This window comes from Streptomyces melanosporofaciens (genome assembly GCF_900105695.1).
GTDB lineage: Bacteria > Actinomycetota > Actinomycetes > Streptomycetales > Streptomycetaceae > Streptomyces > Streptomyces antimycoticus.
The window spans coordinates 1,094,850-1,150,901 of the sequence record NZ_FNST01000002.1 but is presented as its reverse complement, the minus strand read 5'-3'; the positions used below and the strand labels follow the sequence as shown (position 1 = coordinate 1,150,901).

The 56,052-nt window shown below is 71.3% G+C and carries 52 protein-coding genes, 2 pseudogenes and 2 riboswitches (1 of these 56 cut by a window edge); of the genes and pseudogenes, 35 read left to right on the top strand and 19 right to left on the bottom strand.

The annotated features are described in order from the left end of the window. Window positions 1-1,478 carry the 5' portion of a hypothetical protein gene (locus tag BLV72_RS07770; protein ID WP_093461184.1) on the bottom strand. 13 nt of this gene lie to the left of the window's left edge, so 1,478 of the gene's 1,491 nt are visible here — the first part of the coding sequence; it begins with the start codon at window positions 1,476-1,478; its stop codon lies off the left edge, out of view. Window positions 1,479-1,569: 91 nt separating this feature from the next. Further along, a complete protein-coding gene (locus BLV72_RS07765; RefSeq protein ID WP_093461183.1) occupies window positions 1,570-1,794 on the bottom strand; it encodes a hypothetical protein in 225 nt (74 codons plus the stop codon). 170 nt (window positions 1,795-1,964) lie between these two features. Between BLV72_RS07765 and BLV72_RS07760 the strand changes: the two genes are divergently transcribed. Continuing rightward, complete coding sequence (locus tag BLV72_RS07760; RefSeq protein WP_093461181.1) at window positions 1,965-2,939, top strand: carbohydrate kinase family protein; 975 nt, start codon at window positions 1,965-1,967, stop codon at window positions 2,937-2,939. A 141-nt stretch (window positions 2,940-3,080) separates the two neighbouring features. Here the strand turns inward: BLV72_RS07760 and BLV72_RS07755 are convergent, their stop codons facing one another. After that, window positions 3,081-4,490, bottom strand: coding sequence for a cysteine desulfurase/sulfurtransferase TusA family protein (locus tag BLV72_RS07755; protein ID WP_093461180.1), 1,410 nt, complete (start codon window positions 4,488-4,490; stop codon window positions 3,081-3,083). A gap of 544 nt (window positions 4,491-5,034) precedes the next feature. Here BLV72_RS07755 and ctaC point away from each other — a divergent pair. The 4 genes from ctaC to BLV72_RS07735 all read left to right on the top strand — a co-directional run bounded on the left by ctaC (window position 5,035) and on the right by BLV72_RS07735 (window position 9,557). Then, window positions 5,035-5,997 carry an aa3-type cytochrome oxidase subunit II gene (gene ctaC, locus BLV72_RS07750; protein WP_093461178.1) on the top strand — a complete coding sequence of 321 codons (963 nt, stop codon included), beginning with the start codon at window positions 5,035-5,037 and terminating at the stop codon, window positions 5,995-5,997. Next, window positions 5,994-7,733 (top strand): aa3-type cytochrome oxidase subunit I, encoded by a 1,740-nt coding sequence (gene ctaD, locus BLV72_RS07745; protein WP_093461176.1) that lies wholly within the window; start codon window positions 5,994-5,996, stop codon window positions 7,731-7,733. The genes ctaC and ctaD overlap by 4 nt, the downstream gene beginning before the upstream one ends. Continuing rightward, on the top strand, window positions 7,730-8,128 hold the full coding sequence (locus BLV72_RS07740) for a cytochrome c oxidase subunit 4 (protein WP_093461175.1): 399 nt from the start codon (window positions 7,730-7,732) through the stop codon (window positions 8,126-8,128). The genes ctaD and BLV72_RS07740 overlap by 4 nt, the downstream gene beginning before the upstream one ends. A gap of 181 nt (window positions 8,129-8,309) precedes the next feature. Then, entirely contained in the window at window positions 8,310-9,557 is a 1,248-nt protein-coding gene (locus tag BLV72_RS07735; RefSeq protein ID WP_093461173.1) for a L,D-transpeptidase, read from the top strand. A gap of 21 nt (window positions 9,558-9,578) precedes the next feature. On the opposite strand, the gene BLV72_RS07730 is transcribed toward BLV72_RS07735, so the two are convergent. After that, window positions 9,579-9,980: a hypothetical protein gene (locus BLV72_RS07730; protein ID WP_093470232.1), complete on the bottom strand. Its 402-nt coding sequence runs from the start codon at window positions 9,978-9,980 to the stop codon at window positions 9,579-9,581. A 211-nt stretch (window positions 9,981-10,191) separates the two neighbouring features. On the opposite strand from BLV72_RS07730, the gene ctaE reads away from it, so the two are divergent. The 6 genes and pseudogenes from ctaE to BLV72_RS07700 all read left to right on the top strand — a co-directional run bounded on the left by ctaE (window position 10,192) and on the right by BLV72_RS07700 (window position 17,444). Beyond that, complete coding sequence (ctaE, locus tag BLV72_RS07725; protein ID WP_059143403.1) at window positions 10,192-10,812, top strand: aa3-type cytochrome oxidase subunit III; 621 nt, start codon at window positions 10,192-10,194, stop codon at window positions 10,810-10,812. Window positions 10,813-10,881: 69 nt separating this feature from the next. Continuing rightward, window positions 10,882-11,690, top strand: a pseudogene (qcrC, locus tag BLV72_RS07720) (cytochrome bc1 complex diheme cytochrome c subunit). Continuing rightward, on the top strand, window positions 11,687-12,742 hold the full coding sequence (gene qcrA, locus BLV72_RS07715) for a cytochrome bc1 complex Rieske iron-sulfur subunit (RefSeq protein ID WP_059143405.1): 1,056 nt from the start codon (window positions 11,687-11,689) through the stop codon (window positions 12,740-12,742). The pseudogene qcrC and the gene qcrA overlap by 4 nt, the downstream one beginning before the upstream one ends. Beyond that, complete coding sequence (qcrB, locus tag BLV72_RS07710) at window positions 12,739-14,376, top strand: cytochrome bc1 complex cytochrome b subunit (protein WP_093461172.1); 1,638 nt, start codon at window positions 12,739-12,741, stop codon at window positions 14,374-14,376. The genes qcrA and qcrB overlap by 4 nt, the downstream gene beginning before the upstream one ends. Before the next feature lie 166 nt (window positions 14,377-14,542). Then, the gene (trpD, locus tag BLV72_RS07705) at window positions 14,543-15,616 is read left to right on the top strand and encodes an anthranilate phosphoribosyltransferase (protein ID WP_059143407.1); all 1,074 of its coding nucleotides are present in this window, start codon (window positions 14,543-14,545) and stop codon (window positions 15,614-15,616) included. 95 nt (window positions 15,617-15,711) lie between these two features. Then, window positions 15,712-15,830, top strand: a riboswitch (SAM riboswitch). 204 nt (window positions 15,831-16,034) lie between these two features. Beyond that, complete coding sequence (locus BLV72_RS07700; protein ID WP_093461170.1) at window positions 16,035-17,444, top strand: aminotransferase class V-fold PLP-dependent enzyme; 1,410 nt, start codon at window positions 16,035-16,037, stop codon at window positions 17,442-17,444. Window positions 17,445-17,472: 28 nt separating this feature from the next. Here BLV72_RS07700 and BLV72_RS07695 read toward each other — a convergent pair whose 3' ends face one another. Then, entirely contained in the window at window positions 17,473-17,754 is a 282-nt protein-coding gene (locus BLV72_RS07695; protein WP_093461169.1) for an Lrp/AsnC family transcriptional regulator, read from the bottom strand. Then, window positions 17,751-18,485 (bottom strand): rhomboid family intramembrane serine protease, encoded by a 735-nt coding sequence (locus tag BLV72_RS07690; protein WP_093461167.1) that lies wholly within the window; start codon window positions 18,483-18,485, stop codon window positions 17,751-17,753. Before BLV72_RS07690 ends, BLV72_RS07695 begins: the two co-directional genes overlap by 4 nt. Window positions 18,486-18,637: 152 nt before the next feature. On the opposite strand from BLV72_RS07690, the gene BLV72_RS07685 reads away from it, so the two are divergent. The 6 genes from BLV72_RS07685 (at window position 18,638) to BLV72_RS07660 (ending at window position 25,525) form a co-directional block, all read left to right on the top strand. Next, complete coding sequence (locus BLV72_RS07685) at window positions 18,638-18,883, top strand: hypothetical protein (protein WP_059143410.1); 246 nt, start codon at window positions 18,638-18,640, stop codon at window positions 18,881-18,883. A 17-nt stretch (window positions 18,884-18,900) separates the two neighbouring features. Further along, window positions 18,901-20,262, top strand: coding sequence for an NYN domain-containing protein (locus BLV72_RS07680; protein WP_093461166.1), 1,362 nt, complete (start codon window positions 18,901-18,903; stop codon window positions 20,260-20,262). 360 nt (window positions 20,263-20,622) lie between these two features. After that, window positions 20,623-21,648: a C40 family peptidase gene (locus tag BLV72_RS07675; protein ID WP_093461164.1), complete on the top strand. Its 1,026-nt coding sequence runs from the start codon at window positions 20,623-20,625 to the stop codon at window positions 21,646-21,648. A gap of 231 nt (window positions 21,649-21,879) precedes the next feature. Then, a complete protein-coding gene (locus tag BLV72_RS07670; protein WP_093461163.1) occupies window positions 21,880-23,004 on the top strand; it encodes a C40 family peptidase in 1,125 nt (374 codons plus the stop codon). 31 nt (window positions 23,005-23,035) lie between these two features. After that, the gene (locus tag BLV72_RS07665) at window positions 23,036-24,310 is read left to right on the top strand and encodes a hypothetical protein (protein WP_244320689.1); all 1,275 of its coding nucleotides are present in this window, start codon (window positions 23,036-23,038) and stop codon (window positions 24,308-24,310) included. Between the two features lie 72 nt (window positions 24,311-24,382). Further along, entirely contained in the window at window positions 24,383-25,525 is a 1,143-nt protein-coding gene (locus BLV72_RS07660; RefSeq protein ID WP_093461161.1) for a glycosyltransferase family 4 protein, read from the top strand. 110 nt (window positions 25,526-25,635) lie between these two features. On the opposite strand, the gene BLV72_RS07655 is transcribed toward BLV72_RS07660, so the two are convergent. Continuing rightward, entirely contained in the window at window positions 25,636-27,432 is a 1,797-nt protein-coding gene (locus tag BLV72_RS07655; protein ID WP_093461159.1) for an AMP-dependent synthetase/ligase, read from the bottom strand. 252 nt (window positions 27,433-27,684) lie between these two features. Here BLV72_RS07655 and BLV72_RS07650 point away from each other — a divergent pair, with 252 nt between their 5' ends. The 6 genes and pseudogenes from BLV72_RS07650 (at window position 27,685) to BLV72_RS07625 (ending at window position 32,908) form a co-directional block, all read left to right on the top strand. Then, window positions 27,685-28,446, top strand: coding sequence for a metallophosphoesterase family protein (locus BLV72_RS07650; protein WP_093461157.1), 762 nt, complete (start codon window positions 27,685-27,687; stop codon window positions 28,444-28,446). A 66-nt stretch (window positions 28,447-28,512) separates the two neighbouring features. After that, entirely contained in the window at window positions 28,513-28,953 is a 441-nt protein-coding gene (locus BLV72_RS07645) for an SRPBCC family protein (protein WP_059143417.1), read from the top strand. A 125-nt stretch (window positions 28,954-29,078) separates the two neighbouring features. Continuing rightward, a pseudogene (locus tag BLV72_RS07640) lies at window positions 29,079-30,403 on the top strand (ArsA family ATPase). Between the two features lie 190 nt (window positions 30,404-30,593). Then, the gene (locus BLV72_RS07635; protein WP_093461156.1) at window positions 30,594-31,067 is read left to right on the top strand and encodes a DUF5304 domain-containing protein; all 474 of its coding nucleotides are present in this window, start codon (window positions 30,594-30,596) and stop codon (window positions 31,065-31,067) included. Window positions 31,068-31,124: 57 nt separating this feature from the next. Next, on the top strand, window positions 31,125-32,066 hold the full coding sequence (locus BLV72_RS07630) for an ROK family glucokinase (protein ID WP_059143420.1): 942 nt from the start codon (window positions 31,125-31,127) through the stop codon (window positions 32,064-32,066). Between the two features lie 23 nt (window positions 32,067-32,089). Beyond that, the gene (locus BLV72_RS07625) at window positions 32,090-32,908 is read left to right on the top strand and encodes an endonuclease/exonuclease/phosphatase family protein (protein WP_093461155.1); all 819 of its coding nucleotides are present in this window, start codon (window positions 32,090-32,092) and stop codon (window positions 32,906-32,908) included. Window positions 32,909-33,013: 105 nt separating this feature from the next. Here the strand turns inward: BLV72_RS07625 and BLV72_RS07620 are convergent, their stop codons facing one another. Both BLV72_RS07620 and BLV72_RS07615 read right to left on the bottom strand, forming a co-directional pair. Continuing rightward, entirely contained in the window at window positions 33,014-33,652 is a 639-nt protein-coding gene (locus BLV72_RS07620; protein WP_093461153.1) for a hypothetical protein, read from the bottom strand. After that, window positions 33,645-34,466, bottom strand: coding sequence for an alpha/beta hydrolase (locus BLV72_RS07615; protein WP_208905579.1), 822 nt, complete (start codon window positions 34,464-34,466; stop codon window positions 33,645-33,647). The genes BLV72_RS07620 and BLV72_RS07615 overlap by 8 nt, the downstream gene beginning before the upstream one ends. Before the next feature lie 126 nt (window positions 34,467-34,592). Here BLV72_RS07615 and BLV72_RS07610 point away from each other — a divergent pair, with 126 nt between their 5' ends. From BLV72_RS07610 to BLV72_RS07595, 4 genes are all read left to right on the top strand, one after another. Beyond that, window positions 34,593-35,318 (top strand): lysophospholipid acyltransferase family protein, encoded by a 726-nt coding sequence (locus BLV72_RS07610; protein WP_093461152.1) that lies wholly within the window; start codon window positions 34,593-34,595, stop codon window positions 35,316-35,318. 78 nt (window positions 35,319-35,396) lie between these two features. Next, window positions 35,397-36,632: a MacS family sensor histidine kinase gene (gene macS / locus BLV72_RS07605; protein ID WP_093470229.1), complete on the top strand. Its 1,236-nt coding sequence runs from the start codon at window positions 35,397-35,399 to the stop codon at window positions 36,630-36,632. Continuing rightward, complete coding sequence (locus tag BLV72_RS07600; RefSeq protein ID WP_014060046.1) at window positions 36,629-37,309, top strand: response regulator; 681 nt, start codon at window positions 36,629-36,631, stop codon at window positions 37,307-37,309. Before macS ends, BLV72_RS07600 begins: the two co-directional genes overlap by 4 nt. A 179-nt stretch (window positions 37,310-37,488) precedes the next feature. Beyond that, entirely contained in the window at window positions 37,489-38,517 is a 1,029-nt protein-coding gene (locus BLV72_RS07595; protein WP_093461150.1) for a 6-phosphofructokinase, read from the top strand. 114 nt (window positions 38,518-38,631) lie between these two features. On the opposite strand, the gene BLV72_RS07590 is transcribed toward BLV72_RS07595, so the two are convergent. Together BLV72_RS07590 and BLV72_RS51945 are read right to left on the bottom strand one after the other, a co-directional pair. Beyond that, the gene (locus BLV72_RS07590) at window positions 38,632-40,641 is read right to left on the bottom strand and encodes an anthranilate synthase family protein (RefSeq protein ID WP_093461149.1); all 2,010 of its coding nucleotides are present in this window, start codon (window positions 40,639-40,641) and stop codon (window positions 38,632-38,634) included. Between the two features lie 93 nt (window positions 40,642-40,734). Continuing rightward, the gene (locus BLV72_RS51945) at window positions 40,735-40,791 is read right to left on the bottom strand and encodes a trp operon leader peptide (protein ID WP_106516695.1); all 57 of its coding nucleotides are present in this window, start codon (window positions 40,789-40,791) and stop codon (window positions 40,735-40,737) included. Window positions 40,792-41,070: 279 nt separating this feature from the next. On the opposite strand from BLV72_RS51945, the gene BLV72_RS07580 reads away from it, so the two are divergent. Further along, window positions 41,071-42,420, top strand: coding sequence for a class II 3-deoxy-7-phosphoheptulonate synthase (locus BLV72_RS07580; RefSeq protein ID WP_093470228.1), 1,350 nt, complete (start codon window positions 41,071-41,073; stop codon window positions 42,418-42,420). A gap of 140 nt (window positions 42,421-42,560) precedes the next feature. Continuing rightward, a complete protein-coding gene (locus tag BLV72_RS07575; protein ID WP_093461146.1) occupies window positions 42,561-42,839 on the top strand; it encodes a (2Fe-2S)-binding protein in 279 nt (92 codons plus the stop codon). 65 nt (window positions 42,840-42,904) lie between these two features. Here the strand turns inward: BLV72_RS07575 and bfr are convergent, their stop codons facing one another. Next, window positions 42,905-43,429, bottom strand: a complete 525-nt coding sequence (gene bfr, locus BLV72_RS07570; protein WP_093461144.1) for a bacterioferritin — start codon at window positions 43,427-43,429, stop codon at window positions 42,905-42,907. 157 nt (window positions 43,430-43,586) lie between these two features. Between bfr and BLV72_RS07565 the strand changes: the two genes are divergently transcribed. Continuing rightward, window positions 43,587-44,210, top strand: coding sequence for a sulfite oxidase-like oxidoreductase (locus BLV72_RS07565; protein WP_093461142.1), 624 nt, complete (start codon window positions 43,587-43,589; stop codon window positions 44,208-44,210). A gap of 25 nt (window positions 44,211-44,235) precedes the next feature. On the opposite strand, the gene BLV72_RS07560 is transcribed toward BLV72_RS07565, so the two are convergent. Both BLV72_RS07560 and BLV72_RS07555 read right to left on the bottom strand, forming a co-directional pair. Then, a complete protein-coding gene (locus tag BLV72_RS07560) occupies window positions 44,236-44,745 on the bottom strand; it encodes a DUF4396 domain-containing protein (RefSeq protein WP_093461140.1) in 510 nt (169 codons plus the stop codon). A gap of 82 nt (window positions 44,746-44,827) precedes the next feature. Beyond that, complete coding sequence (locus BLV72_RS07555) at window positions 44,828-45,712, bottom strand: deoxyribonuclease IV (protein ID WP_208905578.1); 885 nt, start codon at window positions 45,710-45,712, stop codon at window positions 44,828-44,830. Window positions 45,713-45,792: 80 nt separating this feature from the next. On the opposite strand from BLV72_RS07555, the gene BLV72_RS07550 reads away from it, so the two are divergent. Beyond that, on the top strand, window positions 45,793-46,602 hold the full coding sequence (locus BLV72_RS07550; RefSeq protein ID WP_093461138.1) for a maleylpyruvate isomerase family mycothiol-dependent enzyme: 810 nt from the start codon (window positions 45,793-45,795) through the stop codon (window positions 46,600-46,602). Between the two features lie 152 nt (window positions 46,603-46,754). Here BLV72_RS07550 and pknB read toward each other — a convergent pair whose 3' ends face one another. From pknB to thiO, 5 genes are all read right to left on the bottom strand, one after another. Then, a complete protein-coding gene (pknB, locus tag BLV72_RS07545) occupies window positions 46,755-48,695 on the bottom strand; it encodes a Stk1 family PASTA domain-containing Ser/Thr kinase (protein ID WP_093461137.1) in 1,941 nt (646 codons plus the stop codon). Between the two features lie 87 nt (window positions 48,696-48,782). Further along, window positions 48,783-49,241: an SRPBCC domain-containing protein gene (locus BLV72_RS07540; protein WP_093470226.1), complete on the bottom strand. Its 459-nt coding sequence runs from the start codon at window positions 49,239-49,241 to the stop codon at window positions 48,783-48,785. Window positions 49,242-49,570: 329 nt separating this feature from the next. Beyond that, window positions 49,571-50,443, bottom strand: coding sequence for a thiazole synthase (locus BLV72_RS07535; protein ID WP_093461135.1), 873 nt, complete (start codon window positions 50,441-50,443; stop codon window positions 49,571-49,573). Between the two features lie 7 nt (window positions 50,444-50,450). Continuing rightward, on the bottom strand, window positions 50,451-50,651 hold the full coding sequence (gene thiS / locus BLV72_RS07530) for a sulfur carrier protein ThiS (RefSeq protein WP_059143435.1): 201 nt from the start codon (window positions 50,649-50,651) through the stop codon (window positions 50,451-50,453). Then, window positions 50,648-51,835 (bottom strand): glycine oxidase ThiO, encoded by a 1,188-nt coding sequence (thiO, locus tag BLV72_RS07525; protein WP_093461133.1) that lies wholly within the window; start codon window positions 51,833-51,835, stop codon window positions 50,648-50,650. Before thiO ends, thiS begins: the two co-directional genes overlap by 4 nt. A gap of 57 nt (window positions 51,836-51,892) precedes the next feature. Beyond that, window positions 51,893-52,006: riboswitch (TPP riboswitch) on the bottom strand. 376 nt (window positions 52,007-52,382) lie between these two features. Between thiO and BLV72_RS07520 the strand changes: the two genes are divergently transcribed. The 4 genes from BLV72_RS07520 to metF all read left to right on the top strand — a co-directional run bounded on the left by BLV72_RS07520 (window position 52,383) and on the right by metF (window position 56,010). Further along, window positions 52,383-53,564, top strand: a complete 1,182-nt coding sequence (locus tag BLV72_RS07520) for an NAD(P)/FAD-dependent oxidoreductase (protein WP_244321380.1) — start codon at window positions 52,383-52,385, stop codon at window positions 53,562-53,564. Between the two features lie 112 nt (window positions 53,565-53,676). After that, window positions 53,677-54,042, top strand: a complete 366-nt coding sequence (locus BLV72_RS07515; protein WP_059143438.1) for an Rv2175c family DNA-binding protein — start codon at window positions 53,677-53,679, stop codon at window positions 54,040-54,042. A gap of 223 nt (window positions 54,043-54,265) precedes the next feature. Beyond that, a complete protein-coding gene (gene thiE / locus BLV72_RS07510; protein ID WP_093461130.1) occupies window positions 54,266-54,919 on the top strand; it encodes a thiamine phosphate synthase in 654 nt (217 codons plus the stop codon). Between the two features lie 173 nt (window positions 54,920-55,092). Next, the gene (gene metF, locus BLV72_RS07505; protein ID WP_093461129.1) at window positions 55,093-56,010 is read left to right on the top strand and encodes a methylenetetrahydrofolate reductase [NAD(P)H]; all 918 of its coding nucleotides are present in this window, start codon (window positions 55,093-55,095) and stop codon (window positions 56,008-56,010) included. The last annotated feature ends 42 nt before the right edge of the window (window positions 56,011-56,052 follow it).

Here is a 56,052-nt window from a genome sequence, read left to right as displayed (position 1 = left end):
GGCACCGTCTCACCGGTGGACCCGTCCACGACCTTCCGGCCGTCCAGCGGCTCCTTCAGCGTCACCTTCCGGTCCAGCTGCTTGGCGATGAGGATGCAGGCCCGCCCCGGATGGGTCGGCTTGCTCTTGAGCTCCAGCGTCACCTGCTTGGAGGTCTCCTTCGCGGAGACCGAGTAGGTGTTGCAGACACCGCCCCAGAAGCGCAGCGTCAGGGTCTTGCCGTCCACGCGGTACGAGGTGATGTCATCCGGCTTGGAGGTCCGGTTCCCCTTGCCCGGCCGGGTCGAGGGGGAGTGGCCCGGCTCCCCGGCCTTCTTGATGAACTCCGGCTTCACCGCGGGGTAGGGGAGGGTGACCGCCACCCGGTTGGTCCCGGTCGGCTTGGTCTCGAAGATCCACGACGGCACCAGCGCCCGCCGACCGTCCACCATGTGCGAGGCGAGGCCGAACGTCACCTTGCGCACGTCCACCTTGCCCGACGGGCCATCGCCCTTGGCCGACGTCGAGTTGAGCCGCTCCAGCGCCTGTTCCGCGCTGAGCACCGGATAGGTGTCGTCCTCCTTGGGCTTCGCCAGCGTGCCGCTGCCGCCGACCAACTGGCCGTCGGCGCCGACCTGCAGGTTGGTCCCCCAGCCGTAGGTGGGCAGATCACCCACCTTCGGATCGGCGTTCACCATCCGCACGGCGCCGTAGAGGCCACTCGCGTCCAGCTTCGCGTCCGACAGCCCGAGCGCCTCGAGCACCGGCTCGGCGGCGCGCTGGGCCTTCTCCTCGGACACGGCCGCCTCGCGGCCCTCGGCGGCGCCGTTGTCGCCGCGCTTGTCGCCGTCGCGGTAGGTCGGGCAGCTCTTGTCGGCCTGGTCCGTGCCATCGCCCTGGTCGGTCCGCCCGGCCTTCTTCGTGTCCGGCTTCCCGTCAGGTTTCCCGTCCGGGTGGACGCAGGACGTACCGCCCGGCGACCCATAGCGCGAGTACGACCAGCTGCCCGGTCCGTTCTGGCTCACCCGCAGCGTCGGGCCGCTCGCGTCCGGGGCGCCGCCGACCTTCCAGTACCCGTGGTCGGCGCGCGGGCTGCCGGAGACGTCCAGCGCCTTCGCCAGCCGCGCCACATCGGCCTTGGTGACCTTCGGGTCGGTCAGGTAGACCGGGGCCTCCTTGGGCCCGTCCGGCAGCTTGCCCGTGACGACGTAGCGGCCGCCGTGTGGATCGGGCTCACCGGGCGCGATGCCCTCGTTCCCTCCTCGCTCGCCGCCCGGAGAGGCGTAGGCGTCCAGTGCGAGGGGCTTGGGCGCTCCGTCCTCGCCCGCCGCACCCGGACCCCGGGTGCCGCCGTCCGCCGCGGTGGAGGCCCAGTAGGCGCCGCCACCTCCGGCGACCAGCACCGCGGCCGCCACCGATACGACGGCCAGCGGCGAGCGCCGGCGCGGTCGGGGAGTGTCGTCGGGGGTCTGCGGGGTGTCGGTGTCCTCGGTGCTCACCGTTTCGCTCCTTTGGCTCCGCTCACGTTCTACGGTCCCATCCCTCGCGAGGAGATGCCGATGAGACGGAGCCGGGGCGCGCCCGGTTCCTTCAGTCGCCGTAGTCCGACATGCCGGCCAGCAGATCGGCCGATGCCGCGGGCACGCTGATCCCCCGGATGCGGGAGGCGGCGACCGGTGAAACATGCCTGGCGGGAGGCGATACGGTGACCGCCCAGTGCGGCGCCATCCGGGCACCGTCGCCGCGCAGCTCCTCCAGATGCTCGGGCTCGATGGCTCCGGTGGCGGGAAGGGCGGGGCTGAGGTGCTGGGGCATGATGCCTCCTGGTCCATGGGGGTCGCCGACGCGTACCCCCGTCCACGCACCGTATTCAGCGGGTGTCGGTGAAGAAAGCCCTACTATTGGGTAGTTTCTTCCGTTCGTATGGACCGGGCTGAGCAGATAGCGTGAAGCGTCCGATCTCTCCGCCCCGCAGGAGCGACTCCGTGCGTATTGCCGTTACCGGCTCCATCGCCACCGACCATCTGATGTCCTTCCCCGGCCGCTTCGCCGATCAGCTGGTCGCCGATCAGCTGCATACGGTCTCCCTCTCCTTCCTGGTGGACACGCTCGACGTCCGCCGTGGAGGGGTCGGCCCCAACATCTGTTTCGGCATGGGCGTGCTCGGCCTGAGCCCGATCCTGGTCGGCGCGGCCGGTGAGGACTTCGCCGACTACCGCGCCTGGCTGGACCGGCACGGTGTGGACACCGCGTCCGTCCGGATCTCCGAGGTCAAGCACACCGCGCGCTTCGTCTGCACCACCGACGCCGATCACAACCAGATCGCGTCCTTCTACACCGGCGCCATGAGCGAGGCCCGTCAGATCGAGCTGCAGCCGGTCGCGGAGCGCGCCGGCGGTCTCGACCTCGTGCTGATCAGCGCGGACGACCCGGAGGCCATGGTCCGGCACACCGAGGAGTGCCGCTCGCGCGGCATCCCCTTCGCCGCCGACCCCTCCCAGCAGCTCGCCCGCATGGACGGGGAGGACATCCGGCTGCTGATCGGCGGGGCGGAGTACCTCTTCACCAATGAGTACGAGGCCGCGCTGATCGAGACCAAGACCGGCTGGACCGCGGAGCAGATCCTCGCCAAGGTCGGCACCCGGGTCACCACGCTGGGCGCGCAGGGCGTGCGCATCGACCGCGAGGGCGAGGAGCCCGTCGTCGTCGGCTGCCCGGAGGAGGACCGGAAGGCCGACCCGACCGGCGTCGGCGACGCCTTCCGGGCGGGCTTCCTCTCCGGTCTGTCCTGGAACCTCTCGCTGGAGCGCGCCGCCCAGGTGGGCTGCATGCTGGCGACGCTGGTCATCGAGACGGTCGGCACCCAGGAGTACGAGCTGCGCCGGGGCCACTTCATGGAGCGCTTCGCCAAGGCGTACGGCCATGAGGCGGCGGGCGAGATCGCGCCCCACCTCCCCTGAACCCCGCCGGGCGCCCAGGGGGCTGTCGCTCCCTGGGCCCCGCCGCGGTTCCTGCGGATTCGCCGTGGCCTCGTGGGCCCCGTCGGAGCCTCGCCCCGTCGGAGCCTCTGCCGCTCCGCCGGTCTCCAGGGTCTGTCGACCCTAGGCGCGGCGGCGCACCCGGTAGGCCACGCCCCGGTCGGCCGTCCGCTCGCCCTCGTAGGTCTGGCCCCGCATCTCGCACCAGGCCGGGATGTCCAGCCGGGCCGCCTCGTCGTCGGACAGCACCACCACCACACCGCCCACCGGCACCTGGCCGATCACCTTGGCCAGCTCGATCACCGGGATCGGGCAGCGCTTGCCGAGCGAGTCGACGACCAGCGCGACCTCGGGCTCGGGTACGGGGTCCGGGGCGACGGTGGCCTCGGCAGGCTTCGGCGCGCCCAGGCGCTCCCGCACCTGCGCCACCACCCCCGGCAGGACCTCCAGGAACCGCTCCACCTCCGCCTCGGCCGTACCGCGCGGAAGCGAGACCCGGACATTGCCCTCGGACAGCACCTCCATGGCCCGCAGCACATGGCTCGGGGTCAGCGTGGACGAGGTGCAGGAGGAGCCGGACGAGACCGAGAACTCCGCGCGGTCCAGCTCATGGAGCAGCGCCTCTCCGTCGACATAGAGACAGGAGAAGGTCACCAGATGCGGCAGCCGCCGCTCCGGATCGCCGACCACCTCGACGTCCGGCACCAGCTCCGGCACCCGCGCCCGGATCCGGTCCACCAGCCCCCGCAGCCGCTCCGCCTCCGCGGCGGCCTCCGCCCGGACGGCCCGCAGCGAGGCGGCGGCGGCGACGAGGGCGGGGAGGTTCTCGAACCCGGGGGAGCGGCCCGACTCCCGCTCGTCGTTGGGCGGGACCGTACGGAAGCGCACCCCCTTGCGCACCGCGAGCAGCCCCACCCCCGCAGGGCCGCCCCATTTGTGGGCGCTTGCCGTCAAGAGTGACCAATTGCCCTCCACGGGGCCCCAGCCGAGCGACTGCGCCGCGTCCACCAGTAGCGGTACGCCCGCCGCCGCGCACTCCTCGGCCGCCTCGGCCACCGGCTGCAGGGTGCCGACCTCATGGTTGGCGGACTGCAGGCAGGCCAGCGCCACCCCGTCCGGGGCCTCCCGCAGGGCCGCCGCGTACGCACCCGGCGCGACCCGTCCCGTACGGTCCACCGGGACCTCGGTGACCGTGCCGCCGTCCGCCTCGTGCGCGGCCGCCGTGTGCAGCACCGAGGAGTGCTCCACGGCGGAGACGACCAGACGGCGGCCGGCGCGTCGGCGGCCCGCGAGCGCCCCCGCGATACCGTCGTACACCGCGCGTGTCCCCGAAGGAGTGAAGACGAGCTCGTCCGGGCGGCACCCGACGGCCTCGGCCGCCGCCTCCCGCGCGGCGTCCAGCAGCAGCCGGGCCCGCCGTCCCTCCCGGTAGAGGCGGGAGGGGTCGGCCCACCCCTCGTCGAGTGCGGCGAGGAGCGCCTGCCGGGCGACGGGGTGCAGGGGAGCGGACGAGGCCATGTCGAAGTAGGGCACATACGAAACGCTAGTCGGCGAGACCGGCAAACGGACGGGCGCCGCCCGCGAGGGTTCGGAGCGGGCCCGGAGCCGAGGCCGCACCTGCGCCGAAGCCGGGCCCGGAACAGGGGCCACACCCGGCCGCAGCCGGGCCCGCACCGGGTCCCGAGCACGGGTCACACCCGGCGGCGGCCGGGACCGTAGCCGGGCCCGCACCGGGCCCCGAGCACGGGTCACACCCGGCGGCAGCCGGGACCGTAGCCGGGCCCGCACCGGGTCCCGAGCACGGGTCACACCCGGCGGCGGCCGGGACCGCAGCCGGGCCCGCAACCAGGGCCGGAGTTCGAGGTGACGCCGCACCGGAAATCGCGGCCGGAGCCCGGGATTCCACCCCTTCGTGGAGCGCCCCGGCGCGTTGGGCACCCTCCCCGCGCGACCCCAAATGGCGTCCAGTAGGGTTTGGTCCGCATAAACATCCAAACCCCTGCCCGCACTGGGCCGGCGACCGACCAGAAGACGGCCGCGGCCGACCGCGCGGGCGAGACTCTCGGGAAGGCGCTACGTGAGTCCCAACGGCTCCGACCGCTCGTCGCGGCGCCCGGTGCGGCGGAAGCTGCTGCAGGCGCTGGCCGCGGGCTTGGTCCTGGCGACCGCCACCGGTTGCACATCAAAGGACTTCCCCCGCCTCGGAATGCCTACCCCCGTCACGGAGGAGGCGCCGCGGATCCTCTCCCTGTGGCAGGGCTCGTGGGCGGCAGCGCTCGCCACGGGCGTCCTGGTCTGGGGCCTGATCATCTGGGCGGTCATCTTCCACCGTCGCAGCAGGACCAAGATCGAGGTTCCCGCGCAGACCCGGTACAACATGCCGATCGAGGCGCTGTACACCGTGGTCCCGATCATCATCGTCTCGGTGTTGTTCTACTTCACCGCACGCGATGAGAACGCGCTCCTCAAGACCTCCAAGAAGCCCGACCACGTGGTCAACGTGGTGGGCTATCAGTGGAGCTGGGGCTTCAACTACATGGAGAACGTGGACGGGAGCACCGCCAGTCCGAAGCAGGAAGCCAAGGAGATCTCCTCGATCCCCCAGCGCATGCTCAACGCCGTCCCCAAGGGCGCCGAGGGCGTCTACGAGGCCGGCACCCCCGGTGAGCGGAACCCGCAGACCGGCAACCCGGGTCCGACCCTGTGGCTGCCCAAGGGCGAGTCGGTCCAGTTCATCCTGACGTCCCGCGATGTCATCCACTCGTTCTGGGTGGTCCCCTTCCTGATGAAGATGGACGTCATCCCGGGTCACACCAACCGTTTCGAGGTCACCCCGAACCGCGAGGGCACCTTCATGGGCAAGTGCGCCGAGCTGTGCGGCGTCGACCACTCCCGGATGCTCTTCAACGTCAAGGTCGTGTCGCCGGAGCGTTACCAGCAGCACCTCAAGGACCTGGCGAAGAAGGGCCAGACCGGCTACATCCCGGCGGGCATTGAGCAGACGGACGCCGCCAAGAACGCGGAGACCAAGATCCAGTGAGCATCCTCAACGAACCCCAGGGTGCCGGTACGACCGCTTCGCAAGAGCGGGAGATTCCGGTGCGTCGGAAGCAGCCGGGCAATGTCGTCGTCAAGTGGCTGACCACCACGGACCACAAGACGATCGGCACGCTCTACCTCGTCACGTCGTTCGCGTTCTTCTGCATCGGCGGCCTGATGGCGCTCTTCATGCGCGCCGAGCTGGCCCGTCCGGGCACGCAGATCATGTCGAATGAGCAGTTCAACCAGGCGTTCACCATGCATGGCACGATCATGCTGCTGATGTTCGCCACCCCGCTGTTCGCGGGCTTCACGAACTGGATCATGCCGCTGCAGATCGGTGCGCCCGATGTGGCGTTCCCGCGGCTGAACATGTTCGCGTACTGGCTGTACCTCTTCGGCTCGCTGATCGCGGTGGGCGGGTTCCTGACCCCGCAGGGCGCGGCCGACTTCGGCTGGTTCGCCTACTCCCCGCTGTCGGACGCGGTCCGTTCACCGGGTGTGGGCGCGGACATGTGGATCATGGGTCTGGCCCTCTCCGGCTTCGGCACGATCCTCGGTGCGGTCAACTTCATCACCACGATCATCTGCATGCGCGCTCCCGGCATGACGATGTTCCGCATGCCGATCTTCACCTGGAACGTGCTGCTGACCGCGGTGCTGGTGCTGCTCGCCTTCCCGGTGCTGGCCGCCGCGCTGTTCGCCCTGGAGGCGGACCGAAAATTCGGGGCACATGTCTTCGACGCGGCCAATGGCGGAGCGTTGCTCTGGCAACACCTCTTCTGGTTCTTCGGCCATCCAGAGGTGTACATCATCGCGTTGCCGTTCTTCGGCATCATTTCCGAGGTCATTCCGGTCTTCTCCCGGAAGCCGATGTTCGGTTACATCTCCCTGATCGCCGCGACGATTTCGATCGCCGGTCTCTCGGTGACGGTGTGGGCCCACCACATGTATGTCACCGGCGGAGTGTTGTTGCCGTTCTTCTCGTTCATGACGTTCCTGATCGCCGTCCCGACCGGTATCAAGTTCTTCAACTGGATCGGCACGATGTGGAAGGGGTCGCTGAGCTTCGAGACCCCGATGCTCTGGGCGATCGGCTTCCTGATCACCTTCACCTTCGGTGGTCTGACCGGTGTGATCCTGGCGTCGCCGCCGATGGACTTCCACGTCTCCGACTCGTACTTCGTGGTGGCGCACTTCCACTACGTGGTCTTCGGCACCGTGGTCTTCGCGATGTTCGCCGGATTCCACTTCTGGTGGCCCAAGTTCACCGGCAAGATGCTCGACGAGCGGCTCGGCAAGATCACCTTCTGGACGCTGTTCGTGGGCTTCCACGGCACGTTCCTGGTGCAGCACTGGCTGGGGGCCGAGGGCATGCCCCGCCGGTACGCCGACTACCTGGCGGCCGACGGCATCACCACGCTGAACACCATCTCGACCATCAGCTCCTTCCTGCTGGGCCTGTCGATCCTGCCGTTCCTCTACAACGTCTGGAAGACCGCCAAGTACGGCAAGAAGGTCGAGGTCGACGACCCCTGGGGCTACGGACGTTCGCTGGAGTGGGCGACCTCCTGCCCGCCCCCGCGGCACAACTTCCTCACCCTGCCGCGGATCCGCTCCGAATCCCCGGCGTTCGACCTGCACCACCCGGAGATCGCGGCGCTCGACCAGCTCCAGAACCACGGTGCGCCCGACGAGGACAAGGCCCTCGCGGGTGGTAAGGAGGCCGGCAAGTGAAGGTCCAAGGCCGGATGTTCATCTGGCTGGCCGTCTTCATCCTCGTCATGGCGATCGTCTATGGCGTGTGGTCGAAGGAGCCGGCCGGTACCACCGCGCTCTTCCTGGCCTTCGGGCTGAGCATCATGATCGGCTACTACCTGGCCTTCACGGCGCGCCGGGTGGATGTCGGTGCGCAGGACAACAAGGACGCGGATGTCGCGGACGACGCCGGCGAGCTGGGATTCTTCTCCCCGCACAGCTGGCAGCCGCTCTCCCTGGCCGTCGGTGGCGCCCTGGCCTTCCTGGGCGTGATCTTCGGCTGGTGGCTGCTCTTCTTCTCGGCCCCGATCATCATGATCGGTCTCTTCGGCTGGGTCTTCGAGTACTACCGCGGCGAGAACGCCAACCAGTAACCGGCCAGTCGGCCGACGCGACCGGCGAAACGAGCGGGGCCCGGACACCTCCCCAGGTGTCCGGGCCCCGCTCGGCGTTGCCGGCCGGGCGCCGGGCTGTTGTGGCCCGGGTGGCCCCGCCGGTTCACCCCGCTGCCTCACTCCGCGCGCCGTTCACGGACGCCGTTCTTACGTTGAGCCCATGAGCCACACACCTCGATCACTCCGAAGCCGGGCGGTGCTGACCTGCGCCCTGCTGGTGGCGCCGCTGATAGCGGGTGTGAGCGGATGCGCGGGATCTCCCGACCCCCTGTCCGCCAAGCCGTACGACGCCGCCGACCAGATCTCGTTCAGCGGTGACGGCGACGGCCGTAAGGCCGATCCGGACAAGCCGCTAGAAGTGACCGCCAAGGGCGACGACAGCCGGATCACGGATGTCACGGCCATCGACGCCGCGGGCCGCTACGTCCGGGGCGAACTGGCCGAGGACGGCAAGCACTGGCGCAGCACGGTGCCGCTGGCCGCCGGCGCCCACTACACGCTGAAGGTGTCCACAGAGGACTCCAACGGCGCTCCTGGCCGCCGTACGGTCGACTTCTCCACCAGCTCCGCCCGCCGGCTGCTGAAGGTCACCTTCGGCCCCAAGGCGGGGGAGTACGGGGTGGGGCAGCCCATCACGGCCAAGCTGAGCCGGCCCGTCAAGGACCCCTCGGCCCGCGCCGTGATCGAGCGCGCCCTGAAGGTGGACTCACGGCCCGCGGTGGAGGGCGTCTGGCACTGGGTGGACAGCCGTAACCTGCACTACCGCCCGCAGGAGTACTGGCCCGCCCACGCCACCATCACGGCCCACTCCAACCTCAAGGGCATCAGGATCGGCGGCGGGCTCTACGGCGGCGACGCCAAGTCGCTGCGGCTGACCACCGGCGACCGCCTGGAGGCCCTCACCGACTCCGGCACCCACCAGATGACGGTGAAGCGGAACGGGGTGCCCATCCGGACCATCCCGATCACCACCGGTATGCCCGGATTCGATACCCGGAACGGCATCAAGGTGGTGCTGGCCAAGGAATCCGCCGTACGGATGACGGGTGCCAGCATCGGGCTCGGCGCCGGCTCCTACGACCTGATGGTCTACTGGGCCGCCCGGGTGACCAAGAGCGGCGAATATGTCCACGCCGCGCCCTGGTCCACCGGTTCGCAGGGCTACGCCAACGTCAGCCATGGCTGTACGGGCATGAGCACGGCGAACGCCGAGTGGTTCTTCAACACCGTGCGCCTGGGCGACATCGTCCAGGTCGTGAACAGCAACGGAGAGGACATGGCGGCGTTCAGCAACGGCTACGGCGACTGGAACATGGCCTGGGCGGACTGGCGCAAGGGCAGCGCCGTCTCCGGCGGCCAGTCCGACACCACGCCCGCCGACTCCGCCCGGCTCCGTCCCCAGGTCTGAGCAGGGGTGCGGACGGTGAGGTCAGGCGCCCACGGAGAGCCGCCTGCGGAGCAGCCCGGCCAGCGCGTCCGCCAGGGCCACCGGGTCCACCGGATGCGTGACCGCGGCCTCCGCGCGGCTCCAGGTGGCCAGCCAGGCGTCCTGCGGGCGGCCGATGAGCAGCAGCACCGGCGGGCACTGGAAGATCTCGTCCTTGATCTGCCGGCAGACGCCCATCCCGCCCGCGGGCGCCGTCTCACCGTCCAGCACACAGACGTCGATGCCGCCCTCCTCCAGCGCCGTGAGAACGGCCGGGAGGGTGGCGCACTCCAGAAATTCCACCGGTGGCACATCGGCGGCGGGCCGCCGGCCGGCCGCGAGGCGCACCTGTTCGCGGGTGCTCGCGTCATCGCTGTAGACCAGCACCGTTGCGATCGGCCGCATCATGACCTCCGGGCGAAGTAAGTGATCTGCCGGGCTCCTGTGGCGGATGCTACTCCCGTACAGCCGTCCGGAGGAGGGGGCGTACGGATCTCTCCCTCCTTCGGGGGACTGTCCGGAACAACCCCGACGAGCAGGGTCGATGCCCTCGCCACGGTCCTTGACACTCCGAACGGGACCCCCGGGAGTGAGCGCTGGATAAGCGACCGACATAATGTCGGTCGTGGCGACAGCAACAGCAGTAGAAACCGGGCACGCGCACCCGTCGGTCAACCGGCCGAACCTCACCAGCGTCGGAACCATCATCTGGCTGAGTTCCGAGCTGATGTTCTTCGCGGCCCTCTTCGCGATGTACTTCACCCTGCGATCGGTGACCGGAGCCGAGCACTGGAAGGAAATGGCGTCCGCGCTGAACTTCCCGTTCTCCGCGACGAACACCACGATCCTGGTGCTCTCCTCCCTCACCTGCCAGCTCGGCGTCTTCGCCGCCGAGCGCGGCGACGTGAAGAAGCTGCGCACCTGGTTCGTGATCACCTTCATCATGGGCGCGATCTTCATCGGCGGTCAGATCTTCGAATACACCGAGCTGGTCAAGAAGGATGGGCTCTCGCTCTCCTCCGACCCGTACGGCTCGGTGTTCTACCTGACCACCGGCTTCCACGGCATGCATGTGACGGGCGGCCTGATCGCCTTCCTGTTTGTCCTGGGCAGGACGTACGCGGCCAAGAGGTTCACCCACCAGCAGGCGACGGCGGCCATCGTCGTGTCCTACTACTGGCACTTCGTCGATGTCGTCTGGATCGGCCTCTTCGCCACGATCTACATGATCAAGTAAGCCGGTCACCGCACCGGAACCACGTCCTTAACAGCATCGACGCAGAAGATCCTGACACCGGGGTAATCCGTGAAAAAGCTCTCCGCACGACGGCGCCATCCGCTGGCTGCGCTCGTCGTCCTACTCTTCGCGCTGGCGGTCACTGGGGGCTGTACGCCGCGTTTTCGCCGAGCGAGGCGAAGGCCGACGACAGCTCCGCCCAGTCCCTCGCCATCGAGGAGGGCAAGAAGCTCTATGCCGTCGGCTGCGCCAGCTGCCATGGCACGGGCGGTCAGGGGACCTCTGACGGCCCGAGCCTGGTCGGCGTCGGCTCCGCCGCCGTGGACTTCCAGGTCGGCACCGGCCGTATGCCCGCGCAGCAGCCGGGCGCTCAGGTGCCGAAGAAGAAGAAGATCTACTCGGACGCCGATATCGAGCAGCTCGCCGCCTACATCTCCTCGCTCGGTGCGGGTCCGGTGACGCCCACCAAGAGCCAGTACAGCCCGGACGGCGCGGACGTGGCGAAGGGCGGGGAGCTCTTCCGTACGAACTGCGCGCAGTGCCACAACTTCGCCGGCAAGGGTGGTGCCCTCACCAACGGCAAGTTCGCGCCGGCTCTCGACGGGGTCAGCGCCAAGCATCTCTACGAGGCCATGCAGACCGGCCCGCAGAACATGCCCTCCTTCCCCGACACCGTGATGCCGGAGAAGAACAAGCAGGACATCATCGCGTACCTCGACACGGTCAACAGCGACAAGAGCAAGACCCCCGGTGGCCTCGAACTCGGCGGGCTCGGCCCGGTGAGCGAGGGTCTGTTCGGCTGGGTCTTCGGTATGGGCGCGATGATCGTCCTCACCATCTGGGTCGCCGCCCGGACCGCAAAGGCCAAGAAGTCATGAGTAGCCACGAGATTTCAGAAGCAGAAGACAAGCTGCCGGAAGAGCGAGGGGCCGAGAGCGCCGTAAGGCTGGCCGAGGACCCGTTCGCCGACCCGGGGCTGCCCCCGCACGAGCACCGTGTGCAGGACATCGACGAGCGGGCCGCGCGGCGCTCCGAGCGCACCGTCGCCCTGCTCTTCACGGTCTCGATGGTGGCCACGATCGCGTTCATCGCCGCGTACGTGGCGCTCCCGGTCGACAAGTACATCTACGTCTTCCCGATCGGGCACATCAGCGCGCTCAACTTCGCGCTCGGTGTGACGCTCGGCATCGCGCTCTTCACCATCGGCGCGGGCGCGGTCCACTGGGCCCGCACCCTGATGTCCGATGAGGAGATCGCCGACGAGCGGCACCCCATCGAGGCCAGCCCCGAGGTGAAGTCGAAGGTCCTCGACGACTTCCGGGCCGGTGCCAAGGAGTCCGGCTTCGGCCGGCGCAAGCTGGCCCGCAACACCCTCTTCGGCGCGCTCGCGCTGGTGCCGCTCTCCGGCGTCGTGCTGCTGCGGGACCTCGGTCCGCTGCCGGGCACCAAGCTGCGGCACACCAAGTGGGCCAAGGGCAAGCGGCTGATGAACTACAACACCATGCAGCCGCTGCGCCCCGAGGACATCTCCGTCGGTTCGCTCACCTTCGCCATGCCCGAGGGCATGAGCGAGGAGCAGCACGACTTCCAGACGGAGATCGCCAAGGCGGCCCTGATGCTGGTCCGGCTGCAGCCGGAGAACATCAAGGACAAGCGCGAGCTGGACTGGTCGCACGAGGGCATCGTCGCGTTCTCCAAGATCTGCACCCACGTCGGCTGCCCGATCAACCTCTATGAGCAGCAGACGCACCACGTCCTGTGCCCCTGCCACCAGTCGACCTTCGACCTCTCCGACGGTGGCCGAGTGATCTTCGGTCCGGCCGGTCACGCGCTGCCGCAGCTGCGGATCAGGGCCAACGACCAGGGGTACCTCGAAGCCATGGGCGACTTCCCGGAGCCCGTCGGTCCTGCTTACTGGGAGCGCGGATGAGTACTACAAGCGACAGCGGTGCGCAGCGCCGCGGCAAAGCGCCCGCGGGCGAGCGCGTCGCCGACTGGGCCGATGGCCGGCTGGGCGTCTACAGCCTGGCCAAGGCCAATATGCGCAAGATCTTCCCGGACCACTGGTCCTTCATGCTGGGCGAGGTCTGCCTCTACAGCTTCATCGTCATCATCCTCACGGGTGTGTACCTGACGCTGTTCTTCCACCCCAGCATGTCCGAGGTCGTCTACGAGGGCCCGTACGTCCCGATGCAGGGCGTGCGGATGTCCGAGGCGTTCCAGTCGACCCTCGACATCAGCTTCGAGGTGCGCGGCGGTCTGCTGATCCGGCAGATCCACCACTGGGCCGCGCTGGTCTTCCTCGCCGGCATGTTCACGCACATGATGCGCGTGTTCTTCACCGGTGCGTTCCGCAAGCCGCGTGAGATCAACTGGCTCTTCGGCTTCCTGCTGTTCTTCCTCGGCATGCTGACCGGCTTCACCGGCTACTCGCTCCCCGACGACCTGCTCTCCGGCACCGGTCTGCGGTTCATCGAGGGTGTGTTCCTGTCGATCCCGGTGGTCGGCACCTACATCTCGATGTTCGTCTTCGGCGGCGAGTTCCCCGGTACGGACCTCATCGCGAGGCTCTACCCGGTCCATGTCCTGCTGCTGCCGGGCATCATGCTCGGCCTGCTGGTGGCGCACCTGATCCTGGTCTTCTACCACAAGCACACGCAGTACCCCGGGGCCGGAAAGACCGAGAAGAACGTCGTCGGCATGCCTCTGCTGCCGGTCTACATGGCCAAGGCGGGCGGCTTCTTCTTCCTGGTCTTCGGTGTGATCGCGGTCCTGTCCGCGGTCGCGACCATCAACCCCATCTGGACCATCGGCCCCTACCGGCCCGACCAGGTGTCCACCGGCGCCCAGCCCGACTGGTACATGGGCTTCGCCGAGGGTCTGGTCCGTGTGATGCCCGGCTGGGAGATCACCGCCTGGGGCCACACGCTCGTCCTGGGCGTGTTCATCCCGATCGTGCTCTTCCCGCTGGTCCTCTTCGCGATCGGGCTCTACCCGTTCATCGAGTCCTGGATCACCGGCGACAAGCGTGAGCACCACATCCTGGACCGCCCGCGCAACGCCCCGACCCGTACGGCCTTCGGTGTCGCCTGGCTGACCGCGTACTTCGTGATGCTGATCGGTGGCGGTAACGACCTGTGGGCCACTCACTTCCACCTGTCGATCAACTCGATCACGTGGTTCGTGCGGATCGGCTTCTTCGTCGGCCCGGTCCTGGCGTTCATCGCCACCAAGCGGATCTGCCTCGGCCTCCAGCGGCGCGACCGCGACAAGGTGCTGCACGGTCGTGAGACCGGCATCATCAAGCGGCTGCCGCACGGTGAGTTCGTCGAGGTCCACGAGCCGCTCGCGCAGGAGCAACTGCACGTGCTGACCCAGCACGAGCAGCCCGAGCCCTACGAGATCGGCCCCGAGACCGACGAGAACGGGGTCAAGCGGAAGGTGACGCCCGCGCAGCGGATCCGTTCGAAGCTCTCCAAGGGCTACTACGGCGAGGACAACGTCATTCCGAAGCCGACCCGCGAGGAGTACCACGAGATCACCAGCGGCCACGGCCACCACTGATCTCCGCCGTACCGCTCTCGCACGTCAGCTGACGCCACAGACCAGGGCCCCGGCCCGGACCACACGGTCCGGCCGGGGCCCTGGTCGTGCTGCCGATAGGCTGGCGGCGGGCCGCTGACGTGCGCGGCCCCTTCCCTGCCCACCCCCACGGATCCAGGAGCGGACCATGGACGTTGTGACCCCCGCCGGAGGCGACAGCACCGCGACGGCCCGCACCTGGCCGGACGTACTGACCTCGCTGATCGCCGGCCGGGACCTCGATGCCGACGACACCGCCTGGGCCATGGACCGGATCATGCGGGGCGAGGCCACCGACGCCCAGATCGCCGGTTTCGCGATCGCGCTGCGCTCCAAGGGCGAGACGGTCTCCGAGGTGGCCGGTCTCGTGCGGGCCATGTACGACCACGCCAAGGTGATCGAGGTGCCCGGGGAGACCGTGGACATCGTCGGCACCGGCGGCGACCGCGCCAAAACCGTCAATATCTCCACCATGTCCGCGCTGGTCGTCGCCGGGACCGGCGCGCGGGTCGTCAAGCACGGCAACCGCGCCTCGTCCTCCGCCAGCGGCGCCTCCGATGTGCTGGAGAAGCTCGGCGTCAACCTGGACATCACCCCGGAGCGGGTGGTCGAGGTCGCCGAGGAGGCGGGGATCACCTTCTGCTTCGCGGTGAAGTTCCACCCGTCGCTGCGGCATGTCGCCTCGGCCCGCCGCGAGCTGGGCGTCGCCACCCCGTTCAACCTGCTCGGCCCGCTGACCAATCCGGCGCGGGTGAAGTGCCAGGCGACCGGGGTCGCCGACGCCCGGATGGCGCCCATCATCGCCGGGGTGCTGGCCGAGCGGGGCTCCACCGCGCTGGTCGTCCGCGGTGACGACGGGCTGGACGAGCTGACCGTGACCACCACCTCCCAGGTGTGGGAGGTCCGGGGCGGCGCCGTGCGCCAGGAGACCCTCGACCCGCGGGACGTGGGCATCGAGCGAGCCCCCGTGGAGGCCCTGCGCGGCGCGGACGCCTCGTACAACGCCGATGTGGCCCGCCGGCTGCTGGCGGGCGAGCGGGGACCGGTCCGGGACGCGGTGCTGCTGAACTCGGCGGCGGCGCTGGTGGCGCTCGAGCCGGAGCCGGGGGACAAGCCCCTGGCGGAGCGGATCGCGGCGGGTGTCGCACGGGCCGCCGAGTCGATCGACTCGGGCGCGGCGCGCGACGTCCTGGAGCGGTGGGTGCGGGCCACCCACGCCTAGGCGTCGCCCTTACGGCGCCCATGTTCTGTCCGTGCCCTGTCCGGGATGCGGACAGGGTATGGGCGCCGCCGTACGGCATGGCATACTCCTGCCCAGGTCACGAGTGACAGCGACTACGGCCCCGGCCCGCTGTCCGGCAACCCTCCGTCCGTGGCGGGGTGCCCCGGGTGATGACCAGGCCGCCAGGCAGCGAGGCCGGCGGCAAGCGCGGACCCCTCTCACTAGGGGTCCTGGTGGTCGAGGGAGTTCTTCCGTGATGCAGCGAATGCGCTAGGGCCGAGCGGCCCGTTTTCCCCTTCTGTGCTCCGCGCGGTGGTGCCGTGCGGAGAGCGACTTTCCGCGCCCTGACGGCGGGCTCACCGCCGTCCTTGTGCGCGTCACGCATTCCCACGCCTCGACTCTCCCGGGAGACTTCGCCATGTCCGCGCGCCCTTCTGCCACCGCCTCCGTCGCCGCCGCTTCCGCCGCCTGCGCCGACTCCTCCGTCGCCGCCTGTGAGCCGCTGCCCGTGCTGGGCAGCGATGTCCTGGTGCCCCTGGTCACCGGGGGCGAGGTGACCTACGCGGCGCTCGACTACGCCGCCAGCGCCCCCGCGCTGCGGCGGGTCTGGGACGACATCGCCGCCTACGCGCCCTACTACGGCAGCGTGCACCGCGGGGCGGGCTACCTCTCGCAGCTGTCCACCGACCTCTTCGAGAACAGCCGTAAGGACGTCGCCGCCTTCCTCGGCTGCCGCGAGGACGACCAGGTCGTCTTCACCCGCTCCACCACCGATTCGCTCAACCTCCTGGCCGCCGTGGCGCCGCGGGGCACCGAGGTCTTCGTCTTCGAGACCGAGCACCACGCCTCGCTGCTGCCCTGGGAGCAGCGGGAGGACGTCACCGTTCGCTACCTCAGCGCCCCGCGCTCCTCGCGGCAGGCGGTGGAGACGCTGGAGAAGGCGCTCGCGGGCCGTGCCGAGGGCCCGGCGCTGGTCTGCGTGACCGGCGCGTCCAATGTGACCGGTGAGCTGTGGCCGGTGCGGGAGCTGGCCGCGGCCGCGCACGCACACGGCGCCCGTATCGTCCTGGACGCCGCGCAGCTTGCCCCGCACCACCCCGTGGACATCGCGGAGGCGGACGTCGACTGGGTGGCCTTCTCCGGGCACAAGCTGTACGCGCCCTTCGGCGCCGGTGTGCTGGCCGGCCGGGCGGACTGGCTGCGGGAGGCCCGGCCGTATCTGGCGGGCGGTGGCGCCAGCCGTAAGGTGACGCGCAGGGACGACGGCGGGGTCGACGTCGAGTGGCACACCACCGCCGCCCGGCACGAGGCGGGCTCCCCGAACGTCATCGGCGTCTACGCGATCGCGTCGGCGTGCAGGGCGCTTGCCGAGGCCGGTTTCGAGGGCCTGGTCGCCCGTGAGCGGCAGCTGATCGAGAAGGTGCGGACGGGGCTGGCCGAGGTGCCCGAGGTGCGGGTGCTCTCGCTCTTCGGCGACGACGCCCCCCGGGTCGGCGTGCTGTCGTTCGTGGTGGAGGGCTGGAACAGCTCCCACTTCGCGGCGGCGCTCTCCGCCGAGTACGGCATCGGCGTACGGGACGGGCTCTTCTGCGCGCATCCGCTGGTCCGCACCTTGCTGGACAGTGAGCCCGACGAGCCGGGCGAATGCGGTGCGCCCGAGGCCGGGCCGGGGGAGCGCTCGCTGAACGCGATCCGGGTCAGCTTCGGGGCGGGCACCCCGGACGAGCATGTCGAGCGGTTCGTCGGAGCCGTGAAGGAGCTGGTGCGCGAGGGGGCCCGGTGGAGCTACCGCACCGAGGGCGGCCGCTGCGTCCCGGACCGCGGCTGAGCCCCCGGGGCGCTGGGAGGGGGCGGCGCTAGCCGTCCAGGCCGATCGCGAACGCCGCCTCGAGGTCGTGCTGCGAGTACGTCCGGAAGGCGATGTGCGTCTCGGTCGAGGCCACCCCCGGCAGCTTGCTGATCTGGCCGGTGATGATGTCCGCGAGGTCGTCGTGCCGGGTCACCCGCACCATCGCGATCAGATCGTGTGCGCCGGTGACCGAGTAGACCTCGCTCACGTTCTCCAGCGCGGCGATTTTCTCGGCGGTCTCCGGAATCCGGTCCACGCTGGTCTTGATGAGCACGATCGAAGTGATCACGGCTGGCTTTCTCCCTCACTCGCCCTGGCTGCGCCGCCCACTCTAGTCGTCCTCCCGAACCGCCCCCACGCGTAGAGAAAGCCGAGCGTGAAGCCCACGAGATGGGCGAGATAGGCGACGCCTGGGCGGTCGTCGGCCTGCCGGGCGGCCAGCCACTGGAGGGCCACCCAGAAGATCAGCACCGCCCAGGCCGGAAAGCGCAGCGGCAGAAAGAACAGAAACGGAAAGAGACTGGTCACCCTGGCTCGAGGAAACAGCCACAAGAAGGCGCCGAGTACTCCGGAAATGGACCCGGAGGCGCCCACCAGGGTCTGGGCGGAGTCGGCGTGCGCGGCGGCGTAGCCGAGCAGCGCCAGATAGCCCGTGACGAGGTAGAAGACGGCGAACTGGACTCGCCCCATCCGCTCCTCGGTCATCGCCCCGAAGACGTAGAGAAACAGCATGTTGCCGAGCAGATGCAGCCAGTTTCCGTGCACGAACAGTGCGGTCAGCGGGGCGAGCGGCTGATCGGGGGAGCCGCTCCACAGGGCGCTGGGCACCACGCCCCAGCGCTCGAAGTACGTGGACTGGGCCTCCACCAGCCGCCCGCCCGTGCCATAGCCGGGGTTGAGTCCCGAGGCCGGTCCGATGACGAAGAGCAGGCAGCAGCTGACGATCAGGCCGTATGTCACCCACGGGCGGCCGGGCCCCGCCATCCAGGGGCGGTCGCGCCCCGACGACGTCTCGATCATGGTCAGATCATTCCGTACCGGGCGCAACCTCCACAGAGCGCCTCGCCGCGCTCCCGCCGGGACGCGGACGGGACGGGCCCGGCGCGGGGCAAGGCTCAGGCCGTAGGGTTACAGGACGCCGCCGACGAGCCGAGAAGCGAGGACCCGCAATCATGGCCGTGCCCCTGCCGACCGACCGGACCCGCTGGCGTTGCACACTGTGCGGCAACCTCACCCGGTTCGATGTGACCCGCTCGACCAGAGCCGTGGAGTATGTGCATCTCGACTTGGCCGGGGAACCCAGTGTCGAGGAACGCGAGGTGCTCAGTGAGACCATTGAGTCAGTGCGCTGTCGCTGGTGCAACGCGGTCGACCAGGTAGAACTCGTGGACCGTCCGAGCACCGGCCTGAGCGCCTGAGAACGGAGCGATGACAGGTGGTGGAGCGGACCGGCGACCCCGGGGCGGCCGGTGACGCCGAGGGCGTCACCGAGGCGCTGGACCGCCCGCTGCCGGAAGGGGTGCGGCGGCGGGTGGTGGCGCTGGTCGCCGACGCCTTCGGCGGGCTGACGGTCACCGAGCTGCCCACCCAGTTGCGGCAGTACGCCCGTTTCACCCCGACCCGCCGCGCCAAGTTCGCGGGCAACGCGATGGCCGCCGCGGTGGAGAGCGACCCCGTCTTCCGGCAGCGGATCGCGGGACGGCTGCGGGAGACCCAGCGGGAGCTGGCCGAGGCCATCGAGGGCGGATCGCCGCCCGCCGCGGCCGATCCGGTGGATGTGGCGGCGGTGGCGTATGTGCTGCGGCCGGTGGGCTGGGTCAAGCTGGTCGAGGCGGCGGGCGAGGAGGCCCAGCGGGCCTCCGCCGAGCGGGCCGGCGAGGAGGCGGCGCGCGAGCTGCAGCGGCTGCGGGACGAACTCGCCGAGGCCAAGGCGGCCACCCGGCATGAGACGGAGCGGACGCGCACCGAACTGGAGGCCGCCCGTAAGGAGAACGACGGGCTGCAGCGCAAGCTGCGCAGCGCGCAGAGCGATGTGCGGCGGGGCGCGGCCGCGCTGCGCAAGGCCGAGGCGGAGCTGGAGGCCGTACGGGCGGAGGCGGCGGCCCGTCAGGCCACCGCGGACAGCGAGGCGCGGCGGCTGCGGGCCCGGCTCGCGGAGGCGGAGTCGGCGCTGGAGGCCAGCCGGCGGGCGGTGCGCGAGGGGCGCAGCGTGGAGGACATGCGGCTGCGGCTGCTGCTGGACACGGTGCTGGACGCGGCGCAGGGGCTGCGGCGCGAACTGGCCCTGCCGCCCGCGTCGATGCGCCCGGCGGACACGGTGGACGCCGTGGAGCCGGGGAAGATGACGCCGAAGGACATAGCGACCAGGGCGCTGTCGGAGATGGACCCGGCCCTGCTGGACCAGCTGCTCGCGCTGCCGCAGGCGCATCTGGTGGTGGACGGCTACAACGTCACCAAGACCGGCTATCCCACGATGCCGTTGGAGAAGCAGCGGCTGCGGCTGCTGGGCGGCCTCGCGGTGCTCGCGGCCCAGACGGGCGCGGAGATGACCTGTGTCTTCGACGGGGCCGAGCTGGCCGCGCCGGTGCTGCTCGCGCCGCCGCGCGGGGTGCGGGTGCTGTTCAGCAAGCCCGGGGTGACGGCGGACGAGTTGATCCGGCAGATCGTGCGGGCGGAGCCGCCCGGCCGGCCGGTGGTGGTGGTGTCCACCGACCGCGAGGTGGCCGACGGAGTGGCGCGCGCCGGAGCGCGCCCCGTGGCATCCGCGTTGCTGCTGAAGCGACTTGCCCGTACCTGAGGCGTCGTAGCCCGTATCTCCGTTATTCCCGTATCCCCGGTTTCCGCTTTTCTGTGGCTGAGCGCCCGAACTCTCTTCAGAGGTCGACCTCGCACCACTTCTGTTGTCAGCGGAGCGTCGATCGACCATCACTGCCCGTGTGACATTCGTAAAAGATGCGCTTCCGGGGCGACTTTTTTGCCGTTGGGATTTGAACGGATCACGGCGGGGTCACTAAGGTCGGCTCGAACCTTCGCGCGGTTGATCACCCATCCGGGGTGACAGCGGAGGTACCGCCGAGTCCGCGCCCTGTCGCGGAGCCGGGGCTCACCACCCCACCAACTCCCGGTAGGCGGCTGGAGGAAGAAGGAGCTCGCCTTCGTGGCGTCCCACCGTCGACCCAAGCAGCCGAGCCGCACTCGGGTAACCGTCCTTACCGCGACCGCGGCAGCCGCCGTCGCTCTCACTTCCCAGGCCGCCCAGGCCGCTCCGAAGCAGGACAAGAAGGACGTCAAGGAGCAGGTCGACAAGCTCTACGAAGAGGCGGAGCAGGCGACCGAGAAGTACAACGGCGCCAAGGAGAAGCAGGAGAAGCTGGAGAAGCAGGTCGGCGATCTGCAGGACAAGGTGGCGCGCGGTCAGGAGGACCTGAACAAGCTGCGCAACGGCCTGGGTTCGATGGCCACCGCCCAGTACCGCTCCGGCGGCATCGACCCCTCGGTGCAGCTGCTCCTCTCCTCCGACCCGGACACCTACCTCGAGAAGGCGTCCACCCTCAGCCAGCTGAGCGGCAAGCAGGCCGAGTCCCTGCGGAAGATCGCCGACAAGCAGCGCACCCTCAAGCAGCAGCGCGAGGAGGCGTCCACCAAGCTGCAGGACCTGGCGGACACCCGTAAGGCGCTCGGCAAGAAGAAGGACGAGATCCAGGGCAAGCTGTCCAAGGCCCGGAACCTCCTCAACACCCTGACCGCCAAGGAGCGCGCCCAGATGGCGGCCCAGGACGCGGAGCGCGCCAACCGCTCCAGCAGCCGGGTCGACCTGGGCAACGAGGTGCCGGAGTCGGGGCGTGCCGCCGCCGCGCTCGCCGCCGCCAAGACGAAGATCGGCCTCCCGTACGTCTGGGGCGCGACCGGTCCGTCCTCCTTCGACTGCTCCGGACTCACCGGCTGGGCCTACCAGCAGGCCGGGGTGCAGCTGCCGCGCATCTCCCAGGACCAGGCGAACGCCGGCAGCCGCATCGGCCGCGGTGAGCTCAAGCCGGGCGACCTGGTGCTCTTCTACGGCGACCTGCACCACATAGGTCTCTACGCGGGCAACGGCCAGGTGCTGCACGCGCCCAAGCCCGGTGCCGGTGTGCGCTACGAGTCGATGGACAACATGCCGTTCCAGTTCGGCGTCCGGGTCTGATCCGGAAGGTCTGATCAGGAACTGGAAAACGGGTCTCAAACCGCCCCAAGAGCCATCCTTTAGGGCGAACCTCCAGCGCCCTCGCTGATCCCCCGCCCCGCCGGTGACCTGCGTCACTCGGCGGGGCGTCAGTTTCTCCGCACACCACGGCCGTTGGACCGTGGGTAGCCCCACGGCTACTGTCTGCCCGCAGTTCTCAGCCCGACACTGCGGAAGGGAGTGCGGCTACCCATGGCGTCCTGTCGTCGCGTCGCGAAACCCGGGTCCGGCCGGGCCGCCGTCTGGACCGCCGCCTCGGCGGCCGCGGTGGCCTCCGCCGCCGCGCTGTCCGCCGTGGCGGCCGGTGCCGAACCGGATGACCCGGCGGGCCGTCCGGCCGCCCGGTCCGCCGGCGACCGCATCGCCACGCTCTACGCCCAGGCGGAGCGGGCCACCGAGCGCTACAACACGGCGCAGACGCGCACCCAGGCCCTGCGCCGCGAGGTCGACCGGATCCAGGACCGGGTCGCCCGCGGCCAGGGGCGGGTCAACCGGATGCGGGTGGCGCTCGGCGCCCTCGCGGGCGGGCAGTACCGCACCGGCGGGATCGACCCGGGCCTGGCCCTGCTCCTCTCCGGCGACCCGGCCCAGTACCTCGACCGGGCCGCCACCCTGGAGCGGATCACCAGCCGTCAGGCCGCACAGCTACGGGTGGTCCAGAGCGCCCAGCGCACGCTGCGGCAGGAGCGCGCGGAGGCCGCGGCCAAGCTGGTGAAGCTGGAGCACAGCCGCCGGGCCGTGGCCCGCCACAAGCGGGCGGTCCAGCACCGGTTGGCCACCGCGCGGCGGCTGGTGAACGCGCTGCCGCCCGGGGAGCGGGAGCGCTACGCCCACCGCGCCTCGCGGGCGGGCGGACGCGAGCCCGGCGCCCTCGCCGGCCTGCCACCGGGCACCCTCTCCTCCGGCCCCGGAACCGGCCCCGGCGAGCTCCCCGGCGGCCGCATCGGCGGGCGGCATGCCGCGCCGTTTTCCGGGCGGGCCGCCGCGGCGTTCGGCGCGGCACGGGCGGCCCTCGGGCTGCCGTACGCCTGGGGCCACGCCGGTCCCACCGCCTTCGACTGCTCCGGGCTGACCCAATGGGCCTACGCCCACGCCGGGGTGGCCATTCCGCGCACCTCACAGGACCAGGCGCACGCCGGGCAGCCGGTGCCGCTGTCCCAGGCCCGCCCCGGCGATCTGGTGGTCTACCGCTCCGACGCCAGCCATGTCGCGATGTACGCGGGCAACGGACAGGTGATCCACGCCCCCTACCCCGGGGCACGGGTCCGCTACGACCCCGTGGACATGTTGCCGATCTCTTCCATCACTCGTGTCTGAAGCCGGCGCGCGGGCTCGTACGATCTAAGACGTGGCGGGTCGGTGGAGATCGGGCGGATGGCGGGCGCTGCTGTGCCTGCCGCTGGTGGGCACGTTCACCCTGACCGCGCTGGGCGGCTGCGCCCCCGCCCCCGCGCCCGACGACCCCGAGGGGCGCGACGGCCGGGCCGTGCAGCGCCTGCTGGACCAGCGGGCCGCCGCGGTCCGGGAGCGGGACGCGGACGCCTTCCTCGCCACCGTGGACCGCGGCTCCGCCCGCTATGTGGCCGAGCAGCGGCGGGTGTTCCGGCAGATGTCCGCCGTACCGCTGCGCTCCTGGACCTACCGGCTGGTGCGCACCGGCGGTTTCACCCCCGCCCCGGTCGGCGGCCGAAGCCTCGCCGCACAGGTCGAACTCCGGTACCGGCTGACGGGATACGACACCGCGCCGGTCGTCTCCGCCCAGTACCTGACCCTCGCCCGGCGCGGCGGGCGGTGGTACGTCGCCTCCGACAACGGCGTGGTGGACGGCAAGCGCGGTACGGAACAGCTCTGGGACCAGGGCACGGTCGACGTCGTCCGCGGCGCCCACAGCCTCGTCCTGGGCGTCGGCCAGGAGCGGCGGGTGCTGCGCGCGGTCGCCGGTATCGCGGACCGGGCGGTGCCAGCCCTCGGCCGGGTCTGGCCCCATGAGTGGGCCGGACGCGTGGTGGTCGAGGTCCCCGACTCCCTGGACCGGATGGCGGCCCTGCTCGGCGCCTCCGCGGACGGCTACCGGGGGATCGCCGCCGTCACCACGGGCGAGGTCGGCGGGACCGGTGACGAGGCGCCCGCCGACCGGGTGATCGTCAACCCCGAGGCGTACCAGGTCCTCGGCGACTTCGGGCGGCGCGTCGTGATCACCCATGAGACGGCCCATGTCGCCACCCGGACCGCCACCAGCGCCGCCACCCCGCTCTGGCTCTCCGAGGGCTTCGCCGACTGGGTGGGCTACCGCACCCCCGGCCGCACCCCCCGCCAGGTCGCCCCCGAACTCACCGACGCCGTCGTCGCCGGGCAGCTGCCCACCTCGCTGCCGCGCGACGACGACTTCCGCTTCGGCAGCGACCCCGACCGCCTCTCCCGCGCCTATGAACAGGGCTGGCTCGCCTGCCGCCTGATCGCGGACCGGTGGGGCGAGAAGAAGCTGGTCGACTTCTACCGCACGGTGGGCCGGGCATCGAAGCGCTCGGGGGCGGTGGAGTCGGCGCTGCGGAAGGTGCTGGGGGTGAGCCTGACGGAGTTCACGGTGCTGTGGCGGAAGTACGTGGCGACCGAGCTGGGCTGAGCGCCGCCCCTGGTCCCCGCGCCCGGGTGGGCCGGAGCGGGCCCGCCGCGGCACCCGGTACTGTCGGCCACGATGGACAAGACCCTGCTCGTGACCAACGACTTTCCGCCCCGCCCCGGCGGCATCCAGGCGTTTCTGCACAACATCGCGCTGCGCCTCGACCCGGACCGGATCGTCGTCTACGCCTCCACGTGGAAGCGCGGCCAGGAGGGCGCCGAGGCCACCGCCCGCTTCGACGCCGAGCAGCCGTACCAGGTCATCCGCGACCGGACCACCATGCTGCTGCCCACTCCGCGGGTCACCCGCCGCGCGACCGCGCTGCTGCGGGAGCACGGCTGCACCTCGGTGTGGTTCGGCGCCGCCGCGCCGCTCGGGCTGATGGCCCCGGCGCTGCGCGCGGCGGGGGCGCGGCGGCTGGTGGCCACGACGCACGGCCACGAGGCGGCCTGGGCGCAGCTTCCCGCCGCACGGCGGCTGCTGCGGCGGATCGGCGGGTCCACGGACACCCTCACCTATCTGGGTGAGTACACCCGCTCCCGTATCGCCGCCGCGCTCGACCCCCGGGACGCCGCCCGGATGGCGCAACTGCCGCCCGGGGTGGACGAGAAGACCTTCCACCCCGGCTCGGGCGGCGACGAGATCCGGGCCCGGCTGGGCCTCGCCGAGCGGCCCGTCGTGGTGTGCGTCTCCCGGCTGGTGCCGCGCAAGGGGCAGGACACGCTGATCCGGGCCATGCCGCGGATCCTGAAGCGGGTGCCGGACGCGGTGCTGCTGATCGTCGGCGGCGGGCCGTACGCGAAGGATCTGAGCCGGCTCGCGGAGACCGAGGGGGTGGCCGACTCCGTACGGTTCACCGGCCCCGTGCCCTGGGAGGAACTGCCCGCCCACTACGGCGCGGGTGACGTCTTCGCCATGCCCTGCCGCACCCGCCGCGGCGGGCTGGACGTCGAGGGCCTCGGCATCGTCTATCTGGAGGCGTCCGCGACCGGGCTGCCGGTCGTCGCCGGGGACTCGGGCGGGGCGCCGGACGCGGTGCTGGACGGGGAGACCGGGTGGGTCGTCCGGGGCGACTCCGCCGAGCAGAGCGCCGAGCGCGTCGTGGCCCTGCTGGAGGACGCCGAGCTGCGCCGCCGCATGGGCGAGCGGGGCCGCGCCTGGGTGGAGGAGCGCTGGCGCTGGGATCTGCTGGCCGACCGCCTGAAGTCGCTGCTGTGACGGTCCCCGGCACCGGGGAGTGGTGGCCCCCGGCGTCGCGCCGTGGCGGTCCCTGACGTCGCCGCTGTGACGGTCCGGGCCCGGGGGAGCGCCCCCGGGCCTCGCCGTCGTCAGCCGCGGTAGATGGCCTCGATCTCGGACGCGAAGTCCTTCGCCACCACGTTCCGCTTCAGCTTCAGCGAGGGCGTCACATGCCCGGAGTCCTCGGTGAACTGCGTCGCCAGGACGCGGAACTTGCGCACCGACTCCGCCTTGGACACCGCCGCGTTGCCGTCCTCCACCGCCTGCTGGATCTCGGCCAGCAGATCCGGGTCCTCGCGCAGCTCGGCCACGGTCACACCCTCGGGCTTGCCGTGTTCGGCCGCCCAGCGGGGCAGGAACTCCTCGTCCACCGTGACCAGCGCGCCCACGAAGGGACGGCCGTCGCCGACGACCATGCACTCGGCGACCAGGGCATGGGCGCGGATCCGGTCCTCGATCACCGCCGGGGCGACGTTCTTGCCGCCCGCGGTGACGATGATCTCCTTCTTGCGGCCGGTGATGGTGAGGTAGCCGTCCTCGTCGAGCGTGCCCACGTCCCCGGTGTGGAACCAGCCGTCCGACAGCGCGTCCGCGGTGGCCGTCTCGTTGTTCCAGTACTCGGTGAAGAGGTGCTCACCGTGGAGCAGCACCTCGCCGTCGTCGGCGATGCGCACCACCGTGCCCGGCATCGGCTGCCCGACCGAGCCGATCTTCTGCCGATCCCAGGGGTTGAAGGTGGTCGCCGCGCAGGACTCCGTCAGGCCGTACCCCTCCAGCACCGTGAAGCCGATGCCCCGGTAGAAGTGGCCCAGCCGCGCGCCCAGCGGCGCACCGCCGGAGATGGCGTGGGTGGCCCGGCCGCCCAGCACGGCCCGCAGCTTGCTGTAGACCAGCCGGTCGAAGACCTTGTGCTTGAACCGGAGCCCGAAGGACGGCCCGCCCGGGGCGTCCAGCGCCTTGCTGTACTCGATGGCGGTGTCGGCCGCTTTGTCGAAGATCTTGCCCTTGCCCTCGGACTGGGCCTTCGCCCGCGCCGAGTTGTAGACCTTCTCGAAGACGCGCGGCACGCCCAGCACCAAGGTGGGCCGGAACGCGGCGAGTTCGTCGGTCAGGGACTTCACATCCGGCACATGGCCGAGCTTGATCGGCGCCAGCACCGCCGCGATCTCCACCAGCCGCCCGAAGACATGGGCCTCGGGGAGGAACAGCAGCACCGAGGACTCACCGGTGTTGAAGATCGGCTTGAGCCGCGCCACCGCGTTGCCGCATTCGGCGAAGAAGCTGCGGTGCGAGAGCACACAGCCCTTGGGGCGGCCCGTGGTGCCCGAGGTGTAGACGATGGTGGCGGGGGAGTCGGCGTTGGCGATCGAGGAGCGCTCGTCCACCTTCTCCTCGGGCACGTCCGCGCCCAGCTTCCGCAGCGTATCGATGGCATCGCCCTCGATCCGCCAGAGGTGCTTCAGGGTGGGCAGGCTGTCCCGTACGGCCTCGACGGCGGCCTCGTGGATCCCGGTCTCGACCAGCGCGGCCACCGCGCCCGAATCGCTGAGGATCCACTGGATCTGCTCCGGTGAACTCGTCTCGTACACCGGCACGGTGACCCCGCCGGCGCTCCAGATGGCGAAGTCCAGCAGTGTCCATTCGTAGCGGGTCCGCGACATCAGGCCGACCCGGTCGCCCGGCTCGACCCCGGCCGCGATCAGGCCCTTGGCGGCGGCCCGCACTTCGGCCAGGAACGCGGTCGCGGTCACGTCCTCCCATTGGCCGTCGACCTTGCGGCCGACCACGGCGACATCGGGATGCTGTGCGGCATTGCGGCGGATGAGATCCGTCAGATTGCCGTCGGCCGGGACCTCGTACAGGGCCGGAAGGCTGAACTCGCGCAAGACTGCTGCTCCTCATGGGGCGCCGGCGCCGCTACAGGGCATGGGGGGTGGTGGACGGCCCGGACGTTACCCATCGGTACGCTTCCGGGATAGGGGTTCCTGCCCAGATGTTTGATGCGTCACACACCGCCTTCATGCTGTCCGCAGACTAGTCGACGGACGTCGCGGCCGCTGAGGAACCGCAGGTGGACGCGGGTCGCTGCAGGCAGAACACCTTACGGGCACGGGCCCATACGTCTTAGGGTGACATGCATGCGAGTCCACGTGGTGAGTGACGTGCATGGCAACAGTGAGGACCTGGAGAAGGCCGGTGACGGGGCGGACGCCCTGATATGCCTCGGCGACCTCGTGCTCTTCCTCGACTACGCCGATCACTCCCGTGGCATCTTCCCCGACCTCTTCGGGGTCGAGAACGCCGACCGCCTCGTCGAGCTGCGCACCGCCCGCCGCTTCGAGGAGGCCCGGGTGTTCGGCGACCGGCTGTGGGCGGGGATCGACCGCCGCACGGCTATAGAGTCCGCGATCCGCCGCCAGTACGCCGCGCTCTTCGCCGCGTTCCCCACTCCGACGTACGCCACCTACGGAAATGTCGACATGCCGTCACTGTGGCCGGAGTACGCCCAGGCCGGTACCACCGTCCTCGACGGTGAGCGCGCCGAGATCGGCGGGCTGGTCTTCGGTTTCGTGGGCGGCGGGCTGCGCACCCCGATGCGCACCCCCTACGAGATCGACGACGAGACCTACGCGGCGAAGATCGCGGCGCTCGGCGAGGTGGACGTGCTCTGCACCCACATCCCGCCGGATGTGCCCGACCTCTGCTACGACACCGTCGCCCGCCGCTTCGAGCGCGGCAGCGCCGCCCTGCTGGAGGCGATCCACACCGTCCGTCCCAAGTACTCCCTCTTCGGCCATGTCCATCAGCCGCTCGTCCGCCGTATGCGGATCGGCGCCACCGAGTGCGTCAATGTCGGACACTTCGCCTCCTCCGGCACCCCCTGGACCCTGGAGTGGTGACGCGCGCGCGGTAGCCTTCAGCGGCAGAGAGCTCATGCGGCGGACCGGTACGGAGGAGCCACGGCGATGGCGGAACACACCAGCTCGAGCATCACGATCGAGGCGGCCCCGGCCGACGTGATGGAGGTGATCGCCGACTTCGACCGTTACCCGGAGTGGTCCGGTGAGGTGAAGGAGGCCGACATCCTCACCAAGGACGAGCGGGGGCGCGCCGAGCAGGTGCGGATGCTGCTCGACGCCGGGGCGATCAAGGACGACTACACCCTCCAGTACAGCTGGACCGGAGACGACCAGGTCAACTGGTCCCTGGTCAAGTCCCAGATGCTGCGCACCCTTGACGGCTCCTACCGGCTGTCGGCGCTCGACGGCGGCAAGAGCACCGAGGTGACCTACCAGCTCACGGTTGACGTCAAGATCCCCATGCTGGGCATGATCAAGCGCAAGGCCGAGAAGGTCATCATCGACCGCGCGCTGGCGGGCCTGAAGAAGCGCGTCGAGAGCGCCTGAACCGGGCGGACCACCCCGGCCCGACGGTGCCCGGGGTGGTCCGCGGCGCGGGGTACGCTCCGGCCGGGCGGACCATTCAACCCGCGCCGCGCATCTGACGCATCACCCTGCCGGAGGCTCCCTTCATGCGTACGGTCCTCGTCACCGGTACCGGCGGCGCGGGCCGCACCACCGTGGCCGCCGCGACCGCCCTCGCCGCCGCCCGTGAGGGGCAGCGGACGCTGCTGCTCACCGCCGACCCGGACGGCACTCCCGAGGCGCTGCTCGGCATCCGCGCGCTGCGCTCCGCCCCCGGGCGGCCGGCGGACCGGCTGCCGTGGTCCGTCCCCGTCGAGCTCGCCCCGGGGCTGTGGGTCGCGCGGATCATCACGGACGAGTGGTTCCGCGGTGAGCTCACCGCCTTGCAGGACCGCGGTCACGGCCTGCTCGACCTGCTCGGCGCGACCCCGCTGGACGGCGAGGAGCTGACCGCCCTCCCCGGGGTGGAGTCCATCGCGCTGCTGCGCGCCCTGCGTGCCGCCCAGACCGCCCCGCCCGGCACCGGCTGGGACGTCCTCGTCGTCGACATGCCGCCCGCTCCGGACACCGTCGCGCTGCTCGCGCTGCCCGAGCAGCTCCGGCGCTATCTTCGGCGGCTGCTGCCCGCCGAGCGGCAGGCGGCCCGTGCGCTGCGGCCGATGCTCGCCCAGCTCGCGGGGGTGCCGATGCCCGCGCAGAAGCTGTACGAGACGGCCGAGCGCTGGGAGCGGGAACTGGCCGCCGTCCAGGGGGTGATCGAGTCCGAGGCCACGACGGTACGGCTGGTCGTGGAGCCCGGGCCGCTCGCCGACCGGGCGCTGCGCACCGCCCGCGCCGGCCTCGCGCTGCACGGCTGCCGGGTGGAGGCGGTGATCGCGAACCGGCTGCTGCCGACCGGGACCTCCGACCCGTGGCTCGCCGCGCTCTCCGGGCAGCAGCAGGCCGCGCTCAAGGAGCTGTACGAGCAGTGGGCGCCCGCCGTCCCGGTCCGTGAGCTGCCGCATCTGGGCCGCGATCCGCACGGCGTAGGCGATCCGCGGGGCGCGGAGCCGCGGCCCGGCGAGGGCGGTGTGGACGGTGTGGACGGTGGGGACGCCCAGCGCGCCCCGGCCGGGCTCGCCGCGCTCGCCGGGGCCGTCGGGGCCCCGGGGCGCGGCCCGACCGGCCCGCCCCCGACCCCTGGACCGTCGAGGACCGGCTGGCCGACGACGGGGTGCTGTTGTGGCGGCTGCCGCTGCCCGGCGCCGACCGCGACGGGCTCGGGCTGGTGCGCCGGGGCGACGAACTGATCGTCACCGTCGGCCCGTTCCACCGGGTGCTGCCGCTGCCGTCCGCCCTGCGCCGCTGCACCGTCTCCGCCGCCGGGCTGCGCGACGGATGGCTTCAGGTGCGCTTCACCCCCGATCCCGACCTGTGGCCGAAGCGGCTCTGACCCCGGCTCCGGCTCCGGCCGGTCCGGGTCCCCGGCTCCGGCCGGTCCGGGTCCCCGGCTCCGGCCGGTCCCCGGCTCCGGTCCTGGCCGGTCCCGGGCTCTGACCCCGCCCCCCTCCTTCGGGTAACGTCGGTCATAAGCCCGGATGAACGTCACCGGGCAGCCAGCATCCCCGCCGCAGGAGTTCGCCATGAGCGATGCCACCGAGCGCCCCGCAGAGCCCCCGCTCACCGATGTACCGGTCACCGAGCTGGACCCCGACGCCTGGGAGCAGGCGTGTGCGGAGGACCTCGCCGCCGAGCGGGCCAGGCGGCGGGCCCGGCAGACCGCCGAGGAGCCGGGGAGTGTCGCCGAGGAGTTCCTCAAGCTGGCCGACGCGCTCGCCGACAAGGTCGCCGGGCTCCAGGCGCCGCTCGCCGGAACGGCGGTTCAGGGGGCCGTACAACAATTGATCGAACAGGCGAAGGCCGCCGCGGAACCGGTCATAGAGCGCAATCCAGATGTTTTCGAACACCTCGCCAGCGCCGGGTCCGAGCTGCTCGCGGCCTATCGCGCCGCCGTGACCGGCCAGGAGCGGCGCTGGACCCAGGGCGCCGAGGGCAGCACCAAAGATCGCGGTGATGAATCGAAGAGTTCGAGTAGTGAACACATCGACCTCGACTGAGCGCCACCTCCGGTACCGTTAGCCTCGGCGGGGTTCGACCAAATAACTGAGGGACTCATGGGACTCACCATCGGCGTCGACATCGGCGGTACGAAGATCGCGGCCGGCGTGGTCGACGAAGAGGGCTCGATTCTCGAGACGAGCCAGGTTTCGACCCCGCAGACTCCCGAGGGAGTCGTCGACGCCATCGCGGACGCGGTGCGCATCGTCAGCGAGGGGCACGAGATCGAGGCCGTCGGTATCGGCGCGGCCGGATATGTGGACGACAAGCGCGCCACCGTGCTCTTCGCGCCCAACATCAACTGGCGGCACGAGGCGCTCAAGGACAAGGTCGAGCAGCGCGTCGGCCTGCCCGTCGTGGTGGAGAACGACGCCAACGCGGCCGCCTGGGGCGAATACCGCTTCGGCGCCGGGGTCGGCCATGACGACGTCGTGTGCATCACGCTCGGCACCGGCCTCGGTGGCGGCATCATCATCGGCGGCAAGCTGCACCGCGGCCGCTTCGGCGTCGCGGCCGAGTTCGGCCACATAAGGGTCGTCCCCGACGGTCTGCTGTGCGGCTGCGGCAGCCAGGGCTGCTGGGAGCAGTACGCCTCCGGCCGTGCGCTGGTCCGCTACGCCAGGCAGCGCGCCGCCGCCACCCCGGAGAACGCCACGGTCCTCCTCGGCCTGGGCGACGGCACCGCCGAGGGTATCGAGGGCAAGCACATCAGCGACGCCGCCCGTCAGGGCGACCCGGTGGCCATCGACTCCTTCCGCGAGCTGGCCCGCTGGGCCGGAGCCGGGCTGGCCGACCTCGCCTCGCTCTTCGACCCCTCGGCGTTCATCGTCGGCGGCGGGGTCTCCGACGAGGGCGATCTGGTCCTGGAGCCGATCCGCAAGTCCTTCCGGCGCTGGCTGGTCGGCAATCAGTGGCGTCCGCACGCCCAGGTGCTCGCCGCCCAGCTCGGCGGCAAGGCCGGGCTCGTCGGCGCCGCCGACCTGGCCCGCCAGGGCTGAGCGGCGAGGGGGGAACCGTCATCGTGCCGCTCGCGGACCTGCCCGGATCCACCACCGACCCGGACGCGGCCGTGGTGCGGGTGCTCAGCTACAACATCCGCTCGATGCGGGACGACCGCGAGGCGCTGGCCCGGGTGATCCGGGCCTGCACCCCCGATGTCGTCTGCGTCCAGGAGGCGCCGCGCTTCTTCCGCTGGCGCAAGGCCGCCGCCTGGCTGGCCCGGGAGACCGGCCTCGTCTACACCACGGGCGGGGCCACCGCCGCCGGCCCGATGATCCTCACCTCGCTGCGCGCCCATGTGGAGCACGCCGAGGACACCCTGCTGCCCCGCGTGCCCGGGCTGCACCGGCGCGGTTTCGCGACCGCCGTGCTGCGCTTCGGCGGCGGCCACCGCGACACCGGCGCCCGGGAGAGCGGCGACGGCTCCTCAAAGGGCCCCGACGGCGTCCGGCTCGGCGTGGTCAGCTGCCATCTGAGCCTCGCGGAGGCCGAGCGCTACGAGCAGGCCGGGCTGCTGCTGGACCACCTGGCCGCGCTCGACGTCCCGTACGCCATCGCGGCCGGAGACATCAACGACCGGCCGGAGGGCCTCGCCTTCCGCCGGATCGCGGGCCAGCTGCGGGACGGCTGGGCCACCGAGCCCTGGGGGAGCGAGGCCACCTCGAACCCCAAGAACCCGCATCAGCGCATCGACGCCGTCTTCGCCTCGGAGGGCGTCGAGATCATCGGCTGTGGGGTCCCGACCGGGCTGCCCGGCGTCACCGACGCGGACCTCCTGGCGGCCACGGACCACCTTCCGGTGCTGGCCGCGCTCCGGCTGCCCCGCGTCGCCCCGGTCTGAGGCCGATCGCCCCCGGGCGGGGCTGAGGCCGATCGCCCCCGGGCGGAGCCGGAGCCGGGACACCCGGCTCCGGAGCCCCGGGGTCAGACGACGGCAGTCCCGGGGTCAGACGACGGCGCCGCGCCCCGGGTCCTCGTCCTCTTCCTCGTCGTCGTCCTTCATCCGCATCACCAGCGTGACGAAGCCGCCCAGGAAGCCCCCGACGCCCAGCGTCGCGATCCACCAGACCATCTCCACCTGGAACAGCACCACACCGAGCAGCAGCAGCGGCCCGCCCAGCACGCCCAGCCAGGCGAAGCGGGAGGTGGTGTCGGACTCGGGGAGCGGAGGCGGCTCGGGCGGGACGAAATGGCCCTCGTCGGTCTCGTCGAAGTCGTCCTCGGACGGCTCCTCGGGCTCCCAGTCGCGGGGGCCCACGCCCGGGGCGTAGACGATGAAGCCGCCCACCGGCTTGCCGGTCTTGTCGGTCTTGGTCAGCCCGGCCGTCGCCGCCCCGCCGATGGCCTCGCCGTCACCGGGCCCTTCGCGGTCGGTGTCGGGGTCGGTGCCGGTGTCGCCGTCCGCCGCGGACGTGTGGTCCTGGTCCCGCTCCCGCTCCTCGTCGAGGTTCTCGGCAGCAGGCCATCGCTCGGCGCCCGGAGGGTCGTGCGGCTCCTCCCCGTACGCGGCGACGATGGCGGCGAAGGCGGCGTCGTCATCGCGCCGCGCGTCCGCCTCGTTCTCATTCGAGTCGCGCTCAGCCACTGGCCGCCGCCCCCTCCTTCCCGCTTCCCTTCCCGAGGTCGGTCCGGGTGTCGGTGTCCTCACCCATACCCGCCGTCAGCCGGGTGATGAACGTGTCCGTCTCCTCGAAGATGAACTCGGCGTCATGGTCCAGGGTCGCCACGTGGAAGCTGCGCTCCAGCAGCCGCTCGGTGACGTCCCGCGAGGACACCTGACTCAGGATGCGCTCGGAGTCGGCCGGCGGCACCACATGGTCCTGGGGGCTGTGCATCACCAGCAGCGGCTGGGTCACCTGCGGCAGTTCGGCGTCGACCACCCGGTAGAAGCGGCGCATCGAGTGCACGGCGTGCAGCGGCATCCGGTCGTAGCCCGACTCCCGCGCCCCCGGCTTGGCGATATCGCTCACAATGCCCTTCACCGAGGGCACCAGATGACGCAGCACCGGAAGGGCCACGGCCAGCGGATCGTGGATGCGGTTGGCCGGATTCACCAGGGCCAGGCCGCTGATCTCCGCGCCGTGCTGGGCGGCCAGCCGCAGCGCGAGCGCCCCGCCCATCGACAGACCGCAGACGAACACCCGCTCGCAGGCCCGGATCAGCGACCGCAGCTCGCGGTCCACCTCCGCGTACCAGTCCTGCCAGCCGGTGACGGCGAGGTCCTGCCAGCGGGTGCCATGGCCGGGAAGCAGCGGCAGCGAGACGGTCAGACCACGGGCCGCGAGATGGTCGGCCCAGGGCCGCACGGACTGCGGGGAACCGGTGAAGCCGTGACAGACGAGGACGCCGATCTCTCCGCCGTCATGGCGGAACGGCTCGGCTCCGGGCAGGAGCGGCACCACGGATCTCCGTTCACTGGGGAAGCGGGTATCGAGGTCCTCAGCGTACGCGGCGCGCCGCATACGGGGTAGGCAGGTTAAGGTCTCCTCGTCGGATACAGGAGGTCCCGGTTGTTCTACGGCGCTATGAAGCTGTCGGTGGGTGGCGCGTTGAAGCTCACCTTCCGGCCCTGGGTCGAGGGGTTGGAGAACGTCCCCGCCGAGGGGCCGGCCATCCTCGCGAGCAACCACCTCTCCTTCTCCGACTCCTTCTTCCTGCCCGCGATGCTCGACCGGAAGGTCACCTTCATCGCCAAGCAGGAGTACTTCACCACCCCCGGGGTCAAGGGGCGGCTGACGGCGGCCTTCTTCAAGGGCGTCGGCCAACTCCCGGTGGACCGCTCGGGTTCGCGCGGCGCCGGCGAGGCCGCCATCAAGGCGGGCATCGACGTGATCAAGCGGGGTGAGCTCTTCGGCATCTACCCCGAGGGCACCCGCTCGCCCGACGGACGGCTCTACCGGGGCAAGCCGGGCGGCCTGGCCCGGGTCGCGCTCGCGACCGGCGCGCCGGTGCTCCCCGTGGCGATGATCGACACCGAGAAGATCCAGCCCCCCGGCAAGGTCATGCCCAAGCTGATGCGGCCCGGTATCCGGATCGGCAAGCCGCTGGACTTCAGCCGCTACCACGGCATGGACGGCGACCGCTTCATCCTGCGCTCGGTGACCGACGAGGTCATGTACGAGATCATGAAGCTCTCCGGCCAGGAGTACGTGGACGTCTACGCGACCGCCGCCAAGCGGCAGATCGCGGATGCCGAGGCGGCCCGTAAGGCGGCCGAGAAGGAGAAGGACAAACACAAGTCCGGCGCCTAGCCGCGCCGCACCGGGGGGTGGGGGACGTTGACGGAGCGGTCCAGAGGTGAGCGCGCCGGGGGCGAGCGCGTGGTGCGGATGTCCGTCGAGCAGCCGCTGTGGCAGGCGCTGACCGCCTACCGGGTGCTCACCCTGCTCTACGCGCTCGGCCTGTGCGTCTACTCCTTCGACGAGTACGACCACCCGCTCGGCGCCGTCGTCTATCTGGCGGTGCTCACGCTGTGGACGGCGCTCACCTTCCGGATGGTCTCCTCGGCCGAGCGCTGCACCCGGCAGTTCCTCGTCGGCGACCTCGGCATCGCGGTGACCGGCATTCTGCTCACTCCGCTCGTGGACACCCATGACCGGATCGTCCAGGGCACGCCCACCCTCCCCTCGATATGGACGATGGGCGCGGTCCTCGGCTTCGCGATCAAGGGCGGCTGGCGCTGGGGCGCCTCGGCCTCCACCGTGGTCTGCGCCGCCAATGTGATCGAGCGCGGCGGCTTCGCCCAGGACACCGTCCACATGCTGATGCTGGTGTGGGTGGCGAGCGTGGCCATCGGCTACGTCGTCGAGGTGGCCCGGGCCAGTGAGCGCACCCTCGCGCGGGCGCTGCGCATCGAGGCGGCGACCCGGGAGCGGGAGCGGCTGGCCCGCGACATCCACGACAGCGTCCTCCAGGTGCTCGCCATGGTGCAGCGGCGCGGCGCCGCGATCGGCGGTGAGGCGGCCGAACTGGGCCGGATGGCGGGGGAGCAGGAGATCGCGCTGCGCACCCTGGTCTCCACCGGTCTGGTGACCCCGCCGCGTGGGGCGGACGCCGCCCCCGACCCGGGCGGCCTCCCGGACGAGGCGGACCCATTGGTCCCGCCCTGTCCGCCCGACCCCGAGCGCTCCGACGGCGGCCCGTGCGATCTGCGGGCCCTGCTGGCGCCGCACGCGGGCTCCCGGGTGACGTTCTCCGAACCGGGCGCCCCGGTGCTCCTCCCGGCGGGCGTCGCCGGGGAGTTGGCCGCCGCCGTGGGCGCCGCCCTGGACAACGTACGGGTCCACGCCGGGGAGGACGCCCACGCCTGGATCCTGCTGGAGGACGAGCCGGACGCGGTGATGGTGACCGTACGGGACGACGGCCCCGGCATCCCCGAGGGGCGGCTGGCGGACGCGGAGGCGGAGGGCCGCCTGGGGGTGGCCCTGTCGATCCGGGGGCGGCTGCGCGACCTCGGCGGCGCCGCCGCGTGGATCTCGGCGCCGGGGCAGGGCACCGAAGTGGAGTTGACGGTTCCGAAGGCGCCTGCGAAGAAGGCGAAGGCAAAGGGGGAAGCGGCACGATGACCGCTCAGCACGACGGCCGCCCGATGACGGTGATGGTGGTCGACGACCATCCGATGTGGCGCGACGCGGTGGCCCGGGACCTGGCCGAGGCCGGGTTCGACGTGGTGGCCACGGCCGGGGACGGACCGCAGGCGGTCCGCCGGGCCAAGGCGGCCGGGCCCGACGTCCTGGTGCTCGACCTCAACCTGCCCGGGCTGCCGGGGGTCGAGGTGTGCAAGGAAGTCCTCGCCGACCGCCCCGAGCTGCGGGTGCTGGTGCTCTCCGCGAGCGGTGAGCACGGGGACGTCCTGGAGGCGGTCAAGTCCGGGGCCACCGGCTATCTGCTGAAGTCGGCCAGCACCGAGGAGCTGCTGGACGCGGTGCGCCGCACGGCGGCCGGCGACCCGGTGTTCACCCCCGGCCTCGCGGGCCTGGTGCTCGGCGAGTACCGGCGGCTCGCGGGCGAACCCGCCCCCACCGCCGCCGACCAGCCCGCCGTCCCCCAGCTCACCGAGCGCGAGACGGAGGTGCTGCGGCTGGTGGCCAAGGGGCTGTCGTACAAGCAGATCGCCGAGCGGCTGGTCATCTCGCACCGCACGGTGCAGAACCACGTCCAGAACACCCTCGGCAAACTCCAGCTGCACAACCGCGTGGAGCTGGTCCGCTACGCCATCGAGCGCGGTCTGGACGACGCCTGAGGCCGTCCGGCCGAGGCCCTGACACCGCTTCACCCCTCGTACGGGTGAAGTTCAAAACCAACTCCCTTGATCCGCGCGGGAATCGACTGACGCCCCATCCCGTGTGACCTGGATCACCGTTAGCGTGGCTCTCCGTACCGGGCCCAATCACGGGATTCCATGGGAGAAGGGAAGAAACGATGCGGGTCGGAGTGCTGACCGGCGGCGGTGACTGCCCCGGGCTCAACGCGGTCATCCGCGCCGTCGTGCGCAAGGGCGTACAGGAATACGGCTATGACTTCATCGGCTTCCGGGACGGCTGGCGAGGCCCTCTCGAGAACGACACCGTTCCCCTCGACATCCGCGCGGTGCGCGGCATCCTGCCGCGCGGCGGCACCATCCTCGGCTCCTCCCGCACCAACCCCCTCAAGAGCGAGGACGGCATCCGGCGGGTCAAGGAGACCCTGGTCAAGCAGGAGGTCGACGCGCTGATCGCGATCGGCGGCGAGGACACCCTCGGCGTCGCCGCCCGGCTCTCCGGCGACTACGGGATCTGCTGTGTCGGCGTCCCCAAGACCATCGACAACGACCTGTCCGCCACCGACTACACCTTCGGCTTCGACACCGCCGTCAACATCGCCACCGAAGCCATCGACCGGCTCCACACCACCGCCGAATCGCATATGCGCGTGCTCGTCGTCGAGGTGATGGGCCGTCATGCCGGGTGGATCGCCCTGCACTCGGGGCTGGCCGGCGGCGCCAATGTCATCCTTCTCCCCGAGCAGCGCTTCGACGTCGACCAGGTCTGTTCCTGGGTCGAGTCCCGATTCAAGATCCGCTACGCCCCGATCGTGGTCATCGCCGAGGGCGCGATGCCCAGGGACGGCGACGCGGTCCTCAAGGACGACTCGACGGACTCCTTCGGCCATGTCCGGCTCTCCGGGGTCGGCGAGTGGCTGGCCAAGGAGATCGAGAAGCGCACCGGCAAGGAGGCCCGCACCACCGTCCTCGGCCATGTCCAGCGCGGGGGCACGCCCAGTGCCTTCGACCGCTGGCTGGCCACCCGCTTCGGGCTGCACGCCATCGACGCGGTGCGGGACGAGGACTTCGGGAAGATGGTGGCGCTGCGCGGCACCGACATCGTCCGGGTTCCGCTCGCCGAGGCGACCGCACGGCTCAAGACCGTCGATCCCTCGCTCTACGCCGAGGCCGAGGTCTTCTTCGGCTGAGGCCGTCTGGGTGCAGTACGGCGATGGGCCGGGCGCGTTCACCGCACCCGGCCCATCGTCATGCCGCCGTCACGTCATGCCGCCCTCACGCCGCCCTGCGGGCCGGTGGGTCCTTCAGACCAGCACGCCCGCCAGCAGCTCCGCCACCAGCGCCGCCCCGTCCCGGGACAGCACCGACTCCGGGTGGAACTGCACACCGGCGAAGCCCGGTCCGCGCAGCGCGTGCACGTCGCCGGTCACCGGGTCCCGGCTCAGCTCCACGCGGTGCATCGCCAGCTCCGTCTCCGCCGCCTCGTCGCAGCGCGCGGTGAAGGTGTTGTAGAAGCCGACGGTCTCCTCGCGCCCGAAGAAGTCGATCCGCTCCTGCGCGCCCTGGAACGGCACGTCCTTGCGCACGATTTCCAGCCCCAGCTCGGCCGCGATCAGCTCGTTCCCCAGGCACACCCCCAGCAGCCCGTGCCGGTGCCCGGCCACCAGCTCGGCGGTCAGCGCCCGCAGGAACCGCATCTTGGGGTCGGCCGCATCGCCGGGGTCGCCCGGCCCCGGGCCGAGTACCACGGGCCCCTGATGCGCCAGCGCCGCCTCCCGCACCCCCGGCTCGTCGTACCGCCGCACGGTCACGGTCAGCCCCGAGGTGCGCAGCAGATGCGCGAGCATCGCGGTGAACGTGTCCTCGGCGTCGATCACCAGAGCATGCCCGGACAGCCCTCCGGCCACGGGCTCGTCCGCCGACGACGGGGTCTGCTGCATCCGCAGCCAGAACGGCGCCAGGTCCGCCCGCCGCGCGTCCAGCGCCGCCCGTACCCGCGGATCGTCCGCCAGCCGCGGCCGCGAGCCCTGCCCCTCCGGCCGTACGGGCGCCGGCCGCACGCCCAGCGCGGTCAGCACCCCGGCCGCCTTGGCATGCGTCTCGGCCACTTCGCCGCGCGGGTCGGAGTGGCGGACGAGCGTGGCGCCGACCGCCACCTTCAGCGATCCCCCGGGGTCGATGTCGGCGGTGCGGATCAGGATCGGCGAGTCGAGGGTCTGGGCGCCGCCGCCGTCCCGCCCGATCAGCGCGAGCGCCCCGGCGTAGTAGCCGCGTCCGGCGCCGTCCGGCCCGAGGGGCTCATGGCGCTCGATCACCCGGCAGGCGTTCTGCACCGGAGAACCGGTGACCGTCGCGGCGAACATCGTCTCGCGGAGCACCTCCCGGACGTCGAGCGAGGAGCGGCCGCGCAGCTCGTACTCGGTGTGCGCGAGATGTGCCATCTCCCTGAGCCGGGGCCCGATCACCGTCCCGCCCATGTCGCCGACGGTGCACATCATCTTCAGCTCCTCGTCCACGACCATGGACAGCTCCTCCACCTCCTTACGGTCGTGCAGGAACTCCAGCAGCCCCTCCGCGCTCGCCCCGCTCTCGGGGTAGCGGTACGTCCCGCTGATCGGGTTCATCACGACCGTGCCCGCCCGTCGCCCACCACCACCGTCAACCGAGAGCGCTTCGCGCTCGCCCCTCCCTCCCGTCATCCGCACATGCACCTCGGGGCTGGCCCCCACCAGCGTCCGCCCGTCCGCCAGCCGCACCACATACGTCCAGTAGGCGCCCCGCTCACCGGCCAGCAGCCGCCGGAAGAGCGCGAGCGCGTCGCCGCGGCAGAAGCCCGGGATCTCGCCCCGGAACGTCCGCCGGATGACGAAGTTGGCGCCCTCGCCGGTGCCGATCTCGTCCTCGAGGACCCGGCTCACGATGGACGCGTACGCGTCGTCGTCCACGTCGAACGCCCCGTCCTCGACCCGCACCCGGTGCGCGGGCAGCGCCTCCAGCGCCTCGGCGAGCGGCAGCTCGTAGCTCTCCCGCGGGCGCAGCACGGCCAGCGGCGTGCCGTCGTCGCGCACCGCGAACCCCCGCTCGCGGATCTGCCGGAAGGGCACCAGCGCGAGGGCGTCCGCCACCGGCGCGCCGTCCTTCGGCGCGCCGGTCGGCAGCGGGATGTCGGTCAGCCGCTCCACCTCGCCGACCGGGCCGAGCAGCACCTCGACGGTGTCGGGTGCCCGGCCCGGGGTGCGTCGGTGCAGCAGGGCGAAGGGCGGCGCGTCGTCGGCGAGCAGCCGGGCGACGACGGCCTCGGCGGTGTGGTGCATGGCGGATGGTTCCTTCCGGAATGAGGAACGACCCGCGGAAACGCCGAAGGCCGCCCCTCGGGCGGCCTTCGCGAGATCTTGGGAGTGCGCGATTCAGTGGGCCGCCGGATGAGCGGTCCACCACCAGGTCATGGTCAGTCGCGCGAACACGCAGTGGACTTTACCTCAGGGGCGGGGCGCGGGGTCGGCTGGAGCGCCCGCCGATGGCGGTGAGGTCGATGTCCACCGTCAAGGGCGCCGTGATCGCGAGCTTGTCATGGTGGATTCCGGTCAAGGAGAAGTGGAGCCGCCAGGAGGCGGGATCAGCCGAGCCGAAGTTTTTCGAATGCGGTGAGAAGAGGGGGCGGGAGCGTCCATGGCGTGGTGGAAGATGTCTCACCCTGTGGGCACCGGGCTGGGCGGCGGTGGAGACCCCGTAACCTTGTGCGGGTGACCGTGAACGCTGAATCCCACGCCGGTGGCCACACCTGGCAGTCTCTTCCCGCGGCGCAGCAGCCTGACTGGCCGGACCGAGCGGCTCTGCGCGATGTGATCGCTGAGCTTGAGTCCTATCCGCCGCTCGTCTTCGCGGGCGAGTGCGACGCGCTGCGGCACCGCCTGGGGGCCGTGGCGCGGGGCGAGGCGTTTCTGCTGCAGGGCGGGGACTGCGCCGAGGCATTCGACGGTGTGGGCGCCGACCAGATCCGTAACAAGCTGAAGACGCTCCTGCAGATGGGCGCCGTGCTGACCTACGCCGGATCCGTCCCGGTGGTGAAGGTGGGCCGGATCGCCGGGCAGTACAGCAAGCCGCGCTCGAAGCCGACCGAGACCCGCGACGGGGTGACCCTGCCCACATACCGTGGCGACTCCGTCAATGGATTCGAGTTCACCCCCGAGGCGCGGATCCCGGATCCGCAGCGGCTGAAGCGGATGTACCAGGCGTCGGCCTCGACGCTGAACCTGGTGCGTGCCTTCACCACCGGCGGCTACGCCGACCTGCGCCAGGTGCACGCCTGGAACCAGGACTTCGTGAAGTCGTCGCCGTCGGGTCAGCGCTACGAGGCGCTGGCGCGCGAGATCGACCGGGCGCTGTCCTTCATGAACGCCTGCGGGGTGGACCCGGAGGAGTTCAAGACCGTCGAGTTCTTCTCCTCGCACGAGGCGCTGGTCCTGGACTACGAGACGGCGCTGACCCGCACCGACTCGCGCACCGGTGAGCTGTACGACGTGTCCGGGCACATGGTCTGGATCGGTGAGCGCACCCGGCAGCTGGACGGGGCGCATATCGAGTTCGCCTCGAAGGTCCGCAACCCGGTGGGCGTGAAGCTGGGACCGACGACCACGCCGGAAGAGGCGCTGTCGCTGATCGAGCGGATCGACCCGGACCGCGAGCCGGGCCGGCTGACCTTCATCACCCGGATGGGCGCGGACAAGGTCCGCGACAAGCTGCCCAACCTGGTGGAGAAGGTGACCGCCTCCGGTGCGCAGGTCGTCTGGGTCTGCGACCCGATGCACGGCAACACCTTCGAGGCGGCCTCCGGGCACAAGACCCGCCGCTTCGACGATGTGCTGGACGAGGTCAAGGGCTTCTTCGAGGTCCACAAGGAGCTCGGCACCCATCCGGGCGGCATCCACGTGGAGCTGACCGGCGACGATGTCACGGAGTGCGTGGGCGGCGGCGACGAGATCTTCGTCGACGATCTGCACCAGCGCTACGAGACGGCGTGCGACCCGCGGCTCAACCGCAGCCAGTCGCTGGACCTGGCGTTCCTGGTGGCGGAGATGTACCGGGACCAGTGAGGGTCATCCGGTAGAGATCATAAAGACGCAGGTGGGGCGCGGATCACAACGATCCGCGCCCCTTGTCCGTTGTGGGGCTCCGATGCTGCAGGTAAGGTAAGGGTTACCTCACTGATCAACGTCATCGCTGGAGAGAGCCCGTGTACGTCTGCTCATGCTTCGGCATCACCGAGCAGCAGGTGCGTCAGCACGCCGAAACGGGCGCGTGCACCCCGCGCCAGATCGCCGGTGCCTGCAAGGCGGGCACGGACTGCGGATCGTGCGTGCGGAAGATCCAGGCGCTGCTGGGTCGCGGTGCATGCCCCCGGCGCGAGGCGCTGGACCCGGTCGTCCTGACGACGGCCGCGGCGACGGCGAGCGCGGCGACGGCCGTCGCAGCCGCTTCCGTCCCGGCGCCGACGGCGGCCGAGGCGGCCTGACCGGCGGCGGCCCGAGGCGGCCTGACCGGCGGCCCGGCCCGGTCGCTCCCGGCGTCGCTCCGGGCTCAGTGGCCGGGGTGACCGTTCCCGGAGTAGTTGCCCCCGCCGTGGTCATCGCTGGGCTGCTCGATCTGCTGGGCGATGTAGAGGGCCTCACCGAGCTTCTCGATCAGCTCGAGCTGCGTGTCGAGATAGTCGATGTGGAGTTCCTCGTCGGCGAGGATGTACTCGAAGAGATTGGCCGAGGTGATGTCGTTCTTGGACCGCATCAGCTCGATGCCCCGCTTGAGGCGGTCGATCGCCTCGACCTCCACCTGCCGGTCGGCCTGGAACATCTCGGTCGCCGTCTGGCCCACCCGGACATGGAAGAGCCGCTGGTAATTGGGCAGGCCATCCAGGAGGAGGATCCGGTCGGTGAGAAGCTCCGCATGCTTCATCTCATCGAAAGACTCCGACCGGGTGTATTTGGCAAGCCGAGTCCAGCCAAAGTGGTCCTGCATCTTGGAGTGCAGAAAGTACTGATTGATCGCGGTCAGCTCGCCGGTCAGCTGCTCGTTGAGGAACTCGAGGACCTCGGGGTCACCCTGCATCGGAGGGGCTCCTTCCAATCCGATCGGGAACGGCAGGTTCCGCGCATCGTGTCACCGCGCCTGTTGGGCGTCCAGTAAGTGCACGCTTAGTACGAGTTGTGCCCGTCTCTGATGCCCTGGTCACGACCACCCCCGGCGGTCTGAGACCATGGAGCCCATGGGTCAGTCGGAAAGCCGCGAGGGGGAGCTCGCGAAGCTGCCCCCTGGGCAGCGACTGCAGCGCGGTTGGCCGGTTACGCACTATGGGCCGGTCCCGAAGTTCAGGCCGGAGCGATGGGAGTTCCGGGTCTTCGGCGCCACGGCGGACGGCGATAAACACTGCTGGACGCATGAAGAGTTTTCGGCTCTGGCGTACTCGACGGTCGTGGCCGATCTGCACTGCGTCACCAAATTCAGCATGCTCGGCGCCGAATGGGGCGGGGTTTCCGCGCTGGAGATCGTGGAGCTGGCGCCGCCGGCGCCCGATGTCACCCACGTGATGGTGTGGGCGGAATACGGCTTCAGCTCGAATCTGCGCCTGACGGACTTCATGGCGGAGACCACGATTTTCGCGACGCACAAGGACGGGGAGCTGCTCACCGCCGAGCACGGTTTTCCGGTGCGGCTGGTGGTGCCCCATCTCTATGCCTGGAAGGGCCCGAAATGGGTGCGCGGCGTGGAGTACATGACCGCCGACCGCCGCGGCTTCTGGGAGGAGCGCGGCTATCACAACGTAGGCGACCCTTGGGCGGAGCAGCGCTACACCTACCAGGAGGAACCGGGCGACGGCCCGGAGTTCTAGTTCGGGCCGCCGCCGCGTTTCGCGGTCAGTGGTACTGGTGGACCACCGCATGCCCCTTGCCCCGCGTGATCATCCACTTGTTGACCGGCGTGGTGAGCAGGAACGCCACCACGAACGACAGAGCCAGGCTGAGCCAGAAGAGAGCGTCCGACAGCGTCGCGTCCATCGCGCCGGGGAAGAGGGCGATCGTTCCGTTGTCGGCCAGCTCCATGATCGTGATCGAGACGGTGTCGGCCGCCAGGGCCACCCGCAGCGCACTGCGCACATCGAGCCCCGCCCGCAGCACGCTCCGCATGGTCAGCGAGTAGCCGAAGACGAAGGCGAGCACGATCGCCAGGATCATGGTCGGGACGTTGTGCCAGGCCAGGGCCGTGCCGATGGCCATGCCCGCGATCTCGCCGATGGCACAGCCGGTGAGGCAGTGCAGAGTGGCCTGGGCGGCCATCGACCAACTCGTCGCGCCCTTACGGTGCTCATGGTCTCCATGGTGCTCGTAAGGCCCGCTCCGCGTGTGCTCATGCTGCCGCATGTCCATACCCCCAGCGATGATCGGTGATCGGTCGATCTCGTTCAACGCTATACCCCCCAGGGGTATTCCTCCATGGGCTGGACTTTTCTCAGGCCGCCCCGGCGCGCAACTCCTTCAGCCGGGCCACATCCGCCGCATGCCCCGCCGTACCGTCCGGTCCACCCGGCGTCTCGACCACCAGCGGCACCCCGTCCGTCGCGGGGTGGCCGAACAGCTCGCGGAACGGCTCCGCCCCGATATGCCCGGCGCCGATGTTGGCGTGCCGGTCCTTGTGGGCGCCGACCACGTCCTTGGAGTCATTGGCGTGGATCAGCTTGAGCCGCCCCTCGCCGGCGACGGCCACCAGCTCGTCCAGGGTCTGCTTCATACCGCCCGGCGCTGCGAGGTCATGGCCCGCCGCGAACACATGGCAGGTGTCCAGGCAGACACCGAGCCGGGGATGCCGGTCGAGCGCCTCGACGTACGGGCCCAGATCCTCCACAAGCGCGCACAGCGAGGTGCCCTGCCCGGCGGTCGGCTCCAGCAGCAGCCAGGGGTCGTCGTCCCGGGTCAGCTCGTCCAGCAGCGGCAGCATCCGCTCCCGCACCTGTGCGATCGCGGTGGCCCGCGCGCGTCCCCCGGTCGCCGAGCCGGTGTGGACGACGACGCCGAGCGCACCGATCTCCCGGCCGCGCCGGAGCGAATGGCGCAGGGACTCCACGGACCGGTCGGCCGTGGCCTCGGTGTGCGAACCGAAGTTGATCAAGTAGGGGGCGTGGACGTACGCCGGTATGGACCGCTTCGCGCAGGCGGCGCGGAACGCCTCGTCCTGGGCGGGCGTACCGGCCGGGGTGGCCCAGCCGCGCGGATTGGCGACGAAGACCTGGACGGTCTCGGCGCCGATGTCGGCGGCGTGCGCCAGACCGACGGTGGCGAGGCCACCGGCCACCCGGACATGGCCACCGATGGGATTGCGGATCCGATGCGTACTCACAGTTCAAGGTTCCCAGGTGCGCAGGGCCCGCGTGATCGGGCCTGTCCCAACTGTCGGCGGGCGCCTCTAGTGTGACGTGCATGACTCTGCTGAGCTTTGACCGTCGCTGCTCCGAGATCGTCGCGCAGACCCAGCTGTTGCGGGGCGCGATCGAGGGCGCGGATCTGACGCGCCCCGTGCCCACCTGCCCGGGCTGGAACGTCGGGCAGCTGCTGCGTCATCTCGGCGGGACCCATCGGTGGGCCGAGGAGATGGTGCGGACCCGGGCCACGGGCGCGCTGCCCGACCAGCATTTCCGCGATGCGTCGCGGTACGCGGAGGAGGACGCCGCCGAGGTCGCCCCCTGGCTGGTCGAGGGCGCCGAGCTGCTGGCCGAAACGCTGCGCGAGGCGGGGCCCGACGCGGAGCTGTGGACCCCGGCGCCGGACTTCGGACAGGTCGCCGGAGGGCGCGCGGACTTCTACGCCCGCCGCTTCACCCATGAGACGGCGCTCCACCGGGCCGACGCGGCGCTGGCCCTCGGCGCGGAGTACACCCTCGACCAGGAGGTCGCCCTGGACGGGATCGACGAGTGGATGGCGCTCGGCTCGCTGCCGATGCACTTCGAGGTCCACCCCTGGATGCGCGAGCTGCTCGGCCCGGGCCGCACCCTCCACTTCCACGCCACCGACACCGCACCGGAGGTGGCGGCGGAGTGGGTGGTCGACCTCACCGGCGACGCGATCATCTGGCGGCGGGCGCATGAGAAGGCCGCGGTCGCGGTGCGCGGGCCGCTGACCGACCTGTTGCTGATCATCTACAAGCGGCGCCCGGCCCGGAGCGCGGGCGTCGAGATCCTGGGCGACGAGAAGCTGCTCGACTTCTGGCTGGAACGGGTCAGCTTCGGCTGACCGCCTGGAGCCAGGGGCCGCTGCCGGACGGAGCGCGGATCGCGGATCGCGCTCACCGTCCGGCAGCCGCGAGGCCGCTGGGCAGAGGCCCTGGAAGCAGGGAGCCCCAGAAGCAGGGAGCCCAGAAGCAGGGAGCCCCAGAAGCAGGGGCCCTAGAACACGCCGCCCTTGAGCTTGATGGTGATCGTGCTCCCCTTGGGCGCCTCGTCCCCGCCGTCCACCGACTGGTCCTGCACCTTGTCCCCGGGGAACAGCAGCGCCTTCTCGACGTCCACCTTGAAGCCGGCCCCCTCGAGCTGCGCCTTGGCGTCGTCGGCCGTCATACCCGTGACATCCGGCACCTCGATCATCTGCACGCCCTTGGAGACGGTCAGCGTGACCGTGTCGCCCTTGGCGCCCTCTTCGTCGCCCTCTCCCGAGGGGGACTGCTCGGCGACCGAGCCCTTGTCCTCCTCCGAGAACACCTGCTGCTCGGCGATCTTCACCTTGAAGCCCTCGTCCTCCAGCTCGGACCGGGCCTCGTCGACCGAATCGCCCACCACGTCCGGGATGTCGATCGGCTGGCCCTTGCTGACCACGATCGACACCGGCGTCTCGGGGCGGCGCACGGAGCCGGAGACCGGGCTGGTGGAGAGGACCGAGTCCTGGGCCGTCTCACTGCTGAAGCGGCGGATGACCTTGCCGATCGTCAGCCCCTGGTCCGCGATCTTCCGCTTGGCCTCGGCCAGCGGCATGCCCACCACATTGGGCACCTCGGCCCGCGGCGGCCCCTGGGAGACCCGGATGGTCACGGTGCCGGTGTCGCGCACGCGCTCGCCCGGGCCCGGCTTGGAGCCGATGACCTTGCCCTTGGGGATGACATCGCTGAACTCGTTGACGACCTTCACATCGAGCCCGGCGCCGTGCAGCTTCTTCTCGGCCTCCGCCTGGGTCTTTCGCAGCACCGGCGGGACCTCGGTGAACTGGCCGGCACTGATGTACCAGACACCGGCGGCGAGGGCGACCGCCAGCACCACCGCGGCGACGATCGTCACGATCCCGCGGCGCGACATCCCGCCCCGGCCGCGTCGGCCATGCCCCTGCCGGCGGGGCGGTTCCGGCGGCAGCTCCAGACGGCTGGTGTGGTTGAGCAGCTCCTGCTCGTCGTCGACGGACGCCGCCGGGCGCGGAAGCACCGTCGTACGGTTCTCGGCACCGGCCGAGGTGTCCTCCCTGGCCTGCGGGGGCACCGCGTCCAGCTGGTCGTCGGTCAGCGCGGCCCGCACCGCGCGGGCCGCGCCCAGCAGCGCGACGGCGTCGGCGGGGCGCCCCTCGGCCGCGCGGGCGGTGGCTGTGGCGACCAGCGCGTCCAGGTCGGGGGCGACCCCGGGCGCGAGGGCGGACGGCGGCGGGACGTCCTCGTTCAGATGCTGGTAGAGGACCTGCGCGGGGGTGCTGCCGCCGTGCGGCTTGGAGCCGGTCAGCATCTCGTACAGCACCACACCGCAGGCGTAGACATCGGCGCGGGGGTCGGCCGTGCCGTGCTCGATCTGCTCGGGCGCGAGATACGACACGGTGCCGAGGACGGTGCCGGGGGAGGCGCTGGTGTTGGTGTCCACCGCCCGGACCAGGCCGAAGTCGGCGACCTTGACCCGGCCGTCGTCCCCGATCAGCACGTTCTCGGGCTTCATGTCGCGGTGGACGAAACCGGCGCGGTGGGCCGCCCCGAGCGCGGCCAGCACCGGCTCCAGGATGTCCAGCGCGGCGCGCGGATGCAGCGCCCCGCGCCCGCGGAGCACATCGCGCAGAGTGCAGCCCGCGACGTACTCCATGGCCAGATAGACATGGCCGCCGTCTGCTCCCTGGTCGTAGACGGCGACCACATTGGCGTGCGCGAGTCTCGCGACGGACTTCGCCTCACGGATGAAGCGGTCGACGAAGGCGGCGTCGGAGGCGAGGCTCTGGTGCATCACCTTCAGGGCGAGCACACGGTCCAGCCGGGTGTCGACGGCCCGGTAGACCGTCGCCATTCCGCCAACGGCGATCCGCGCCTCAACGCGGTAGCGGCCGTCGAGCTCCTGCCCGACGAGGGGGTCCTGGAGGGTCGTATCCACGGGGGAAGTCTACGAGGCATCGATCTGAGCCATGACCGGCCGCCCCAGGTGGGGCGGGTACTGCAGCGGAACGGTGACACCGGCGGGTCAGTTGTGCGACGCGGCGGCGATCGCGGCCAACTCCTCGAGCGCTGAGGTCCAGGACAGCGTGGCGTATTCGGCGTGCTTGGCCTTGGCGTCGTCGGGGACGGACAGGGCGCGGATACCGCTCTCCGCCAGCCGCAGCCGGGTGCCGTGCCCCTCGGGGGAGAGCGCGAACTCCACCAGGGTCGCCTCCCCGGGGTCCGAGGGCGCGTGATCGGGTTCCAGGGCCAGCCGGAAGCGGAAGAGCGTGTCGGGGACCGCCCGCTCGACCTGACCGTGGAACTCTCCGTATTCGTCCCACCGGAACCGGAGCCTCCCACCGGGGTGCGGATCGATCTCGCAGCCGCCGGGGGCGTACCAGACGCGGATGTGCTCGGGTGTCGTCAGCACCCGCCACACCCGGTCGATCGGCGCCGGTACGTACACCTCGCGCTCGATCCGGTCGGCCACGGTCACGGTCACGGCGACCACCTCCGGCTGTGCGCTGCTCCCTCAATCCACGGTAGAGGGCCGGGCCGGGCCGTCAATCCAGTACCTCCGGCGCTTCCGCAATCCAGTCCCTCCGGCGTTTGAGGATCGGGGTCCGGGGCGGAGCCCCGACGGGGGTCGAGGGGGCGGAGCCCCTTCGTTTCGGGAAGGGGCGGGGCGGGGGACTACCCGCCGAAGACGCCCTCAGGCCGGACGTCGGGTCCGGGCGGGGCCCGGCCGCGGGCCGGGCTCGGACGCGGGGCTGGCCGGATGTCGTGCCCTGACAGGGCCTGGCCGGACGCCGGGCTCGGCTCGGACAACGGCTAGCCGAACGCCGGGCGCTCGGGGTCCAGGGCCGCCAGGCCCTCGGCCGGGCTCGATGCCTCGGCGAAGTGGCGGCGCGGGATCCGGCCCGCCCGGTGGGCCAGCCGGCCCGCCTCCACCGCGTGCCGCATCGCCCGCGCCATCAGCTCCGGCTCCTGGGCCCGGGTGACAGCCGAGGCGAGCATCACCGCCGCGCACCCCAGTTCCATGGCCAGCGCGGCGTCCGACGCCGTCCCCGCGCCCGCGTCCAGGATCACCGGCACGGTGGCACGCTCGGTGATCAGCTGGAAGTTGTGCGGATTGCGGATGCCGAGACCGGAGCCGATCGGGGAGCCGAGCGGCATGATCGCGGCGCAGCCGACGTCCTCCAGCTTCCGGGCCAGGATCGGGTCGTCATTGGTGTACGGGAGGACCGTGAACCCGTCGTCGACCAGGATCTCGGCGGCGTCCATCAGCTCGATCGGATCGGGGAGCAGGGTGCGCTCGTCGGCGACCACCTCCAGCTTGACCCAGTCCGTGCCCAGGGCCTCCCGGGCGAGGCGGGCGGTGAGCACGGCCTCACCGGCGGTGAAACACCCGGCGGTGTTGGGGAGCGGGCGGATGCCGTGCCGGTTGAGCACGGAGAGCACCGACCCCTGCACCGTGGGGTCGAGCCGCCGCATCGCGACGGTCGTCAACTCGGTGCCGGAGGCCAGCAGCGAGCGCTCCAGGATGTCCAGGCTGGGAGCGCCGCCGGTGCCCATGATCAGACGGGAGCCGAAGTCGGTCCCGGCGATGGTGAGCGGGTCGGGGGCGGCGAGGGGCGCCGGGCCCGGGGCGTTCGGTGTGGTCGTGGCGGTGGTGACGGGTGTGGTGGTCGTGGTGGGAGCCATGGGTGGATCAGCCTCCTTGGACCGCGGTGAGGACCTCGACGCGATCACCGTCGCCGAGCGGGGTCGCGGGCCATTGGGTGCGGGGGACGACCGTCTCGTTGACGGCGGCGGCGACGCCGGAGGGCGCCTGGGTGAGGGTCGCGACAACCCGGTCGAGGGTGGTCCCGTCCGGGACCTCGCGGGGTTCGCCGTTGACGGAGACGGTCATGGGTGCTGCTCCTGTGCTGGGGAGGAGGTGGCTGCGGGGGCCGCGAAGCGCCGCGGGGTGAACGGCCGGGCCTCCGGCGGGAGTTCTCCTCTCGTCAGTGCCTCGGCCATGACATCGCCGGTGATCGGGGTGAGCAGGACGCCGTTGCGGTGGTGGCCGGTGGCCAGCAGCAGCCCCGGCAGCGCGGTCGGGCCGAGCATCGGTGCGTTGTCGGGGGAACCGGGGCGCAGCCCGGCACACGTCTCCACCAGCGGCAGTTCGGTGATGCCGGGCACCACCTCATGGGCGTCCCGCAGCAGTTCGTACACCCCGCCCGCGGTGACCGTGGTGTCCCAGCCCAGCTCCTCGCTGGTCGCGCCGATGACCAGCTCGCCGTTCTCACGCGGCACCAGGTAGACCGGCCCGCCGCGCACCACGGCCCGTACGGTCCGGGAGAGGAACGGCGCGTACCGCTCGGGCACCGACAGCCGCAGCACCTGCCCCTTGACGGGGCGTACGGGCGGCAGGACGTCGTCGGGGACGCCCGCGAGCCGTCCGCTGAGGCTGCCGGCGGCCAGTACGGTCCGCTCGGCGGCCAGGCGCGTGCCCCCGGTCAGCTCGACCCCGGTGGCGCGGTCGCCGTCCAGCAGCAGCCGCTCCGCGTGGGCGCGGTGGAAGGTGACCCCGGCCCGCTCGCATGCGGTGAGCAGCGCCGCGGTCAGCCGCCGCGGGTCGACCTGGTTGTCGCCGGAGACCCGCAGCCCGCCGTGTACGCCCGGCGCGAGCATCGGTTCCAGGCGGCGGCATTCACGCCCGGTCAGCCACTCGGACTCCAGCCCGAGCCCCTGCTGGAACGTGTGGAGCTCGCGCAGATGGGCGCGGTCGTCGGCGTCGAACGCCACGGCGAGCGTGCCGCACACGCGGTGCCCCACGTCCTGGCCGCTCGCCTCCTCCAGCTCGGCCACGAAGTCCGGATAGCGGCGCGCGGAGGCCATGTTGAGCCCGAGCAGGGTCTGCTCGCCGTAATGAAGCTCGGTGACGGCGGCCAGCATCCCGGCCGCGACCCAGGCGGCTCCGCCGCCGGGCGCCGGGTCGGCGAGGGCGGTGCGCAGCCCCCGCTGAGCCGCGCGCCAGGCCGTGACCAGCCCGATGATGCCGCCCCCGATGACGAGGGCGTCGTAGCGCCCGTCGGGCGGTCCGCCCACGGATGGTCGGCCGTCAAGCCCTGAGGTGTGTGGTCGGTCGTCGTGACCTGGTGCGTGCGTGGACACGCTGCCCCTCCCTTCGCCGGCATGACCCGGATCAGGTTCGTACGGTCGGAGGCCGTTTCAGCCTCCCTCTCAGCCCGGTACGTCCGGGCTCCCGCGAGTGCTCTGTCCCGCCACCCTAGTACGAGCCCCGAACCCCCCGAAAGCCCAGCCACCCGCCGCGATCCAGCCCCTCCGGCGTTGATCCAGCCCCTCCGGCGTTTGAGGAGCGGGGCCCGGGGCGGAGCCCCGGCGGGGGCGGGCGGAGCCCCTTCGTTCGGGAAGGGGCGGGGTGGAGGACTACCCGCCGTGGGGACCACCCGCCGAAGGCGCCCACAGACCCGCCCCCATCCGCCGCCCCTCCCCTCTGTGCCCGAGATCTCCCCTCGCCCTCTGCGGTCCGCCCCACCAGCCGCAATACAGTGATCGTGTGAGCGATGAGACGACGACGAAGCCGTCCTCGAGCGGTGGCGGCGAACAGCGGGTGGTGATCGTCGGAGCGGGCATGGCGGGGGTGCAGACCGCCGTCGCGCTGCGCGAACAGGGCTGGACAGGCGAGATCGTCCTGCTGGGCGCGGAGACCCACCAGCCCTACGACCGGCCGCCGCTGTCCAAGGCCGTGCTGCTCGGCAAGGCCGAGGGATCGACGCTCGACGTGGACTTCGCCGGGCTCGGCATCGCGCTGCGGCTCGGCGTCCAGGTCACCGGGCTCCGCACGGACAAGCGGCTCGTCGAGACCGCGACCGGACAGCTCCCGTACGACGTCCTGGTGATCGCCACCGGCGCCGAGCCGGTCCCGCTGCCGGGCAGCGAGGACGTGCCCGGCGTCCATCTGCTGCGCACCCTGGACGACGCCGTGAGGCTGCGCCCGGTGCTCGCCCGGCAGCGCGAGATCGCGGTCGTGGGGGCGGGCTGGATCGGCGCGGAGTTCGCCACGGCGGCGCGCGAGGCGGGCTGCGCCGTGACCGTCGTCGAGGCCGCGGACCGGCCGCTGGCGGGCGCCCTCCCGGCCGAGGTCGCGGCCCCCATGGCGGCCTGGTACGAGGACTATGGCGCCCGGCTGGTGACCGGCGCCCGGGTGGCCGCCGTGGACGAGAGCGGGCTGGTGCTCGGCGACGGCACCCGGCTGCGGGCGGGCGCGGTGGTCGTCGGGATCGGGGCCAGGCCGGCCACGGACTGGCTGGCGGGCTCGGGCGTGGAGCTGGCCGAGGACCGCTCCGTCGCCGCCGACGACCGGCTGCGCGCCTCGGCGCCGGACGTCTACGCGGTCGGCGACTGCGCCTCCTTCCCGTCCGCCCGCTACGGCACGCGGCTGCTGGTGCACCACTGGGACAACGCGCTGCAGGGGCCGCGCACCGTGGCCGCCAATGTGGTGGGGAGCCGGACGGCCGCCCACTTCCCCGGCGCGGTCTACGACCCGGTGCCGTACTTCTGGTCCGAGCAGTTCGGGCGCTTCGTGCAGTACGCCGGGCACCATTCGCAGGCCGACGAACTGGTCTGGCGCGGCGATCCTGCCGGTGCCGCCTGGTCGGTGTGCTGGCTGCGCGAGGGCGCCCTGGTCGCCCTGCTGGCCGTCGGCCGTCCGCGCGATCTGGCCCAGGGGCGCAAGCTGATCGAGCGCGGCGCCCGGCTGGACCGGACACGGGCCGAGGACCCGTCGGTGCCGCTGAAGTCGGCCGTCTGCTGACCGGCCGGCCGGTCAGTCGGCGGGGCGTCCGAGGCGTCCGGGGCGGGCTGAAGCGGCCCGCGCGGCGGGCGCCCGGCTACCCACTGTCAGTCCCAGATGGCAGGCTTGTTCCGTGACCGAGATTGACGCAAAGATCGATGCTCTCGTCCCCGCCTGGCTCACCCTCCCCGACGTCGCCGAACGACTCGGTGTCGAGGTGACGCGCGTCCGGCAGCTGGTCAAGGAGGGCCAGCTGATCGCGGTGCGCCGTGGCGAGAACAGGGTGCTTCAGGTGCCCGAGGAGTTCATCGTCGACGGAAAGGTCGTCAAGGGCCTCGTGGGCACCTTGACGCTGTTGAAGGACGACGGCTTCAGCGACGAAGAGATGCTGGAGTGGCTCTTCACCCCCGACCCGAGCCTGCCCGGCACCCCGGCACGGGCCCTGGGCGAGAATCGCGGTACGGAAGTGAAGCGGCGCGCGCAGGCGCTCGCCGTCTGACGCCGCTCCCCTCCAGCCTTCCGCTGCCTTCCGTACGGGGCTCGTCCTCAGCTCGTACGGGGCGTGTACAGGGCTGGTCGCTCCCGCGCTTATGTCGTCCTTGTCGCGCGCAGCGGCACGTAGTCGCATGTCATCGCACCTAGTCGTACGTTGTCGTACACGGCGTACGGGCCGGGCTCCGCGCACGGCCCGTACGCCGCCGACCCTCCGGGGGTACCGAACCATGTCCACCACCGCCACCGCTCATGAGCAGCTGGCCGACGCCCGCCTCTATCTGTGCACCGACGCACGGAAGCGCCAGGGCGACCTGCCGGAGTTCCTGGACGCCGTCCTGGCGGCGGGGGTGGACATCGTCCAGCTCCGGGAGAAGGAGACGGAGGCGGCCGAGGAGCTGGAGCACCTCCAGGTCTTCGCGGACGCCTGCCGCCGCCACGGAAAGCTGCTCGCCGTCAACGACCGCGCCGATGTCGCACATGCCATCGGCTCGGATGTGCTCCATCTGGGCCAGGGCGATCTGCCGGTGCCCGCGGCGCGCGCGATCCTCGGCGCGGACGTGCTGATCGGGCGCTCCACCCATGCGGAGGCGGAGGTGGACGCGGCGGCCGTCCAGCCCGGGGTGGACTACTTCTGCACCGGCCCCTGCTGGCCCACCCCCACCAAGCCGGGCCGCCACGCCCCCGGGCTGCCCCTGGTGCGCCACGCCGCGGCGCTCGGCACCGAGCGGCCGTGGTTCGCCATCGGCGGAATCGACGCGTCCAACCTGGATCAGGTCCTGGAGGCGGGCGCCCGCCGCATCGTCGTGGTCCGGGCCATCACCGCCGCGGACGACCCGGCGGCGGCGACGGCGGAACTGGCCAAGCGGGTGCGCGCGGCCTGACCGGCGCCCGGCCCCGGCTCTTCACCTGGCTTTCACCCGGTTTTCATCCCGCCCGGCCCGTCCGCCGGTCGAGAGCGCACCGAACTGTCCGCACTGCGGACAGAAAGCTGGCAAAACCCCCAAATCTCCGGGGTCGGGTGGGCGTAGCGGAGCCGGGTGGATAGCCTGCTCGTATGGCCCTAGGCACCGCTTCCACCAGGACCGATCGCGCGCGGACCGTGCGCGATCTGCTCGCATCGGGCGAGCAGTCGTATTCCTTCGAATTCTTCGCCCCCAAGACGGCGAAGGGCGAGCAGACGCTGTGGAACGCCATCCGCAGGCTGGAAGCCGTCTCGCCCACCTTCGTCTCCGTGACCTACGGAGCCGGCGGTTCCTCGCGTGAGGGCACCGTGCGCGTCACCGAGCGCATCGCCACGGACACCACGCTCACCCCCGTCGCCCATCTGACCGCCGTCAACCACTCCCGGGCCGACCTGCGCAACATCATCGGGCAGTACGCCGATGCCGGGATCCGGAACATGCTGGCCCTGCGCGGCGACCCGCCGGGCGACCCCACGGGGGAGTGGGTCCGGCACCCGGACGGCCTCAACTACGCCGTCGAGCTGGTCCGGCTGATCAAGGAGTCCGGCGACTTCTGCGTCGGCGTGGCCGCGTTCCCCGAGATGCACCCCCGCTCGACGGACTGGGACACCGACATCCGTCACTTCATCGACAAGTGCCGAGCGGGCGCCGACTTCGCCATCACGCAGATGTTCTTCTACCCCGAGGACTATCTGCGGCTGCGCGACCGGGTCGCCGCGGCGGGCTGTACGACACCGATCATCCCTGAGATCATGCCCGTCACGAACGTCAAGCAGATCGAGCGTTTCGCGCAGCTCAGCAATGCCGCGTTCCCGCCCGAACTGGCCGAACGGATCCTGGCGGTGAAAGACGACCCGGCGGCTGTACGCTCGATCGGAATCGACTACGCCACAGAGGTGTGCGCGCGGTTGATGGCCGAGGAGATCCCCGGGCTGCACTTCATCACCCTGAACCACTCCCCGGCGACGCTGGAAATCTACGAGAATCTGGGACTGCATCAGCGGTCCTGATCCTGATGACGGCAGCCGACGGGCGGCCGCATTGAGAGGGGC

What these genes read in the sequence shown, in the direction of transcription:
- ctaE (WP_059143403.1), top strand. Translation starts at nt 10,192, where the DNA reads ATGTCGGTCGTGGCGACAGCAACAGCAGTAGAAACCGGGCACGCGCAC.
- bfr (WP_093461144.1), bottom strand. Translation starts at nt 43,429, where the DNA reads ATGCAGGGTGACCCCGAGGTCCTCGAGTTCCTCAACGAGCAGCTGACC.
- BLV72_RS07700 (WP_093461170.1), top strand. Translation starts at nt 16,035, where the DNA reads ATGTCCGCGCGCCCTTCTGCCACCGCCTCCGTCGCCGCCGCTTCCGCC.
- metF (WP_093461129.1), top strand. Translation starts at nt 55,093, where the DNA reads ATGGCCCTAGGCACCGCTTCCACCAGGACCGATCGCGCGCGGACCGTG.
- BLV72_RS07520 (WP_244321380.1), top strand. Translation starts at nt 52,383, where the DNA reads ATGGCGGGGGTGCAGACCGCCGTCGCGCTGCGCGAACAGGGCTGGACA.
- trpD (WP_059143407.1), top strand. Translation starts at nt 14,543, where the DNA reads ATGGACGTTGTGACCCCCGCCGGAGGCGACAGCACCGCGACGGCCCGC.
- BLV72_RS07735 (WP_093461173.1), top strand. Translation starts at nt 8,310, where the DNA reads ATGAGCCACACACCTCGATCACTCCGAAGCCGGGCGGTGCTGACCTGC.
- BLV72_RS07560 (WP_093461140.1), bottom strand. Translation starts at nt 44,745, where the DNA reads ATGGACATGCGGCAGCATGAGCACACGCGGAGCGGGCCTTACGAGCAC.
- BLV72_RS07535 (WP_093461135.1), bottom strand. Translation starts at nt 50,443, where the DNA reads ATGGCTCCCACCACGACCACCACACCCGTCACCACCGCCACGACCACA.
- BLV72_RS07610 (WP_093461152.1), top strand. Translation starts at nt 34,593, where the DNA reads ATGAAGCTGTCGGTGGGTGGCGCGTTGAAGCTCACCTTCCGGCCCTGG.
- BLV72_RS07685 (WP_059143410.1), top strand. Translation starts at nt 18,638, where the DNA reads ATGGCCGTGCCCCTGCCGACCGACCGGACCCGCTGGCGTTGCACACTG.
- BLV72_RS07635 (WP_093461156.1), top strand. Translation starts at nt 30,594, where the DNA reads ATGAGCGATGCCACCGAGCGCCCCGCAGAGCCCCCGCTCACCGATGTA.
- BLV72_RS07730 (WP_093470232.1), bottom strand. Translation starts at nt 9,980, where the DNA reads ATGCGGCCGATCGCAACGGTGCTGGTCTACAGCGATGACGCGAGCACC.
- qcrB (WP_093461172.1), top strand. Translation starts at nt 12,739, where the DNA reads ATGAGTACTACAAGCGACAGCGGTGCGCAGCGCCGCGGCAAAGCGCCC.
- BLV72_RS07650 (WP_093461157.1), top strand. Translation starts at nt 27,685, where the DNA reads ATGCGAGTCCACGTGGTGAGTGACGTGCATGGCAACAGTGAGGACCTG.
- BLV72_RS07590 (WP_093461149.1), bottom strand. Translation starts at nt 40,641, where the DNA reads ATGCACCACACCGCCGAGGCCGTCGTCGCCCGGCTGCTCGCCGACGAC.
- BLV72_RS07550 (WP_093461138.1), top strand. Translation starts at nt 45,793, where the DNA reads ATGACTCTGCTGAGCTTTGACCGTCGCTGCTCCGAGATCGTCGCGCAG.
- BLV72_RS07670 (WP_093461163.1), top strand. Translation starts at nt 21,880, where the DNA reads ATGGCGTCCTGTCGTCGCGTCGCGAAACCCGGGTCCGGCCGGGCCGCC.
- macS (WP_093470229.1), top strand. Translation starts at nt 35,397, where the DNA reads ATGTCCGTCGAGCAGCCGCTGTGGCAGGCGCTGACCGCCTACCGGGTG.
- BLV72_RS07690 (WP_093461167.1), bottom strand. Translation starts at nt 18,485, where the DNA reads ATGATCGAGACGTCGTCGGGGCGCGACCGCCCCTGGATGGCGGGGCCC.
- BLV72_RS07600 (WP_014060046.1), top strand. Translation starts at nt 36,629, where the DNA reads ATGACCGCTCAGCACGACGGCCGCCCGATGACGGTGATGGTGGTCGAC.
- BLV72_RS07645 (WP_059143417.1), top strand. Translation starts at nt 28,513, where the DNA reads ATGGCGGAACACACCAGCTCGAGCATCACGATCGAGGCGGCCCCGGCC.
- BLV72_RS07660 (WP_093461161.1), top strand. Translation starts at nt 24,383, where the DNA reads ATGGACAAGACCCTGCTCGTGACCAACGACTTTCCGCCCCGCCCCGGC.
- qcrA (WP_059143405.1), top strand. Translation starts at nt 11,687, where the DNA reads ATGAGTAGCCACGAGATTTCAGAAGCAGAAGACAAGCTGCCGGAAGAG.
- BLV72_RS07765 (WP_093461183.1), bottom strand. Translation starts at nt 1,794, where the DNA reads ATGCCCCAGCACCTCAGCCCCGCCCTTCCCGCCACCGGAGCCATCGAG.
- BLV72_RS07630 (WP_059143420.1), top strand. Translation starts at nt 31,125, where the DNA reads ATGGGACTCACCATCGGCGTCGACATCGGCGGTACGAAGATCGCGGCC.
- BLV72_RS07595 (WP_093461150.1), top strand. Translation starts at nt 37,489, where the DNA reads ATGCGGGTCGGAGTGCTGACCGGCGGCGGTGACTGCCCCGGGCTCAAC.
- thiS (WP_059143435.1), bottom strand. Translation starts at nt 50,651, where the DNA reads ATGACCGTCTCCGTCAACGGCGAACCCCGCGAGGTCCCGGACGGGACC.
- thiE (WP_093461130.1), top strand. Translation starts at nt 54,266, where the DNA reads ATGTCCACCACCGCCACCGCTCATGAGCAGCTGGCCGACGCCCGCCTC.
- BLV72_RS07565 (WP_093461142.1), top strand. Translation starts at nt 43,587, where the DNA reads ATGGGTCAGTCGGAAAGCCGCGAGGGGGAGCTCGCGAAGCTGCCCCCT.